Source organism: Sphingopyxis sp. (assembly GCF_034380315.1).
Classification (GTDB): Bacteria; Pseudomonadota; Alphaproteobacteria; order Sphingomonadales; family Sphingomonadaceae; genus Sphingopyxis.
This window is the reverse complement of record NZ_JAXMPB010000007.1, coordinates 170,279-217,031: the sequence shown is the minus strand read 5'-3', so window position 1 is coordinate 217,031 and position 46,753 is coordinate 170,279. Positions and strand designations below refer to the sequence as shown.

The following is a 46,753-nucleotide window of genomic DNA, read 5'->3' as shown; positions in this document are numbered from 1 at the left end:
GCCGGAGGCCGTTCCATCGCCAGTGTCGCCCGCCGGTTCCGCTTCGCTCCACCTGCGGCCAACACTGGCGATGGACGCGTCAATGCACTAACAATCCCAGCGGACCACTCGGTGGGGGCCGGTCAGTTAGCGCGGGGCGACAAGCTTCAGCAGCATGGCGGCAAGCGTGCGGTGATCGGATGCCGAAGGGTGGCCGTGACAGCCGCGCAGGTCCAGGCCGGAAAAGCGCAACGTGCGCACCCGCGCGGAAAGCGGGCGGGGCAGCATGGGAACGACGCGCTCGACGTCGGCGAAAAAAGGGTCGGCGCCCATCAGGATGAACTGGGCGCCGGGATGCCGGGCGGCGAGTGACTGCACGAAACCGGCGTAGCGGTCGCGATAGGCCGCTTTCAAGGCCGCGGCATCGGGCCAGGCTTCGCCGGGACGAACGCCGGTGGAAAAATCATTGGTGCCCAGATTGATTACGATCCATTGCGGCGACCAGTGCGGATCGGCCGTTTCCGGTGCCGGTTCGCCCGGAATGGCGCGAGGATACAGACGCGGCAGGCTTTCGCCGGGGACCCGGCCCTCATAATTGCGAACCATGCCGAAACCGGAAAAGGCGTTGATGCGATAATCTGCGTCCAGCGCTGCGGCGGTCAGCGGGCCAAAGGCGCGGCTGGTGTCCGTCAGGGCATGGACGTCGGCGCCGGTGCAATCGGGGCTGTTCGACAGATTGCCATAGCCCACCGAAAAACTGTCGCCGATGAACTCGATCTGCCGCGTGCGCGGTTGTGGCGACAGCGGCGTGCCGACGGTTTCAAAGGCGATGAAGCGGCTGTGCCCCGTCTGGCTTTCGGTCAGCTTGTCGAGGCGTATGACATGCTCGCCCTCGGTCAGGCCCGAAATGTCCAGATCGACGGGGCCGGGCGCTTCGAACAGGCGGGATTCCACGCCATCGATGGACAGGCGAACATGGTCGTGGGGGGCGTCGAAACGAACGCGCACCGACGATCCGTGAAACCGGCCCTCGATATAGACGCCGGGCCATCCGAAACGATGCCCTCCTTCCGCCGTTTCGATCGTGCGCCCGCCGACATGGACGGGCAGGGGCGACGGCGGGTGGCTTTGCGCATCGCCGTCCGCACCGGCCAGCCAAAACAGCAGCAGGGACGCCAGCGCCGTGCCCATCAGGTGGGCAGGATGTGCAGGATATCCGCCTGCGGCCGAACAATGCCGCGCGTCAGACGCGCCAGGGCGCTTTCGTCGATAGCCTCGCCGTCCACCAGTTCGACCCGGAAACGGCCGTGCAGGCTATGGACGCCCAGGATATTGGCATCGCCCCCCAACGCGCCTGATATGGCGTCGGGCAGCTTTGCCGGCGCTGTCTCCATGGCAGGATCGATCAGGGTGATTGCGGGGGCCGATATGCCGCCGGCGCTCAGCGATCCGCGAATTTCCTCCGCCACCAGGTCGGCGATCGTCCCCAGCACGACTTGGGCGGCATTGGCCGACGGGCGAATGATGCCGCGCGCGCCCAGCGCCGACAATGCGGCATCGTCGATGGCCTGCTGGTCGGCGACGATCAACCGCAGCCGGGTGGTGCAGGCATCGACGCTGACCAGATTGGCGGAGCCGCCCAGCGCGGCGACGAACGCCTCTCCGCGATCCGTTCCCGCCTTGGCGGTCGTGGGGGCTGCGACAGGGCCCTTTTCGCGGCCGGGTGTGGAAAGGTCGAAGCGCCGGATAAAGAAACGGAACAGGCCATAATAGAGCAGCCCGTAAACCGCGCCGACCGGCAGCAGCAGCCATGGCCGGGAGGAAAGGCCGAAGTTCAGGACATAGTCGAACAATCCGGCTGAAAAGCCAAAGCCCAGCTTGATGCCCAGGGCGTCCATCAGCGCCATGGAAACCCCCGTCAGGACGGCGTGGATGGCAAAGAGCAGCGGCGCCACGAACATGAAGGTGAATTCGATGGGTTCCGTCACGCCGGTCAGAAAGCTGGTGAAGGCCAGGCTGAACAACATGCCCCCCACCAGCTTGCGCCGTTCGGGCCGGGCTTCGTGATACATCGCCAGGCACGCGGCGGGCAGGCCGAACATCATGACGGGAAAGAAACCGGACATGAAGGCGCCCGCATCGGGGTCGCCGGCGAAAAAGCGCCGGAGGTCGCCGGTCGCTCCGCCAAAGTCGCCGACCAGAAACCAGGTCACATTGTTGATGATGTGGTGCAGGCCGGTCACGATCAGCAGGCGGTTGAACAGGCCATAGATGAACAGGCCCGCTCCGCCGCTTTCGACCGCGGCGCGGCTGGCGCCGTCGATGGCGCCGCTGATATGGGCATAGCCATAGCCAAAGACCGCGGCGAGCAGCAATCCGGCGACGCCGCTGATGATCGGGACGAACCTCCGTCCGCCGAAAAAGGCCAGATATTCGGGCAGCGCGATCGAGGCGAAGCGATTATAGAAATTTCCGGCGATCAGGCCCGACAGGATGCCGATCGGGACCTCCAGCCGGTCGATCTGGCCCACTGCCCAATTTTTGGCGGCCAGCGCCGCGGCGGCTTCAGGCAGGCCCGCGCCGATGTCGGGCGGCACGATCAGAAAGGTTTGCGCCCCGGTCATCGTGATCAGGTAACAGGTCACGCCCGCCAGCGCGGCGGCGCCATTGCCGTCACGCGCAAAACCGACCGCGACGCCGATCGCGAACAGGATGCCCAGATTGTCGAAGATCGCGGCCCCGGCGGCCGTGACAAAGGCGATGTCGAGCAGGTCGGGCTGGCCGATCCGCAGCAACACCCCTGCGATCGGCAGCACGGCGATCGGCAGCATCAGTGCGCGGCCGAGCGGTTGCAGCCTCTCGAGAATCTTCCTCATCCCCGTCTCTCCTCAAAAACGGCGCGCCAGGGCGCGGACGTCCGCTGCCGAGGCGCAGGCCAGGGCGCGCTGCGCATGGGCGCGGGCGTCATCCATTGTCAGGTCGCGGACGATTTGCTTCGCCTCTGCGACAAAACCCGGCACCGTGGACAATTCGGTGACGCCCAGCCCGATCAGGATGGGCAAGGCGGCCGGGTCCGACGCCAGCCCGCCGCACACGCCGACCCACCGGCCGTGCGTGGCGGCCAGGCGGCATGTCTCGGCGATCATGCGCAGCACGGCGGGGTGCATCGCATCGACCCCGGCGGCGACCGCGGGATTGCCGCGATCCATCGCCAGCACATATTGGGTCAGGTCGTTTGTGCCGATCGACAGGAAATCGGCCTCGGCGGCCAACAGGTCGGCGGTCATCGCGGCCGCGGGGGTTTCGACCATCACCCCGACCTCGACGGGCGTGTCGATCGCCATCTCTTCGCGCAGCCGGTCGACGATGCCGCGCACCGCGCGCAGTTCGGCAAGGCTCGCGATCATCGGGATCATGATCTTGCATCGATCGACGGGTTTTACGCGCAAAATCGCGCGCAGCTGTGTTTCGAGCAGGTCGGGCCGGGCCAGCGCGACACGGATGCCGCGCTGTCCCAAAGCGGGGTTTTCCTCGGCCTCGATGGGGATATAGGCCGCCGGCTTGTCGCCGCCGATATCAAGCAGACGAAAAATAACCGCCCCCCCCACCATCGCCTCCACGATCGCTTGATAGGCGGCATGCTGTTCATCTTCCGACGGCGCGGTGTCGCGCCCCAGAAACAGGAATTCGCTGCGCACCAGTCCCGATCCTTCGGCACCCTGGCTGGCGGCGTTGGCGGCGTCGTCGGTCGTTCCGATATTCGCGAATACCTCGATCCGCGTGCCATCCGCGGTGTGACAGCGATCGGCGGCGGCGGCGCGCGCCGTCTCGCGCCGGGCATCGCGCGCCGCGAGGCGGGCGCGAAAAGCGTCGATCCCGTCGTCCGTTGGGTTCGGCGTTGCATGACCGTTTTCGGCATCGAGCAACAGCAGCGCGCCGTCCTCGGCGGCGGCCAGCGCGTCACCCATCGCGACCAGCGCGGGCACCCCCATCCCTGCGCACAGGATCGCGACATGGGAAGTCGGTCCGCCGCGTGTCAGGGCAACGCCGGCGAGGCCGCTGGCAGCAAGCATGACCAGTTCGGAAGGGAACAGATCGTCGGCAACCAGTATCGCGCCTTCCGGGATTGCCTCCGTCCCCGTCGGAACAGATGCAAGCGTACCGAGCACCTGGCGTTCGATATCGACCAGATCGTCGATCCTTTCGATCAGGTGGCTGTTCCGGGTCGCGCGCAAAGCATCGATCTGGTCATGGATGGCGCCGCGCCAGGCAAAACCCGCGCTGTTGCCTGCTGCGATCCGCGCATCGGCGGCGGCGATCAGGGCGGGGTCGTCGACCAGCGCCAGATGTGCTTGCATCACCGCCGCGATGCTCCCTCCGGCCTGCGCGCGGGCGGTGATGCGGCTGCGAACCTGTTCACGCGCATCTTGCAGTGCCCGGCGTTCCGCTTCCGTCCCCGCGCCTTCGCGGGAAACGGCAATATCGGTTTTGGCGAGGCGAGCTACCACTCCCATCGCCAGTCCAGGCGAGGCGATGACGCCTCCGATCTGGCCGGGTTCGAGCGGCGTTGCCGATGGCTCGGCGGCGGGCATCGTCTTTGCCGGTATGGCTTCATCCATTCCGGAGGCCAGCAGGGCAACAACGGCGGCCAGCGCCGCTTCGGCATCGTCGCCGCGGGCCTCGACGACAAGTTCGTCGTCGAACGCCGCACCGAGGGCCAGCAAGGCGACCGTGCTGCGGGCATCGCCCCGTTTCTCGCTGCGCCGCAGGAAAATATCGGCCTGGAATGCGCGCGCGCATTCGCCGATGCGGGCGGCGGGCCGGGCGTGGAGGCCGTGCGGCAAATTCAACTTTATCGCCTGTTCGATCACGGTTCCGTCGTCGGACCAGCGCCGGGCTTCGGCCTGTACGGGGGCAAGCGTCATCAGCGCTTCGCATGCGCCGACTGCGGTGTCGAGCGTGCGTCGCGCGATTGTAAAGGCATCGGCGTTGGTGACGATTACCGGGGTGATCAGGCTGGGCGCCGCCAGGGCCACGGCGTCAATGTCGAAATGGATCAATTCCTCGCCGCGCGTCACGCTCTGACCCGCGCGGACCAGCGGGGTAAAGCCCACGCCTTTTAACGCAACGGTATCGAGGCCGATATGGATCAGCACCTCCGCCCCTTCGACGCTCCGCAGCGCGATGGCGTGCCCCGCCTCGTGAACCGTCAAGACCTCGCCATCAAAAGGGGCGACGACCGTATCGTCCAACGGCTGAATCGCGATCCCGTCTCCCATCATTCGGTCGGCGAAAACGGGGTCGGGGACGCCGTCCAAAGCCGAAACCCAACCTCTGAGCGGAGAGGTAATGATCAGGCTCATCGGCAAATTCCCGTTTATTGTGCGGCAGCAGTGAGATGCGCGGAAGAATCGGACAACGGTATGCCGCCGATCCACGTCATGCGCGGTTGCAGCGCGGTATCGAGCCACACCCAATCGGCACGTCGCCCTTGTGCAATGGCACCGTGGCTGGTGCCGAGCGAGAGGAAACCGGCGGGCGTCGCGCTGGCCATGGTCGCGACGTCGGCAACCGACAGCCCCGTGACCTCGACCGTCTTACGGACGGCAGAGGCCATGTCGAGATGTGTGCCGGCCAGCGTTCCATCCTCGAAAATGCAGACGCCGTCGCGGACCGCGATGCGTTTGCCTTGCAGGGTGAATTCACGGTCGTCGGTGCCGACGCTGGGCATGGCGTCGGTAACGAGCATGACCCGGTGCTTGCCCTTGGCGGTAACTGCCAGGCGAACGACGGCGGGATGCAGATGAACGTCGTCGACGATCAACCCGCAATAGCAGTCGGAATCAAACGCGGCGCCGACCGCGCCGGGTTTGCGATGGTGCAGCGGCGACATGGCGTTGAAGAGATGGGTGAAACCCGACAGGCCAGCGGTGATCGCTCGCTGGGCCTCTTCATAGCTTGCATCGCTGTGCCCTGCGCTGACGATGACGCCGTGGCGGACGAGGGTCTGAATATCCTCTTCGTCGCACAATTCGGGTGCCAGCGTCAGCATGACGCGCCCGCGTCGCGGGGCGATCAGCATGGACAGCGTATCGGCGTCGAGACGGCGGATTCGATGGGCCTCGTGAATGCCGCGTCGCCGTTCGTTGATGAAGGGGCCTTCGATATGAATGCCGACGACACCGGGAGTGCCCTGGTCGATCGCGGCATCGACGGCGGCCAGAGCGGCGGCGATCTGCTGGGGCGTGTCGCTGATCAGCGTCGGCAGAAAGGCGGTGGTGCCGTAACGGGCATGGGCTTCGCCGATCGCGGCGATGGCGTCCACATCGACCTGATCGTTGAACAATACGCCGCCACCGCCATTGACCTGGGTGTCGATGAAGCCGGGCAACAGCCAGCCTCCTTCCAGATCGACGATATCGTCGGCCCGCTCGGCGCCGGCGGTCAGGACGGACGTGATGGCGCCGTCGGCGACGGCGATGTTCGCCGCCTCGACGACGCCACCCGGCAGTGCGACCCAGCCGTTCTGAAAGCGAAGGATCATAGCGTCTCGGTAACCTTGTTTAGATGCGGGGGCGAGTCGGGGTTGCATCCCCGTGCGAGCGACAGCGCATTCGCCATCCTGTAAAAGCTTTGGATCAGCAAAATCGGCTCCACGGCGGGGTGGGCGCCGATTGCCGGCAGGTCGGCGATTTCGGAATCGGGGTCCGCGAGCAGGACCGTGGCGCCGCGGCCGCGAAATTCGGCTGCGGCGTCGCGGACGCTGGTGCCTGCGGCATCGCTGCCGCCAAAGGCAAGGACGTGAAAGCGGTCGCCGACGATTGCCATCGGGCCATGGCGGACTTCGGCCGCGCTGAAGCTTTCGGCGTGGAGCGCACAGGTTTCCTTGAACTTCAGCGCCGCTTCCTGTGCGACGCCCAGGCCAAGGCCGCGACCAAGGACGAACAGGTTGGTCGCGTCGCGATAGGCGGCGACGGCTGGCGCCCAGTCGAATGCAAAAGCCTGCTCGAGCTGGGCGGGCAGGTTGGCGAGCGCACTTGTCAGCGCCTCTTCCTCGGACCAGGCGGCCACCAGCGCAGCGATCGCGGCGAGCGATGCGATATAGGATTTGGTTGCGGCTACCGAGCGTTCCGGTCCCGCTGAGAGGGCGATCACGACATCGGCGAGCGCGGCGAGCGGTGCGTCTTCGGCATTGATCAGGGCGACGACATAGGCGCCAGAGGCGCGTTGCTGTCGCACGGTCGCCAGCAGGTCGGGACTTTTCCCGGATTGAGAAATGGCGAGGCACAGCCGGTTTCCGGGCGCGACGGGCGCATCATAGACCGATGCAACCGACAGCGCCGCCGATGCGGTCGGCGTACCCGTCACGGTTTCGATCAGATATTTGGCATAGGTTGCGGCGTGATCGGACGATCCGCGCGCGCATGTTACGACGCCTGTCGGTGGTGCGGAACGCAGCCGTTCCCCAATGGCCGCAAAGGTTGCGCGATTCGCCGCGAGCAAGCGGGCGACGACCGCGCCCGCCTCGCCGGCTTCGGCTTCCATCAGCGTCGCTTCTCCGCGCAGGGCGGCGGTACCAGTCATTCCAATGTCTCTCCCGGCGGGATCATATACCCTCCCGCTCATTGGTACTATATAGGTTATATGTTCTGCATCAAGATGTATCTGCGCCCGGATCAAATTTTGATGATCCACCCCTTGCGCCTTAGCCATTCCATCGCACCCCAGATCAGCAACATATAGATGAGGATGGGGATCAGCGCGGCGACGGGATCGCCAAGCGCTGAACGTGCAGCGCCAAAGGGGGCGAGCATGATGTCCCAGGTCACGACCCCGGCCGTCACCTGATGCAGCGTATAGGCAGCGATCGCATTGGCGCCAAAGGCCAGCATCGTGGTCGTCGCCATCCCGGGCACGCGCCCTTCGCGATCGAGAAAATGGTGCAGAAGCGCGAGGACCAGAATGGTGATGCCGCTCGTCACAAGGACGAAACTGCTCGACCAAATGTCCTTGACGATGGGAAAGACCAGGCCCCAGAGCCCGCCCCCGATCAGCATCGCGGCGCCAGCGATTGCCACGGAGCGCGTTGCCCGGCCTTGGCGCCCGATCAGCATTTCGCCGATCGCCATGCCGATCATGCCTTGAGCGATCGCGGGCAAGGTGCTGAGGATACCCTCGGGGTCATATCCTTCCGCTCCTTTGACAAAAACATGGTTGCCAAGGACGGCGCGATCGATCGATGCGATGAAATTATGCCCGCGCACCCAAAGGTCGGTGGCCAGTCCATCGAGGGCGGGGAGCAGGGCGATCGGCCAATAGGTGATCAATATGGCCGCCGCCAGGATCAATCTCGCCCGTGTTCCCAGGGTAAGAAACAATATGGCGCAGGCACCATAGACGAGACCGATCCGCTGGAGCACGCCGAACAATCGCCAGTCGCCCGAGGCGAAACTCGCAAACCAATAGAGATTGCTGAGGATGAAGCCGAGGAAAAGCAGGCGTGCCGTTCGCGTAACGATTCGGCCATAATTCGGAGAAGCGCGATCAACATGCTGCATGGAAAAGGGAATCGCGATTCCCACCATCGTCAAAAATCCCGGAAAAACGAGATCGGCCAGAGTGAGGCCATCCCAGTTGGCATGAAGCAGAATCGGGGAGACATCCACGTCCGCGCCATATTTCAGCGCCGCGGCGGAGTTGACGAGGATCATTCCGGCGACGGTCATGCCGCGCAAAACATCCAGTGAAATCAATCTCATATGCCAAATCCTCCCTCTCGCCCCGTCCTTGCGCCTGTGTAATTTTCTTACGTGTAAATTAGCGATAGACAGCGAATATAATTTGTAGTCTATTGGTAATAGTCCAATCAATCAATTGGTCTTATAAAGATTGCAGAAATGGCAGTCGAGACCGGACGCAAAGGGGATGAAGAGGATGAGCGAGAGGTCTGCCCGTAGCTTCAATATGCGCGATCGCTTGTTGCAGGGAATTTGCGTTGCCGCCCTTGTCGGGGCGCTGAGCGTTCCGGCGGCTGCGCAGGAGGCTCCCGTCGATTCGGGTGCGGACGCGGCGGATGCGGACGATATGATCATCGTAACGGGCATTCGCGCCAATCTGGAATCGGCGCAGGGGCGCAAACGCAGCGCCGACACGGTCATCGATTCCATCACCGCCGAAGATATCGGTTCCTTTCCCGACAAATCGGTGGCGGAGGCGCTGCAGCGCGTACCGGGCATCACGGTCAACCGCTTTGCGGGTACCGACGACACGGCCCACTTTTCCGCGGAACCGTCCGGGGTCATCATTCGCGGTCTCAACCAGGTTCGTTCGGAATTCAACGGGCGCGATACCTTCAGCGCCAATTCGTCGCGCGGGCTGAGCTGGCAGGATGTCTCGCCCGAACTTTTGGGCGGCATGGACGTTTACAAGAACCAGACGGCCGATCTGATCGAAGGCGGTATCGCCGGCGTCGTCAATCTGCGTACGCGCGTGCCCTTTGATCAGGATGGACGATTGATCTCCATCTCGCTCAAGAACACCTATGGCGATATTTCGCGCAAATCGACTCCGGAAATTTCGGCTATTGTTTCGGATCGTTGGGATACCGGCATCGGCGAGATCGGCTTGATGCTGAACGGCGCTTATTCGCATGCCAAAACGGCCAGCCAGGGCGTGCAATTCGACCGCATGGCTATCTTTAACGGCGTTTTCGGGGCTGGAAAACAGTATATCCCCAGCGGCATTTCGATGCGCGATAACGAATATGACCGCAAACGCTATGGCGTGTCGGCGGCGTTCCAATGGCGATCGAACGACGACAGCATGTTGTTGACCGGGCAATATAACCGGTCGCAGTATAATAATAGCTGGCGGGAATACTCGATCTTATCGAGCGCATTCAGCATTTATGGGGCGGCGACCGATTCGATGATTACGGATCCGGCATTCGTCGCGCCGCTGCGTGGTACCGCGCCGTTCACCTTCGACGATGATGGCAATTTCCTGACCGGTTGGTGGTCGGCCCAGCGACCCTATGTCGGCGAAGGTAATGCCAATCTTGGTCTTGGCGTCAACGAAAATGGGCAGGCCTTTTTCAATCGATGCTATTCTTGGGAGGGATGCACCAACGGGCGTCGGGCGCCGCAGCTCGATACCCAGGCGAACGCGCTCCGGAACAAGCAGGTGACACAGGATTTCGGCTTGAATTTCCGGTGGAACATTGTCGACAATGTCCAGTTGACGCTCGATGGCCAATATGTCGATTCGACGGTTCAGAACTATAATGCGTCGGTGACGGCACGCAGCTATGCCAATGCTTATGTCGACTTGACGGGCAAATATCCCCGGCTCGAATTTCAACCGGCGACGGCCGACAATATCAACCTTTCCGGGGGCGGGCTGACCAACGCGAACAACTATTATTATTACGCGATCACCGACCACACCGAGGATAGCGACGGACAGGAAGTCGCGTTGCGGGCGGACCTTGAATATGACGTGGATTCGGGCTGGCTCGACGCGATCAAGGTTGGCGCGCGTTATTCCGACCGTGACCAGACCGTGCGTTGGGGGGCTTATAACTGGGCCAATATTTCCAACACCTGGACTTATACCCAGGCGCCCTATTTCAACATGGACAGCGCGGTATATCCCGCCGGAAATTATGGCGCGCACAGTTTTGGCCGCGACTTTTTCGCGGGCAATCAGCTGAACCATCACACCTTCCAGTTTTTCAACATGGACAAGCTGAGCAGTCGGGAAGGACTGGCGGCGGCGCTCGGCCGTCCGGCGATCGGGGTTGGCGATTATTTTCCTGTCTGCTCGAACGCCGGCTACCGTGCCGGCGAGACGGTTGAAAAGGAATTTGGCTGCTACCTGCCCAGCGAAATTCACAAAGTCAGCGAGCGAACCTTCGCCGGCTATGCGATGGCCAAATTCGGCGGTGAGGATCTGGCGATCGGCGGGGTCGGAATTTCCGGCAACATCGGCGTTCGCCTCGTGTGGACGCGCAACGATACACTGGGCGCGACGACCTTCCCCGTGGCGTTTACGGCCAACGAACTGGACTGCGTCGAGGGGACCGACCCGGGCACCGGGCGTCCCACAGTAACGGCGGGCTGTCTCGTCACCCCTGCCGAACTGGCCTTTAACAACGGCAGCACGCGGTCGAGCGACGTGAACGCGAACCATTTTCACGCCATGCCCAGTTTCAACGTGAAATTCGACCTGTCCGACAAGCTGGTTTCGCGTTTCGCTTACTCACGTGCCATTTCGCGGCCCGATCTGGGGTTGCTGCGCAATTTCCTGTCGATCAGTCGTATCGGGCCCAATTTCGCCAATCGGGACGATCCCAACATCAAATATGATGCGACCGGCAAGCCGATTTCCTATGACTGGCAATATCGTGGCCGATCGGGCAACCCGGGGTTGAAACCGATCGTTGCCGACCAGTTCGACTTGACGCTTGAATATTATATGGGTCCCGCATCGTCGCTGACGGTTACCGGATTCTACAAGAAATTCCTGAACTATGTCCAGGATGGGGCTTTCTTGATGGACGTGCAGAACAATGGCGTCACCGAGACGGTCGATGTCCGACGCCCGGTCAATGGTAAGGGCGCGAATATCTATGGGGCCGAAGTGTCGCTGCAGACCTTCTTCGATTTCCTTCCCGACCCGCTCGATGGCTTCGGTGTCCAGGCGAATTTCACCTATGTGAAGAACAACGGGATCGAGACGATCAATCTGACCAACGAAACCGGGGCCGGAACCGAGGGCGGCGGCGTCCGCTATGACGAAACGGCGGTCAGGGCCGACGCGCTCGAGGGGGTTTCGAAATACAGCTACAATTTGGTTGGCATGTACGAAAAGGGGCGCGTGTCGGCGCGTGTCGCCTATAACTGGCGGTCCAAATTCCTCGTCACGGCAATCGATTGCTGCGTGGCCTTGCCGATCTGGCAGAAGGGAACGGGTTATCTTGATGCCTCGGTACGACTGCGCGCGACCGACAATATCGAGTTCATACTCGAAGGGACGAACCTGCTCGGAACCGACACCGTCCTGTACCAGCAGGTCGACGCCGATGGTCTGCTCAAGCCGAACGCCTGGTTCCGGAACGACCGGCGTTATCAGGCGGGGGTTCGCCTGACCTTCTGATCTGCGGCGCGCCGACATTGCTCGACAAGGGCTGGTGTCGGCGCGGTGCGGCATTAGGGTGCAAGACTCATGGGGCGACGGTTCGATCTGGTCATTGTGGGTGGCGGAACGGCGGGGTGGATGTGCGCCGCCGCCTGCGCGGCCAAGTTGGACCGGTCACGCTTTCGGATAAGGCTGATCGAATCCGAGGAAATAGGAACGGTCGGCGTCGGCGAAGCGACACTGCCCCAGATGAAGGACTTCAACGACTTTCTTGGTCTTGATGAAGTCGAATTCATGCAGGCGACGCAGGCCAGTTTCAAACTCGGCATCGAATTCGTCAATTGGGGGCGCGAGGGGGATCGCTACATCCACCCCTTTGGGACTTTCGGTCGCCCGATCGGTGAAGCCGACTTTTTCAGCTATTGGGTGCGTGCGCATCACAATGGTACGGCGGCGCCGCTGTCCGATTATTGTTTTCCGATCGTTGCAGCGCGGCAAAATCATTTCATGCTGCCGACCGGCAAGGCCGACGATGTGCGCAATGCGTTCGCCTATGCCTATCACCTCGATGCCTTTCTTTACGCCCGCTACCTGCGCCGGTGGGCGGAGGAGCGCGGCATCGAGCGTGTCGAAGGGCGGATCGTCGACGTCGAACGCGATACGGAGAGCGGGCGTGTCGCTGCGGTGACATTGCAATCCGATGCGCGGATCGAAGGCGACATGTTCGTCGATTGCTCGGGCTTCCGGTCCTTGCTGCTCGGGCAGGCACTTGGGGTGGAATTGGAAGAATGGACGCACTGGTTGCCCTGCGACCGCGCGGTGGCCGTTCCTTCGGTGCGGTCGACGGATTTCACTCCCTATACGCGCTCGACACGCCGCAAGGCCGGGTGGCAATGGCGCATCCCGCTCCAGCATCGCACCGGCAACGGCTATGTTTACGCGAGCCAGTATATTTCGGACGATGAAGCGGCGGCCGCTCTGCTGTCCAGCCTGGATGGGGAGGCGCTGGCCGAACCGCGCGTTCTGCGCTTCACCGCCGGAAAGCGGCGGTACGCTTGGGCGCAAAATGTCGTCGGCATGGGCTTGGCGGGCGGCTTTCTCGAACCGTTGGAATCGACCAGCATCTATCTGGTTCAGATGGCGATCATGCATATGCTGACGTTGTTGCCCTCGGGCCGCACCATCGACCCGGCGCTGCCGAACGAGTTCAACAGGGTGATGGACGTCGAATATGACCGCATTCGGGATTTTCTGATTCTCCACTATGTCGCGAACGATCCGGCCGCGCCCCTTTGGCAACAGGTGACGGCGATGGACATCCCGCAGTCGCTTACGGCAAAGATCGAGCGTTTCCGCAACCGCGCCTATGTCGAGGCGTATCGCGACGGATTGTTTGGGCCGCCGAGTTGGCAGGCGGTGTTTGTGGGCCAAGGCATCATGCCAGCGGCTGCCGATCGTCTGGCCGATGCCATGCCCGACGCGGTACTGGCCGACCGGCTCGGCAAACTGGCGCAGACGATCGAGCGGGGGGCGGCGACGGCGCCGCTGCATGCCGACTTCGTGGCCCGCTATTGCCCGGCTCCTCTGCCGTGAGCCCGGCTGGCGCGGGACCTGTCCGGCGAGCGCTGGTGCATGGCGGCGGTGTGGCCGCGGCTATGGCTGCGCTCGCGCTCGCACGCGCTTTCGGGCGGCTGGGTGTCGAATTATTGTGGGTCGACACGGGCGATGGCCCGTCGGCGCACACGGCGTTGACGGCGCCGCCCGATCTCGCGACCTTCCACCGCCTGCTCGGGCTCGACGATCGGGCGTTGACGCGCGGGGCCGCCGCGACCTTCAACATGGGGCAGCAATTCGCCGGTTGGGGCGGCGATGACAGCGCATTTCTCCATGCCTATGGCGATGCCGGTACGCCGTTTGCGTCATTGCCTTTCCTTCAGCATTGGACGCGCGCGCGCCACGCGGGATTGGGGGTGGGGCTGGAAGATTTCTGCCTCGCCGCTGCTGCCGCGAAACAGGGACGAACCGGCGGCCTTGCAGATTCCGCGACGCGGCAGTCGGTGAAGACCGGCTGGCATGTTGATGCGGCAGCTTATGCTCGATTGCTTCGGGTTGGATGCGTGGCTGCCGGGGTGCGGATCATCAAGGGACAATCCGTGCGTCCGATTCCATCCGACGATGCTGCGCGGCTGGATGCGGTGGGGGTCGATGGCGAAACGATCGCTGCGGATCTGTTTGTCGATACGCGGGGGACGCTGATCGACCTGCTCGATAACGACGAAATGGTGCCGTACGCATCTCCATGTGACCGGTTGCTCCGGGCCTCGCTTGCGCCGTTCGACCCTCTGCCCCTTTATAGTCGCGTCGCCGCGCATGGTGCTGGCTGGACGGCGTTGACACCGCTTGCCGATCGCACGGCTGTCGCATTCCACTATGATAGCGCGTGCCTCTCGGACGACGAGGCCCGGACGGCATTGGGGGCGATGACCGGTCGACCGGTGCATGATGCGGCCGAGATGGTCGAGGGGGGCGATCGGCTTCGGCCATGGATCGGAAATGTGATCGCGCTCGGGGGCGCCGCGGGTACCCCTCCGCCACTGGACGGGGCCGAGCTATTGCTGCTTCAGCTTGGCGTGGCACAGCTTGTTCTGCTCTGGCCGCTCGATCGCGGCGCGATGCCGGAAGCGGACATCTACAATGGCGAACTGAACGGTAGCCGGGCGCGCGTGAAGGACTTTACAGCTCAGCACTTCCGGCTCAACGGCCGGGCCGATGCGTTTTGGTCGGCGGCGCGTGCGAGGCCGATTTCGGATGAACTGGCCGCCAAGATCGAGCTGTTTTCCGCGCGCGGAATGTTCGCCCATTTCGGGCATGAGGCCCATGTCGAGGATGGGTGGGCGCTGTGCATGGCCGGTCATGCCATTGTCCCGCGTGGATTTGATCCGCAGATATTGAGCGTGGAGGAACCGGCACTGATGCGCGAATTCCAACGACAGCTCGGGGCGGTGGCGGCGGACGTGCGGGCGATGGAAAGCCATGCCGAAGCACTGGTGCGCGCACGCGGATGAGCGCGCGGTCGCGCCCCGTTCGGGATATCGTCATCGTCGGCGGCGGCAGCGCCGGCTGGATGGCCGCCGCCGCATTGGCGCGGGCGCTGTCCGGGCAGCCGCGCCGGATCACCCTGGTCGAATCGGAGGCGATCGGAACCGTCGGCGTAGGCGAGGCGACCGTCCCGCCCATCCACGAGTTCAACGCCTATCTGCGCATAGATCCTGCCGACTTTTTGCGTGCAACGAACGGCACGGTAAAGCTCGGCATAAGGTTCGAGGGGTGGGGCGGCGACGGGCACGGCTATTTTCACCCTTTCGGATATTTCGGGGTGGAGATGGCGGGTATCCATTTCCATCATTACTGGCTTCGTCATCTGGAGGCCGGCGGCGATCCTGATTGGGAAGCTTATTGCCTGGAAAGCATGGCTGCACGCGCGCAGCGTTTTGCGCCGGCCACTGCCTATGGTCCGGTGCATCATGCTGTCCATTTCGACGCGGCAGCCTATGCTCGTTTTCTGCGCGACTATGCGGAACGGATGGGCGTCGTGCGTATCGAAGGCCGGGTTGCCGAGGTGCGACTGGATACGGAAGACGGCTTTATCGAGGTACTGGCCCTCGACGATGGCCGGACCATCGCAGGCGATCTGTTCGTCGATTGCTCCGGCTTTCGCGGCTTGCTGATCGAGGGGGCGCTGGGGACTGGCTATGAAGAATGGAGCCATTGGCTTCCGTGCGACAGCGCGGTTGCGATGCCGACCACGCGCGAAGGCGATCCGGCCCCCTTCACCCGCTCGACCGTCCGCGACGCCGGATGGCAATGGCATATCCCGCTGCAGCACCGTGACGGCAATGGCTATGTCTATTCAAGCGCGCATCAGGACCATGACGAAGCAGAGGATTTGCTCCGGTCCCATTTGGACGGCACGCCGCTGTCCGATGCGAACCGCCTGCGTTTCATGGCCGGGCATCGCAAACGCATATGGAACCGCAATTGCGTTGCGATCGGGCTGGCGGGCGGCTTTCTTGAGCCGTTGGAATCGACATCGATCCATCTTGTGCAGACGACGATCATCCGCCTGTTGTCGATGCTTCCCCGCGATTCGATCGACCCGCACGTCGTTGCCCGTTTCAATCGCGATGCGTTGCGGGAATATGCGGCCATCCGCGATTTCGTGATTGCGCATTATGCGCTGGCCGGACGCGAGGATACGCCGTTTTGGCGCGACGTCGCGGCGGCGGGTATTCCCGACAGCCTTGCGGAACGGATCGAGGCGTTTCGCGCGACCGGGAACATTTTGTTCGAAGCGGGCGACCTGTTCGGGCCCACAAACTGGTACGCGGTGCTGACCGGGCAGGGCATCCGACCGCGCAGTTGGCATCCCGTTGCGGATTCGCTGCCCGCTGCCGAGATGGCGGCCAGATTTGCGACCTTGCGCGGCCGGACGGCCGAGCAGCTTGCGCAAATGCCTCGCTATGCGGATTTCTTGCGCGGCTTATCCGTTTAGTTCGGCAACCACGTCATAGGAATCGCCCCGGTAAAGGCTTTGGGTATATTCGGCGGTGCGCCCGTCGGCTAGAAAGCCGCGCCGCTCGATGAGCAGACCGGGGGACCCCGGCTCGATACCCAAAATTTCCGCCTGCTCGGCGCTGAATGCGATAGCGCGAAGTCGCTGAAGCGCGCGAACCGGCAGATGCCCGGCTGCGTCCAGCGCTTCATAGAGTGACGCGCCCACCGTTTCGACCGACGGCAGGCAATAAGCGGGGATCGTCGCATATTCGAGCGCCATCGACGTATCGTCGGCATAGCGGATGCGATGGAAGCGATAGACGAGCGACCCTGGCGACAAACCCAGCGACAGCGCCTCTTCCGGCGTCACGCTCCCCATCGTCTTGCTGACCCATTCGCTGTGGGGCCGCCGCCCGCGCGAGATCATGTCTTCCGAAAAGGAGGTGAGTTTGGAAAAGCTCTTCTCGACGCGCGGCCGGGTAACGAATGTGCCTGCGCCGCGTCGCCGGGCCACGATGCCGTCGCCGACCAGTCCGTCGATTGCCTTGCGCACGGTGATGCGCGATACGTCAAATTCTTCCGCAAGGTCGCGTTCCGTCGGGATCGCCTCGTCGGCCTTGACCACCTGGCTTTCGATCGCGTCGCGCAGGATCTTTTGCAATTGCAGATACAGCGGCGTGGGGTCGTCCTTCTGGAGCGGACCCACATGTTCGATCAACGACAAGGACGATGCTCCATCCGGTTCGACAAAGGTGGCGGCAGACACTGTCGGCGCCATATCCCCATGTGTTGCATTGGTATCGTTGCGTCAATCATTCTGATGGCCTTGTTGCACGAATTCCGCGCGGCATGGCACTTGTCGGTTCATGGTCGGAACGGCCTGGGCCCATTCCCTTGGCCCCATGCCGCCGTTGCTTGTCGGGACCATTTTTGCTTCGCTTTCGATCGTTCCCGGCGCGTTCGGCGTTAAAGGGTTGCGGGCGGCGCACCGCGCGACGGCAACATCTCGTGCGGCCGCGCCTTTCCCGGCGACTGTGACGATATCGCGATAGGACCAATGTGATTTTTCCTGTCCGAATCCATGGCGGTAGAGGAGAGGGGCCGGGCGTGTCGATCGACGCGACCGGTTCTGCGACGGTTTCGTCGCGACGCTGCGGCACCGGCAGCGCCTGCCAGTCGTCCGGCGGCCGTGGCTCGCCCCGCCGATTCTTCGATCCACGAAACGCCGCAACATGGCCGACCCTGACCGGGCGCGGGCCGGCTCCGTAATGGCCCCGTTGTTCAATACTAATATGGAACCAATCAAGGCAATGGGAGGCAGGGATGGACAGGAACAGGCGAGAAAATAGCCATTATCCTTTTAAAATTGTGCCTATTGTGAAAGGCGTTGACCGGATATTTTCTATATGACAAATTAGATACAAATTATGGAATGGGAGAGAGATATGCGAGCAGTGAGCGTGGCGGTCATGGCGGTCGCGTTGATGACGGCACCCTCGGCCTTGGCGAGCGAGGCGCCGTCGCAAGCCGCGCTGGACCGTCTGGCCGATACCATCGGATATCGGGTGACGGTTGTGGACAACCACCCGACATGCCCCGAAAAGGTCGGCGCCTGCTTTTTGTCGACCATCACGCTGACCTTGCCTGACAAATTGCCGCAGGGGCTCGGCACCGATGGGCTCTCGCTCTATTTCAGCTACGTCAACCAGCTGCCGCTCGTTGAAAGCGATATTTTCGAGCATCGCCACATCAACGGCGACGTCCAGCGGCTGACGTTGAAGCCCGGCGTCAAGCTGCGCCCCGGCGCGAAGCATGTGGTCAAACTGTGGGGTGTTGGCGCTCAATTTTCGATCGAACGCTCCATGCCGAATGCCTATCTGGTTTCCGATGGTTTGAAGCCGCGCACGATTGCGGCGACCCGGGTGGTGATCGATCCGGATACCGGGCTCGACAACATCCCCTTCGTCGATCCGTTCAAGGACGAGGCACGGCTGGCGACCAAGGGTGGTGCGGACAAGATGCGCTGGCTGACCGCTGAGCGGGCTTTCGAACAGCAGGCGGATCGTGCGGCGCCCAAGGCCGCTGGCGTCGTCATTCTGCCAAAACCGATCAAGGCGTCACAGGGAAGCGGAAAGCCGATTGATCTGACCGGCGGCTACACGCTGACCTTGTCTGGCGTGGCGCGCGAAGCCATCGCGCCCGCGTTGACGGCCCTGGCTGGATCGGGCGTGGGCGAAGGCGGAGCGCTGCCGCTGACCATTCGGGTGGGTTCGCCTTCGCTGGCGGCAGAGGCCTATGCACTCGACGTTACACCCCGCGGCATCCTGATCGAGGCGCGCGATGCGGCGGGGGCAAGCCATGCGCTGCGCTCGTTGACGCAACAGGCGACGTTCGAACGGGGGCGGCTCCGGCCGCTGCGTGTCGAGGACGCGCCGCTCTATGGTTTTCGCGGTTTGCATGTCGATGTCGGGCGCAATTTCCACAGCCGCGACCAGTTGCTGAAGATCGTCGAGGCGATGGCGGCGTACAAGATGAACCGCCTGCATCTTCATCTGGCCGATGACGAAGGCTGGCGGATCGAGATTCCGGGGCTTCCCGAACTCACCGATATCGGATCGAAACGGTGCCACGATCTTGGCGAAACGCGCTGCTTGTTGCCGCAGCTGGGCGCGGGCCCCGATGGCGAGGGTGGAGCCGATGGGTATCTCAGCGTCGCCGATTATGTCGCCATCGTAAAGGCCGCGACGGCCCGGCAGATCGAAGTGATCCCGTCGATCGATACGCCGGGACACTCGCGCGCCGCGGTGCGTTCGATGGAGGCGCGCTATGCTCGGTTGTCGAAGGAAGGAAAAAAGAAGGCGGCCGAAGAGTTTCGGTTGATCGACCCCGCCGACACGACGGTTTACAGCAGTATTCAATATTATAACGACAATACGCTCAACGTCTGCATATCCAGTAGTTATCATTTTGTCGATACGGTGGTCGATGCTCTGGCGGCGATGCATCGTCAGGCGGGCGCTCCGCTCAAGACCTTTCACCTCGGTGCGGACGAGACGGCCGGTGCGTGGGTGAACTCGCCGGCGTGCAAGGCCATGATCGCTGAAAACGGTGGCGATGCACGCGAACTGACGCCTCGCTTTATCGAGCGCGTGGCCAACAGTCTCGCGGCCAAGGGCATTCGCACCGGCGGTTGGAGCGACGGCATGGGCCATGCCGACCCGGCCCGAATGCCCAAGGATGTTCATACGAACATCTGGACCGTTCTGCACAGCGGCGCGATCCGAGAAACGCACGACCAGCTCAATCGCGGATGGCAGGTCGTATTGTCGATTCCCGATCTTGGCTATCTCGACATGCCTTATGCGCCGCATCCTGAGGAGGGTGGCTATGACTGGGCGGCGCGGGTCGTCAACGAACACCAGATTTATGGTTTCATGACCGAAAACCTGCCCGCCAACGCCGCGACGATGCGCACTATCTTTGCCGAGGAAAAGTCGATCGAGGACCAGCCTGTGCGGCAGGATGGTCGGCGTATCGCCGGGATTCAGGGCCAGTTGTGGAGCGAGACGATCCGCACCGACCGCCGCGTCGATTACATGCTTTTCCCGCGATTGCTCGCCCTTGCCGAACGGGCTTGGAGCCCGGCGCCCTGGACCCCTACTTATCGGGCGGGAGAAAGCTATGCGTGGAAGGACAAGCGGGTCGATCATGCGGCGCTGAACGAAGGGTGGCGCAACTTTGCCGGTCGGGTCGCGACCCAGTGGCCTCTGCTGGAGCGGATGGGGATCGACTATCGTGTCGCCCCTCCCGGAGCGCGGGTTGCGAACGGCAAGCTGGAAGCGAACAGCGTATTTCCGGGGACCGCGATCGAATATCGTCCGGTCGGCGGCGCATGGATGCCCTATACGGCGCCGGTCGCGATCCGTGGGCCGGTGGAAGTGCGCAGCCGCTCTGGCGATGGAAAACGCGCCAGCCGCGCCGTGCGGGTCGAACCGGCTCAATAGGGGCGGTCGGCGGGGTGGTGACGGCAACGCTCCCTGAACCGGGCGGAATGCTCGACGAGATGGACGGCGGCGACGTTGCGGCGGTGGCGCGGCACGTCGCCGCCGGCGAACGCCCCGCGATTGTTCGCGGGATCGGCGCACATTGGCCGGCGGTCGCGGCTGCCCGCATCGGTGACGAGGCGGTGGGCGCCTATATCGCCGAACGCGATACCGGCCGCGCGCTGACGGTGCTGGTTGCGCCGCCAGAGGCCGCAGGGCGCTATTTCTACGCCGACGACATGCGCGGCGTGAATTTTTACAGCGAAACGATGCCGATGCGTGCGCTGATCGAACGCTTGCTGACGCTTCGCGGGGCGATGGCCCCTCCTGGCCTTTACGCCGGGTCGACGCCGACTCCCGACAGCGTCGCGGGCTTTGCCGCCGACAATCGCCTGCCTTTCGACATCGGCGTCGATCCGCGCATCTGGGTGGGCAATGCCAGCCGCATCGCACCGCATTACGACATGGCGGCGAACATCGCGGTGGTTGTCTCCGGCCGTCGCCGGTTTACGTTGTTTCCGCCCGACCAGATCGCAAATCTTTATGTCGGACCGGTCGAACGGACGATTGCGGGGCAGCCGACAAGCATGGTCGATCCCGACTATCCCGACTATGATCGTTATCCGCGCTACCGGGAGGCGGAGCGGCACAGGCTGATTGCCGATCTTGCCCCGGGCGATGCGCTTTATATGCCCCCGATGTGGTGGCATCATGTGCGATCCGAAGGCGCGCTCAACATACTCGTCAATTACTGGTTCGGACAGCGGACCGACCGTTTTCCCTTTGCGGCGCTGATGCTGGCCATGCATTCGATCCGCGAATTGCCCGCCGGGGAACGTGCGGCATGGCGCAACTGGTTCGATCATTATGTCTTCGGCGATGGGGCGGAAGGAGTGGCGGATCATTTGCCGCCCCATGCTCGCGGCGTTCTTGGAACGCCCTCGCCGCAGCGCGATCGCGTCATCGTCGACTATGTTATCGGCATGTGCCGCAGCGGCGGCGCACCGAACTGATCCATCGCATTAGCGCAGGTTGCAACCGCGGCGCGCATATCTTGCCCCCATGCCATTCTCGTGCAAGGGACGCCTCGCGCGGCGCCGGTCCTTGCACATGGCTTTCGCCGCCTTGACGACGGGAGAGGACTGCGATGCATTTCGATGTGGTGATTGTCGGCGCCGGGCACGGCGGTGCGCAAGTCGCGGTCATGCTGCGTACGCAAAAGTTCGAAGGCAGCATTGCGATTGTCGGCGATGAACCCGAATTTCCCTATGAACGTCCGCCGTTGTCGAAAGAATATTTCGCGGGCGAGAAAGAATTTGAGCGAATTCAGATTCGCCCGGCCAAATATTGGGACGATCGCAATGTGACGATGCTTCTTGGCAAGCGCGTTGTATCGGTTGATTCTGCTGGGCACAGCGTCACGACCAGCGACGGCGAAGTGATCGGCTATGGCAAGCTTGTCTGGGCTGCCGGCGGCGCGCCTCGGATGCTCCCCATTCCCGGAGGCGATCTGCCCGGCGTACAGGGCGTGCGGACCCGCGCCGACGCCGATGTAATGAAGGCGGCTTCCGAAACGGCGCGCCAGATCGTGGTGATCGGCGGCGGCTATATCGGGCTGGAAGCGGCGGCGGTCCTTCGCAAGGCGGGGAAAAAAGTGGTGCTTCTCGAAGCGTTGGACCGCGTGCTGGCCCGCGTTGCGGGCGAGCCCTTGTCGCGCTTTTATGAACAGGAGCACCGCGATCATGGTGTCGATCTGCGCCTCGGCGTGGCGGTCTCCGCGATCGAGGGCGGCGACCATGTCACCGGGGTCCGGTTGGCGGATGGAGAGGTGATTCCGGCCGATCTTGTCATTGTCGGCATCGGGATCGTTCCGGCGGTCGAGCCGCTGATTGCCGCGGGGGCCGATGGCGGAAATGGCGTCCGCGTCGATCGGCTGTGCAAGACCAGTCTTCCGGACATTTACGCGATCGGCGACTGCGCGGCGCATGTGAATGATTTCGCCGAAGGCGCCGAAATCCGTCTGGAATCGGTGCAGAATGCCAATGATCAGGCCAATGTCGTCGCCAAGGGAATTTGCGGCGACGAGGCTCCCTATCACGCGATCCCGTGGTTCTGGTCGAACCAATATGATCTGAAACTCCAGACGGCCGGCCTTTCGACCGGCTATGATCAGGCGGTTCTGCGCGGTGATCCCGCGACCCGCAGCTTTTCGGTCGTCTATCTGAAGGCGGGGCGGGTGATCGCGATCGATTGCGTGAACCGGGCAAAGGATTATGTGCAGGGCCGCATGATCGTGACCGCCGGGCTGGCGGCCAGCGAGGCGCAATTGGCCGATATCGAAACGCCGCTGAAGGAACTGCTGCCGGCTTGACCGATCTTCCTCGTGGGCGGCGGGTATGGCGCGCGCGTTGCGCTACATGTCCTGCTGGCTTCCCGCTGGCACAGAATCTGCGGTCGAATCTGCAAACACCCGTTTCATTCCTGCCTTGATGTTGCGCATCAGGCGGCGGAGCGCGATCGTGACGATAATCGCGGCGATCAACAGGAGCAGCGCAATGGCGATTGCCAGCGGCGGATAGGCGATCACCAGGGCGATCAGGCCGGTGGTCGCGACGTCTTCGCCGGCAGAGACCGCAACATTGCTATAGGGTTCGGGGCTGACGTTCACGACCGTTCGGGTCGTCGCTTTGGCGCCATGGCTGATCAGCGCGCCGCCGCCGCCGAGCAGCAGCGCGACAACCTGCCACACCGGGTCCGATGAATCGACGAGGGCGAGTGCCAACAGCGCGCCGCCCAATGGCCGTACCAGGCTGTGGACCGCGTCCCAGGCCGAATCGACCCAGGCAATCTTGTCGGCCAGAAATTCGGCGAGCGTCCCGACCGCGGCGACACTGATGATCCACGGGTTCGCGAGTATCTGAAGCGATTGCAGATGTTCGGGCAGCGGCAACCATCCAAAATGCATCGCGATGCCGGTGGCCAAGATGGTGAGGTACAGGCGCCAGCCGGCCAGCAGGCTCAGGCTGCCGGCTATGCCCAGAATTTCGATGACTCCCATGGCGTCCTCCTGTCGGTGGTGCGGCCTGCGACACGCATGACTTTGGGGCGGTGATGCCCGGATGACAAGCCGACCGGCACTGTATATCGATAGACGCATGACGGATCGGCTTTTCTCTTCGAATGCCGCGGCGATCGTCCCCGACGGCGCCATCGCTGCGGCGACGCTCGTGATCATGCGCCCGGCCGACGCGGGCGGTCCTGACGAACTGTTGATGGTGAAACGGTCGGAAAATATGGCCTTCGCCGCAGGGGCCGTGGTTTTCCCCGGTGGACGGGTCGATCCCGACGATCATTGCGTGGCGCGGAGGCACGGCTTCGTGGAGGGCGACGCCGATGGGGCAGCCCGGGTGGCTGCGCTCCGCGAGACGCTGGAGGAAACGGGACTGGCGGTCGGCTGGCCGTCGCTGTCGGACAAGGACAGCGACACCGTGCGGCGTGCTCTGCTCAACGGAGCCTTATTGTCCGATATTCTGGACAGTCGCGGCGACCGTATCGCGCTCGACCTGCTGGTGCCATTTGCCCGCTGGTGTCCCAATTTCAAGGAATCCCGGACATTTGATACGCGCTTCTACGCGGTTGCCGCGCCCGAACACAGCCAGGAGCTCAGCGTCGAAGAGGTCGAACATAGCCACATATTCTGGGCGAGCGCGCGCGACACGCTTGGCATGGCCGACCGCGGCGATGTTTCGGTGATCTTTCCAACCCGCCGCAATCTGGAGCGAATCGCCAAGGAACCGAAATTCGACGATTTTTCGCGCCATGCCGGGGGATTTCCGATCGATCTGGTGACGCCCTGGATCGAGGAGCGCGGCGGCCGGATGCATTTGTGCATTCCCGATCATCTCGGTTATCCGGTGACAGCCGAGCCTTTCGAGCGGGTTCGACGGAGCTGAGCGCGGGTTCGGCCGTGCAACTTTTATGATACTTAGCGATTTGATAATAATTGCTTGTGTAGGGGCAGAACGTCGTTGCAATTGAGCGCGGCCGTGCCTACACAGGCGTTGCAGAAGCAGATCGGGGTCTTCTCGGTGTGATTCGAAGATAGCTTATCCAGTGGACGGAGAATATGATGAACCTGCTGAAGAAGGCTGCGATCTCCCTCGCGGCTACCTCCATGATCGCGGCTCCGGTCGTCGCTTCGGCGAACGACAGCGTGTTTGCGGTTTCGGCTGCTGAAGGCCAGAGCGAACTCGAAGGTTCGAGCTGGATCATCGCGGTTATCGCGCTTGCTGCCGTCATCGGCGGCATTGTGATCGCGTCGGACAACGACGACGACAATCCGGTTAGCGCATAACAGCGTTCGCCATACCAAATCTGCAGAGGGCTCTGGGCAATGTTCAGGGCCCTTTGTTGCGTTTGGCTGATCGGCCACTTTTCCCGGTTACAGCATGATGTTGCGCGCGGAGCGGGACCGCTGAAGCGGAATGGCCTTGGCCGCCTTGTCATAAGTCTCCCGTGCAATCGACGCCAACCGGACGGCATGGGTGGCGCCCTGGGTGTCATCCGACACCTCTGCTAGAATCGCACCCCATGGATCGACGATCAGGCTGTGGCCAAAGGTCATGCGCCCGTCGCCATGTTGGCCGCCCTGCGCCGCGGCGATGACGTGACAGCCGGTTTCGATTGCGCGGGCGCGCTGCAATATATGCCAATGGGCCTTGCCGGTCGGGACGGTAAAGGCCGCCGGAACGGCAATGGTTTCGGCGCCGCGCTCGACCAATGCGCGATATAGTTCGGGAAAACGCAGATCATAGCAGATGCTGAGGCCCAGCCGGCCCACCGGAGTGTCGACGACCACAATATCGCTGCCGCCACGATAAGCGGCCGACTCGGTCCATTTTTCGCCGGTCGGCAGATCGACGTCGAACATGTGAATCTTGTCATAGCGCGCGCGGATATCGCCATCGCTGGCAATGACGTGGCTGCGATTGACGCGCTGGCTGCCGTCTTCGGTCAGCAGCGGAACCGATCCCGTGTGCAGCCAGAGTCCGTATTTCTTCGCCATATTCTGAAATGCCGCGGGCCATGGGCTGTCCGCCTCGCGCGCGACATGGACTGCGGATCGATCGCGGTCGCGATCGAGAAGCACTGACATTTCCGGAAGAAAGGCCATCGCGGCGCCCGCGCGCGCGGCATCGCCGAGCGCGGCGTCGATCGTCGCCAGATTGGCTTCGGGGTCGATCCCGCTTGTGAGCTGAACGACAGCGGCGACGGGGGGCGTGGCGGAGGAAGGGGCAGTCGGCATATTCTCTGGCTAAGCCGATGCCGTTCATACGGCAAGCCGGCGTGGATAGTGACGTCGATAGTTCAGTGGCCAGTAAGCTTCGATCGCGATAAAGTGCGCCAATGTTCTATACCCCCGCGCCGAAGCCGCTTCGTTTCCTTCATGTTTTCCTTCCGGCTTGTGCCGCGACGATCCTGTTGATCGGAGCTCCCGGCGCCACGGCGCAGGATGCCGCCGCCAAGACCGCGGGCCGCACCACGGACGCTGGTTGGCTGTACGAAGGCAGCGACATACCGCGTGATACGGCCTGGCGGTTCGGTACGCTGCCCAATGGCGTGCGCTATGCCGTGCGCAACAACGGTGTCCCGCCGGGACAGGTTTCGATCCGGGTGCGGATGGATGTTGGCTCGATGTTCGAGACCGAGCGGGAACGTGGCTATGCCCATTTGCTTGAGCATCTGACCTTTCGCGGTTCGGAGCATATTCCCGATGGTGAAGCCAAGCGCATCTGGCAGCGGTTCGGTGTAACTTTCGGCAGCGATTCCAACGCCCAGACCACCCCGACCCAGACTGTTTATCAACTCGATCTTCCCAGCGTCACCCCGGCGACGCTCGATGAAAGCATGAAGCTTCTGTCCGGCATGATACGCGAACCGCGCATTTCCGGCGCGGCCGTTGCCGCCGAACGGGGCGTTGTCTTGTCGGAGCTTCGCGAATCGGACGGACCGCAAAAACGGATCGCCGACGCGACCAATGCCCATCTTTTTGCCGGCCAGTTGCTCGGCGACCGGTCGCCGATCGGGACGACCGCATCGCTAGGGGCGGCCGAAGCCAAGTCGGTCGCCGCCTTTCACGAGCGCTGGTACCGGCCCGAACGCGCCGTCGTCGTCATCGTGGGCGATGGCGATCCCGCCGATTTCGAACGCCTGATCGCGAAATATTACGGCGACTGGGCTTCAAACGGTCCCAGGCCATCCCAGCCGGATTTCGGAAAGCCCGATCCCAAAGCGCCGGTTGCGCGTTCGATCGTCGAGGCGGGGCAACCTCCGGCACTGTCGCTGGCGATGATACGCCCATGGAAAAAGCGCATCGATACGATCGAGAACACCCGCAGACTCTATCTTGAGTATATCGCCCAGGCGCTGGTGAACCGACGGCTCGAAAATCGGGCGCGCAGCGGCGGAAGTTACCTGGTTGCGACGGTCGGTCAGGAATATGTCAGCCGCAGCGCCGATGTCACGATGACGCAGATCGTGCCGCTGAGTGACTGGAAGGCCGCTCTCGCCGACGTGCGCGGGGTCATCGCGGATGCGATCCAGAACGCGCCGTCGCAAGCCGACATCGATCGCGAGGCGAATGAGATAGAGGCCTTTTTGCGCAAGGAGCTGGAGAATGCGCGCAATGAACCCGGCGCCCGGCTTGCCGATGATCTGGTCCGCGCGGTCGACATTAACGAAGTGGTGACAAGCCCGCAGGGGCAGGTGGACCTGTTCCGCGATATTCGCGCCGCCGCGACGCCCCAGGTGATGCTGGAATTGAGCCGTGCGGTGTTCAGCGCTCCGGTCACGCGGCTTGTGCTGACCACGCCCACGCCGGTCGATGGTGGTGATGGTGCGCTGCTGGCTGCGTTGGCTGCCCCTGCGACCGTGCGGGATGACCGACTGTCCGACGTGAAGGTCGATTTTAAACAGCTTGAACTGCCGGGCTCGACCGGAGAAATCGTCGCGTCTACGCCGCTTCCAGGGCTGCGCGCCGAACGGATCGAATTTGCGAATGGCGTGACCGCGCTGGTTTCGGACAATCGGGTCGAACCCGGCAAGGTGCGGGTCAATGTTCGATTTGGCAGCGGCAATCGCAGCGTGGCCGCCGATGCACCCAATCTGTTGTGGACCGGCGATTATGCCTTGGTGGCGAGCGGGGTCGGCCCATGGGGGCAGAATGAAATCGACCAACTGACCAACGGACGTCAGATTCAGATCAATTTCGATATCGACGATGACGCGTTCGAGCTCTCGGCGGAAAGCCGTCCCGCCGATCTGGCCGACCAGATGAAGCTGATTGCGGGCAAGCTTGCCAAGCCGCGCTGGGACACCGCGCCGGTCGAACGGCTGCGGATCGGCTATCTCACCGGCTTTGACCTCAATGATGCGACGCCCAATGCGGTCCTCGACCGTAATCTTCGTGGCTGGCTGACTGGCAATGACAGCCGCTGGGCACCGCCCGAGCGGGCCGAGATTGAAGCGCTGACCCCGGCGGCCTTTCGCGCCTTTTGGGAACCGCGTCTCGCCAGCGGCCCCATCGAGGTGCAATTGTTCGGCGACCTGTCATCGGTCGATTACCGCAATATTCTGGCTGAAACTGTGGGCGCGCTCCCCCCGCGCAAGGCTATCGCGCCCGATCGGGGGCAGACGGTGGCCTTTGCAAAGCCTGTGCGTGAACCTGCGCTCGCCTATCATCGCGGTGAAAAGGGGCAGGCGGCGGCGATGACCGCTTGGCCGACGAGCGGGGGCATCGCCAATCCGCGTGACGCGCGCGGTATGGAGGTGCTCGCCGCCATCTTTAACGATCGGCTTTTCGACCGGCTGCGCGCCGAACAGGGGGCAAGCTATGGTCCCGTCGTCGACAGTCACTGGCCGACCGGGTTCGACGGCAGCGGCGGCTATCTGCTCGTCGGCAGTTTGTTGGCGCCCAAGGATATCGGTCGCTTCTATTCCATTGCTCGCGATATCGCCGCCGACCTCGCTGCCAACCCGGTCAGCGATGACGAGCTTGCTCGCAATGTCGGCCCGATCCGTGAACAGGTGGCGCGGGCGTCGACCGGCAATGTCTATTGGATGTTCCTGCTGGAAGGGGCGACGCGCAATCCGCAGGTCGCGGCGAACGCCCTGTCGATCCAGGACGATGTCCAGTCGGTGACGGCCGCCGATGTCCAGCGGCTTGCCCGAGAGTATCTGGCGCCCGCGCGGCAATGGTCGCTGTCGATCCTGCCGCAAGGGATGACGATGGCCGATGTATCGGCGGCGGACAAGGCAGAGCCGGCGGTCGTCGGCGGGCGCTGATCGGCGGTTTGGGCGAAGTTTTGTCGATCGGGGACGGGTACTGTCCGCCGACGCCCCGGATGGTTCAGCCGTCGGCGGTGCCCGGATGGGCCATTTGCGGCCGGTGGATTCGGGGTTCCTGATCGAGCTGGCCCTTGGTCATGATGTCGTGGCGCATCTTCGCGCGGACATCGTGGATCGAGGCGATGACAGGTCCCATCGCGACTCCCAGGTCGATCAGCACGGCCTCGGCCAGTTGCAACGAGCTTTCCAGGGTCTCGGGCACCGCCTCGGTTGCGCCGGCGCGATACAGGGCGGCGGCATGGTCGGAGTCGCGGGCGCGCGAGATGATCGACAGATCCGGATAGGCCTGGCGCAGTCGCCGCGTCATGCGAAGCTGCTGTACAGGGTCGTCCATCGTCAACACGATCGCTTCGGCATGTTCAAGGCCTAGCCTGTCGAGGCTGCCCGGGCGTCCGACATCGGTGAAACGGATCGCAAATCCGTCGCGCCGTGCCGCGGCGACCGCGTCGATGTCGGCATCGAGTGCAATATAGGCACGGCCATGGTCGCGCAGCAATTGGGCGACAGTGCGCCCGACGCGGCCAAAGCCGACGACAATGGTGCGCGCGGTCGTTGTGTCGAGTTCCTCGGGGTGGTCGCTGCCCATCTCGATCCGCCGCGACACATCATGGCCGACGCGGGCGAGGAGGGGGGTAATGGTTAGGCCGATCGCGGTGACAAGTTGCCAGAATTCGGCGGTCGAACGGCTGATGAGCTGGGCTTGAAATGCGGCGGCCAGCACGATCAGCGTGGTTTCGGACGGGCTCGCCATCAACAGGCCCACTTCGGCGGCGGTACCGCGCCGGGCGCCCGAAAACCGCAGCAGGAGGGCCGTCACCGTCGCCTTGACCGCGACGACGCCGACCACCGCCACGACCAGCATCGGCCACTGCCGCGCGATGGTTTCCAGGTTCAACCCCATGCCGACGCTGATCAGGAAAACGCCGAGCGCCAGCCCCTTGAAGGGGGCGGTGATTGCCTCGACCTCGCCATGATATTCGGTTTCGGCGATCATCAGCCCGGCAAGCAGCGCGCCGACAATCGGCGACAGGCCCACCGCCGCAGTCGCGAGCGCGGCGACGATCACGACCAGCAGGCTTGCCGCCAGGAACAGTTCGGGGTCCTTGGCGCGCGCGGCCTGGGCAAAGATGCGCGGCAGCAGGAACCAGCCCGCCACGGCGAGGATCGCGACGACCAGCGCCCCCTGCCACAAGGTCGTCAGCAACAGCTGGGTGTTGTCGCCCGCGAGGTTGGGGGCAAAGGCGCCGAGGATGAAGATGATCGGAACGATCGCCAGATCCTCGAACAGCAGCATCGAAAAGGAAGCGCGTCCCACCGCCGATTTGGTGCCGGCGATCGGCATTACGAGCGCGGTCGATGAAAGGGCGAGGGCGATGCCGAGCCCGAACGCGGCGGGCGCCGACAGATTGCCGAGCAGGTAAAGCGCGCCGCCCAATAGGGCGCCGCCCAGCAACAGTTCGGCCGCGCCGACGCCGAACACCAGCCGCCGCAATTCCCACAGGCGGCGGAACGAGAGTTCGAGCCCGATCGAAAAGAGCAGCAGGATGATGCCGAATTCGCCGAACAGGGCGATGTCTTCGGCCGATCCGATGGTGACATGTTTCAGCCACGGATAATCGCCCGCAAGCGCGCCAAGCCCCGATGGCCCGACCAACAGGCCGACCAGGATGAATCCGATAACGGGGGTGATGCGAAAACGCGCAAAGGCCGGGATGACGATCCCGGCCGCGCCCAATACCACCAGTGCGTTGCCAAGGCTCGTGCCGTCTGCCGTTGTTTCCATGACCATGAAATGGTCTTAGGCAGACGGCCGCGCCTTGGCTAGACGCACCAATCAATCAATTGCGTGGGCTCAGCCGCCCATCGTCGTGTCGAGGTTTTCGACGATCGCCTCGAAAAAGCCTTCGGTGGTCAGCCAGTTCTGATCGGGGCCGATCAGCAGCGCCAGATCCTTGGTCATCTTGCCGCTTTCGACGGTCTTGATGCACACCTGTTCCAGCGTTTCGGCGAACTTCGTCACCTCGGGCGTGCCGTCCAGCTTGCCGCGATGCTTGAGGCCGCCGGTCCAGGCAAAGATCGACGCGATCGGATTGGTCGAGGTCGCCTTGCCCTGCTGGTGCATACGATAGTGGCGGGTGACGGTGCCGTGGGCGGCTTCCGATTCGACGGTCTGGCCATCGGGGGTCATCAATACGCTGGTCATCAGGCCCAGCGAGCCAAAGCCCTGCGCGACCGTGTCCGACTGGACGTCGCCGTCATAATTCTTGCAGGCCCAGACGAACTTGCCCGACCATTTCAGCGCCGAAGCGACCATGTCGTCGATCAGGCGATGCTCATAGGTGATGCCGGCTTCGTCGAACTTCGCCTTGAATTCGCTCTGGAACACCTCTTCGAACAGATCCTTGAAGCGGCCGTCATAGGCCTTCATGATCGTGTTCTTGGTCGACAGATACACCGGCCAGTTGCGCGCCAGGCCATAGTTCATGCTGGCACGGGCGAAATCGCGGATCGAATCTTCCAGATTGTACATCGCCATCGCGACACCCGACGACGGGAACTGGAACACTTCCTCGTCGATGAGCGTGCCGTCCTCGCCTTCGAACACCAGGCGCAGCTTGCCGGGGCCGGGGACGCGATAATCGGTGGCGCGATACTGGTCGCCAAAGGCGTGACGGCCGACGACGATCGGGTCGGTCCAGCCCGGAACCAGCCGGGGGACATTCTTGATGACGATCGGTTCGCGGAACACGACGCCGCCCAAAATGTTGCGGATCGTGCCGTTCGGCGATTTCCACATTTTCTTGAGGCCGAATTCCTCGACCCGCGCTTCGTCGGGGGTGATCGTCGCGCACTTCACGCCGACGCCATATTTTTTGATCGCGTTCGCGGCATCGACGGTGATCTTGTCGTCGGTGCGGTCGCGTTCCTCGATGCCGAGGTCATAATAGTGAAGATCGACGTCGAGATAGGGAAGGATCAGCCGTTCGCGGATCCACTGCCAGATGATCCGGGTCATTTCGTCGCCGTCGAGTTCGACGACCGGGTTGGCTACCTTGATCTTGCCCATGTGCGTGCCTTTTCCTGCGGGGAGTGGATTGCGAGCGGCCTTAGGCAATGCGGCCCGATTGATCAACTGCCCTGGTGGATCGTTGCGATCCAAGCCAAGGGGGCGTTTTAGCGGCGGCCGCCGGCCGGGCGCCGGGCCGCGGGCGGTGTCCGCCGCAACGGCGCGGTTCGCGGCCAACAAGGCGTTGCCGCAACCCCAGCGCGTCGGCGCCATAATCGCCTGGCGGGTCAGCGCTATAATCGCCCGGCGGATCAGCGCCATAATCGCCCGGCGGATCAGAGCCATAATCGCCCAGCGCGTCAGCGCCATAATCGATTGTCAGTGCGCCGCGCGCCGCTTAGAAGACCGTGCATGTCGAATAGCATTTCTTCCAATCGTCCGGGCGGCGGTATCAAATGGCGCTGGCCGTCGATCCACCCCGAAGGACGGAAATTCGCGCTCATCGCGGGTATCGTCACCCTTTGTTTCTGGCTTCTTGGCTGGGAAATCGCCGGCTGGCTGATGGCCGGCGTGACGGCATGGGTCTGCGCCTTTTTTCGCGATCCGGTTCGGGTCACGCCAACGGGAGCCGATCTGATCATCGCGCCCGCCGACGGGCTGGTAACACAGATCGCGGAAGTCGCCCCGCCGCCGGAGATCGCCGGTGCGGACGGCCTCGGCAATGCGCCGATGCTGCGGGTCTCGATTTTCATGAGCGTCTTTGACGTTCATATCAACCGCACGCCCGTTGCGGGCACGCTTCGCAAGCTGGCCTATATTCCGGGCAAGTTCGTCAACGCCGACCTCGACAAGGCGAGCGAGGAAAATGAACGCCAGCATTTCGTCGTCGAGCGTGCCGACGGGGTGCGTATCGGCTTTACCCAGATCGCCGGGCTGGTGGCGCGGCGCATTCTGCCGTTCGTCAGCATGGGCAATGAACTGTCGACGGGGCAGCGCGTCGGCCTGATTCGCTTCGGCAGCCGTGTCGATGTCTATTTGCCGGCCGGAACGACGCCGCAGGTGCTGCTTGGCCAAAGGACGCTGGCCGGGGAAACGGTCGTCGCGCGGATCGGAACCGCCGAAATCCTCGACGGGGTCGGGCAATAGGATGGCGGCTGACGGCCAGGCGGCGGGCGACGATCCGCGCCGTATCGGCGGGATTCCGCTGCGCGCCTTTGCGCCCAATGCGATCACCGCGCTGGCGCTTTGTTTCGGTCTGACCGGGGTTCGCTTCGCGATCGGCGAAGAGTGGGAAAAGGCGCTCGCCGCGATCATCTTCGCCGGGGTTCTCGATGGCATGGACGGGCGCATCGCCCGCCTGCTGCGCGCGCAGAGCAAATTCGGCGCAGAGCTTGATTCGCTGTCGGACGTCATTGCCTTTGGCGTCGCGCCGGCGATGGTCCTGTTCCTCTGGTCGCTGCAATATGCGCCCAAATTCGGCTGGACGGCGGCACTCGCGCTTGCGGTCTGCTGTGCGCTGCGCCTCGCGCGCTTCAATTCGCGGCTCGATGCCGATTTCCAGCCGCATAAATCGGCTGGTTTCATGACCGGCATTCCGGCGCCTGCCGGGGCGGGGCTGTCGTTCGTCCCTGTCTATCTGTGGCTGGTGACGGGTAACGACCTGTTCCGTGGTTGGTATGTCGTTATGCCATGGGCGCTTGGTGTCGCGGCGCTGATGATCTCGGCCATCCCGACCTATAGCTGGTCCTCGATCCGCCTGCGCCGGTCGTGGCGCCTGTTCGCGCTTGCCGGGGTCGGGTTGCTGGGCGCGGCGCTGGTGACGCTGCCGTGGATGACCCTGCTCGCCGTTTCCATCCTCTACGTCGCGCTCATCCCCTTCGGGATGGCAAGCTACGCCAGGGTCAGGCGGCGCGGCTGAACTGCGGCCGGGCGCCGACGGCGGTGCGTGCCGGACGCGGGGCGTTCCGGCGAGGGGCCAGGCGCCGAGGTGCTGCGACATGCGGGGCAGGGTCGCTTTCGGACGCGCTCCCGGCGGGAAAGGCGCCTTCGCCGAGCAAGGCCGACAGGATCGCATTTTCATTGGATTTCAGCATGGCCAGAATCACCGTGATGCCAAGGCCGGCGGCCAGGGCGAAGAGGAGAGCGGCGGCGACCTGAACCATGATCTTGTCCTTCCGGTGTCTTCGTGCGAGAACCGTTCGCGGTGAGCCATATGGCAATGCGACGGTTTCGTTGGATTATTGGTTCCATGTTCTCTTTTTGTTCTCAATTGATATGCGATGAAACGAGTGATTTCGTCGATGAATTGATTGCTGGAGCTCCCCGCTGCCCATCGCTTTGAATCGGGGCATTGGCATGGCCCCCCTTGCTTTTCGCGGTCAGTCCCGCTAACGGGCCGCCCATTCCACATGGAAGGCGCACATACCGGTGCCGGGGTTTCCTCTTTCAGCGGACACCCGGTTCTTGCTTTCCAGAGGATCAACCGGAAGGAGAAAGACTATGGCGGCTCCTGTCGTCACGATGCAGAATCTTATTGAGGCCGGTGCGCACTTCGGCCACCAGACCCACCGTTGGAACCCGCGCATGAAGCCGTATATCTTCGGCGCGCGCAACGGCATCCACATCCTCGACCTGTCGCAGACCGTGCCGCTCTTTGCGCGCGCGCTCGACTTCATTGCGTCGACCTCGGCTGCGGGTGGCAAGGTTCTGTTCGTCGGTACCAAGCGCCAGGCGCAGGGGCCGATTGCCGATGCGGCGCGGGCTTCGGGCCAGCATTTCGTCAACCACCGCTGGCTGGGCGGCATGCTCACCAACTGGAAGACCATTTCGAACTCGATCAAGCGTCTCAAGTCTCTTGAAGAACAGCTGTCGGGCGACACGTCGGGCCTGACCAAGAAGGAAGTGCTCAACAAGACGCGCGAACGCGACAAGCTGGAACTCAGCCTGGGCGGGATCCGCGACATGGGCGGCATTCCGGACGTGATGTTCGTGATCGACGCGAACAAGGAAGAGCTGGCGATCAAGGAAGCCAATGTTCTTGGTATCCCCGTCGTGGCGATCCTCGATTCGAACGTCTCGCCCGATGGCATCGCTTTCCCGGTTCCGGCGAACGATGACGCGGCGCGTGCCATTCGCCTCTATTGCGAAGCGGTGGCGCAGGCGGCGACCCGTGGCGGCCAGCAGGCCCGCGCGAGCCGTGGCGAAGATCTGGGCGCGGCTGTCGAGCCCGTCGCCGAAGCGGCGCTGACCGAAGAAGCTGCTCCGGTTACCGAAGACGAACAGGTTCCGGCCGAAGCGGCCGCCGAAACCGAACGCCAGAGCGACGCCTAAGCGCGCGCTGGCATGACGGGGCGGCGCGCCTGATGGCCGCCGTCCTGTCATTCGTTTGACTTATCGCCCGGCCATGCGCGCGGGCGTCCGGTGGGCCGAAAATGGACCCGCCCCCTTTTGGAAAGGAAATCCCATGGCTGAAATCACGGCCGCTCTCGTCAAGGAACTGCGCGACCGCACCGGCGCCGGCATGATGGACTGTAAAAAGGCCCTTGCCGAAAACAATGGTGACATCGAAGCGTCGATCGACTGGCTGCGTACCAAGGGCCTCGCCGCCGCTGCCAAGAAGGCCGGCCGCGTCGCCGCCGAAGGTCTGGTCGGTGTCGCCACCGACGGCACCCGCGGCGCCATGGTCGAAATCAACAGCGAAACCGACTTCGTCGCCAAGAACGAGCAGTTCCAGGCGTTCGTCCGCGACGTCACCGACGTTGCGCTGTCGGGCAACATCACCGACATCGAAGCGCTCGGCGCTGCTGGCTATCCGTCGGGCGGCACGGTTGCTGAAAAGCTGACCAACAACATTGCGACGATCGGTGAAAACCAGTCGCTGCGCCGTTCGGTCGTCGTGACCGTCGAATCGGGCGCCGTCACCGGCTATGTCCACAACGCTGCGGCGCCGGGCATGGGCAAGATCGGCGTGCTGGTCGCGCTTGAATCGACCGCCGGTGCGGACGTTCTGGAGCCGCTGGGCAAGCAGCTGGCGATGCACGTCGCCGCCGCCAACCCGCTGGCGCTGAACGGTGACGATCTCGACGCCGATCTCGTGGCACGCGAACGTGCGATCGCCGAAGAAAAGGCGGCCCAGTCGGGCAAGCCCGCCGAAATCGTCGCCAAGATGGTCGACGGCTCGATCGCGAAGTTCCGCAAGGAAAACGCGCTGCTGTCGCAGCTGTTCGTGATGGACGGCAAGACCCCCGTGGCCGAAGTCGTTGCGGCGGCTGGCAAGGATGTCGGCGCGACGATCACCCTCAAGGGCTTTGTCCGCTTCCAGCTCGGTGAAGGCATCGAGAAGGAAGAAAGCGACTTCGCCGCCGAAGTCGCTGCTGCGGCTGGCCGCTAAGGCTTGTTGCGCGACTGGCGCGTCTTCGGACGCGGCAGTCCGCTTGGCAATGGCGCGCACTCTGACTAGGGTGCGCGCCATTCGCATATTGATCAGCTGAAAAAAGGTTTTCCTCGACATGGCATTGCCCGGTCTGAAACGCATCCTCCTCAAATTGTCGGGCGAGGCGCTGATGGGGGCGAACCCCTTCGGCATCGATCCCGATACCGTTGCCAGCATGGCGGCCGAGGTCAAGGAAGCGAAAGAGCGCGGGCTGGAAATCTGCCTCGTCATCGGCGGCGGCAATATTTTCCGCGGTATGGCCGGGGCGGCCAAGGGCATGGATCGTGCCCAGGCCGACTATATGGGAATGCTGGCGACGGTGATGAACGCGCTGGCGATGCAGAATGCGCTGGAACAGATCGGCGTCCAGACCCGCGTGCAGTCGGCGATCGAGATGGACAAGGTGTGCGAGCCCGTTATCCGCCGCCGCGCCGAGCGCCATATGGAAAAGGGGCGGGTGGTGATCTTTGCCGCAGGTGTCGGTGCCCCCTATTTCACCACCGACAGCGGCGCCGCGCTGCGCGCCGCCGAAATGAAATGCGACGCGCTCTTGAAGGGCACGAGCGTCGACGGCGTGTATAATGCCGATCCCAAGAAGGATCCCGATGCGGTCCGGTACGACAGTCTCAGTTATGACCGCGTTCTCGCCGACAATTTGAAGGTGATGGACGCCAGTGCCGTCGCGCTGTGCCGCGACAACCATATCCCGATCGTCGTGTTCAACATTCGCGAACCCGGCAATCTGGCCCGCGTTCTGGCGGGCGACGGTGTGTCCACCGTCGTCGGCGACGCGGCCTGACTAGATCAAGAGAGGAAAGACAGATGGCGAAATATGACAAGGCCGACCTCGAACGCCGCATGCATGGCGCGGTCGAATCGCTGAAGAGCGACCTTTCGGGTCTGCGCACCGGCCGCGCGCACACCGCACTGCTCGATCCGGTGACGGTCGAGGTATATGGCAGCCACATGCCGCTGAACCAGGTCGCCTCGGTCAGCGCGCCCGAACCGCGGATGCTGTCGGTGCAGGTGTGGGACAAATCGAACGTCGGTCCGGTCGACAAGGCGATCCGTTCGGCGGGTCTGGGCCTCAATCCGATCGTCGATGGCCAGATGCTGCGTCTTCCGATCCCCGAGATGACCCAGGAACGGCGCAAGGAATTGTCGAAGCTCGCCGGCCAATATGCTGAAAAGGCACGTGTTGCGGTCCGCAACGTCCGCCGCGACGGCATGGACAATCTGAAGGTCGACGAAAATAAGAAGGAAATCAGCGAAGACGACCGCAAGCGGTCCGAAACCGAAGTTCAAAAGCTGACCGACGCGACGATCGCCGAAATCGACGCCGCCGCCGCCGCCAAGGAAAAGGAAATCCTGGGCTAGTGCTCGTCGGCGCTTGTTTTTCTTTCGCGCGGCCTAAGCCCGTCGATACCGGGGCCGTTTCTCCGCAGGGCAGAAACGCACTTTCGACAGGTTTCGGGCGCGCGGGTTTCTAGGCTTTTTTGGTGTCTGTTTCCCATCACGGCGCACGCCATGTCGCCATCATCATGGACGGCAATGGCCGTTGGGCAAAGAAGCGGCATCTTCCGCGCGTGGCCGGCCACCGCGCGGGGGTGGAGGCGGTGCGCAATATCGTGCGCGCGGCGGGCGAAATGGGGCTCGAGGCGATGACCCTCTATGCCTTTTCGTCGGAAAATTGGAAACGGCCCGAGGAAGAGGTCAGCGACCTGATGGGGCTGATGAAGCGCTTCATCCTCTCCGACCTCGACGAATTCGCCGCCAATGATGTGCGGCTGAAGGTGATCGGCGACTGGCGGCGCATGGCACCCGATGTCGTGTCGCTGATCGAAGGCGCGATCGAACGCACGGCGGGGAACAAGCGTACCACGCTAGCGGTTGCGCTGAACTACGGCGCGCAGGATGAACTGGTGCGCGCGGCAAAGGCTGCCGCCGCGGCGGGCGAGATCAGTGCCGAAGCGATCGAGGCGAATCTCGACACGGCCGATCTGCCGCCGCTCGACCTGCTTATCCGCACGTCGGGCGAAGTACGCCTGTCCAATTTCCTGCTGTGGCAATCGGCCTATGCCGAGCTTTACTTTACCGATTGTTTGTGGCCCGATTTCAGGCCCGCCGATCTTCAGGCGGCGCTCGATCATTTTGCGCGGCGCGAACGCCGCTACGGAGGACTTTAGGCGATGGCGGCTGCGGCTAAATCGGACCTGCTCGTGCGTATCGGATCGGCGATCGTGTTGTTTGCGATCGCGGGTACCGCGCTGTGGTTCGGCGGCATTGCCTTTGGGCTGCTGCTGCTGGTCGGCGGCGCGCTGGTGCTGGTCGAATGGCTCCAGTTGGTGCGCGGCATGACGGTCGGCGCCGGTGCGCGCGGTGCGTTGACGCTGTTGGGGCCGGTGCTCACTGTCGGGGCCGTGGCGGGACTGTGGTTTATCCGCGAACATCTTGGCGTCACGGCGGCGCTGTGGGTCTTTGGTATGGTATGGGCGACCGATATCGGTGCCTATTTCGCCGGGCGCGCGTTTGGTGGCCGGCGTCTCGCCCCCACGATCAGCCCGTCCAAGACCTGGTCGGGGCTGTTCGGCGGCATGGTCGCGGCGCTGATCGTCAGCGCGACCGTTGGCGACCGCGGCGGCATAACGGGCGTTCCGCTGTGGGTCGGCCTGGTCATAGGCCTGATCGCGCAGCTCGGCGATCTCGGCCAAAGCTGGATGAAGCGCCGGGCGGGGGTCAAGGATTCAGGGCATCTGATCCCCGGTCATGGTGGCGTCTTCGATCGCGTCGATGGGTTGTTGCCCGTTGCGCTGCTGCTGGGCGCGCTGGCGTTCGCGGGGCAGATTGCGGTGCGCGGCTGATATGACGCGCCGCCTTTCCCTGTTCGGCGCCACCGGATCGGTCGGGCAATCGACGCTCGATCTGGTGCGCCGCGACGGAGACACGTGGCGCGTTACGGTCCTTACCGCGCATAGCGACGTCGCCGAACTGGCGCGGTTGGCGCGCGAATTTCGTCCCGATATCGCGGTTATCGCCGATGCGGCCCGTCATGACGAGCTTGCCGCTGCGCTGGCGGGCACCGGGATCGAGGCCGCTGCGGGGGGCGATGCTCTGGTCGAAGCGGCCGAGCGGCCAACCGACCTCGTCATGGCGGCGATCGTCGGCACCGCGGGACTGGCTCCGACAATGGCTGCGCTTGCCGCAGGGCATGACGTGGCGCTGGCCAACAAGGAAGCGCTGGTATCGGCGGGCGACCTGATGATGGCTGCGGCCCGGCAGTCGGGGGCGACGATCCTGCCGGTCGACAGCGAGCATAACGCCATTTTCCAATGTCTCGCCGGCGGGCGCATCGAACAGGTGCGGCGGATCATCCTGACCGCAAGCGGCGGGCCGTTTCGAACCATGAGTGCCGACGATATGGCGCGCGCGACCCCGGCACAGGCGGTCGCACACCCCAATTGGTCGATGGGCGCAAAGATCAGCGTCGATTCGGCAACGATGATGAACAAGGGCCTTGAACTGATTGAGGCGCATCATCTTTTTCCGGTCGGGCTCGATCGCATCGAAATCCTCGTTCACCCGCAATCGGTGATCCACAGCCTGGTCGAGTATGTCGACTGTTCGACGCTCGCTCAGCTTGGGTCGCCCGACATGCGCATCCCGATCGCCAGCGCGCTCGCCTGGCCGCAGCGCATGGTGACGCCCTGCACACCGCTTGACCTCGCACATATTGCCCGCCTCGATTTCGAAGCGCCTGACGAGGTGCGTTTTCCGGCGACGGCGCTATGCCGCGCGGCTGTGGCAGAGGGCGGCGCGCGGCCCGCGCAGCTCAATGCCGCGAACGAGGTGGCGGTGGCCGCTTTTCTTGCCGGACGTATCGCCTTTCCCGCGATCGTCGATACGGTCCGCCGGGTGATGAACGCCGACGCCCCATCGCGGCCCCGCTCGCTTCAGGACATATTCAGCGTCGATGCCGCAGCTCGGGCGGCTGCGCAGCATTTTGTGGATATTTGCGAACATGCTTGAAACCCCCGGTATCGGCTTCACCGTTCTGGCCTTTCTCCTGGTCCTCGGGCCGCTGGTTTTCGTTCATGAATATGGACATTACATCGTTGGCCGCTGGTGCGGGGTAAAGGCTGATGTCTTTTCAATCGGTTTCGGGCGAAAGATTATCGGCTGGACCGACAAGCGCGGCACCGAGTGGAAGATCGGCTGGTTGCCGCTGGGCGGCTATGTCCAGTTCGCGGGCGACCGTGATGCAGTCAGCCAGCCTGACGCCGGGTGGGAAAGACTGCCCAGCGCAGAGCGTTCGCACACCTTCCCGGCGCAGCCCGTATGGAAACGCGCGGCGATCGTGTCCGCCGGCCCCCTTACCAACTTCCTGTTCGCCATTCTGATTTTGACGGGCTTTGCCTGGATCAGCGGCACGCCGACGACGCCGCCCATTGCGGGGGCCGTGATGGCCGGGTCGGCTGCCGATGCGGCGGGCATCCGCACCGGCGACCGGATCGTGTCGGTCGATGGACGGCGCATGGATGTCTTCATGGACATTCCGATGGCGGTCGCCCATCGCCCCGGAGAGGCGATGGATGTGCGGATCGAGCGGGGCGGCGCCGAGCAGACGCTTCGCCTGACCCCCAGGCTGGTTCGGGACAAGGACCAGTTCGGCAATGATTTCGAACGCGGGGTCATCGGCATTCAGGCGGGCAAGGTGGTATTCGAACGCGCTTCGCTGGTCGAAGCGCCGCTTATTGCCATGCGCCAGACCGGGCAGATCATCCGGCAGACTTTCGAGGTGCTGGGACAGTTGCTGACCGGCAATCGTTCGGTGAAGGATCTCAGCGGCCCGCTCAAGATCGCGAAGGTGTCGGGCGAGGCCGCGACGCTGGGGGTGGCGTCGCTCATCTTCCTGGCGGCGTTGATTTCCATCAATCTGGGGTTCATCAATCTCTTGCCATTGCCGATGCTCGATGGAGGGCATTTGCTTTTTTACGCCTATGAAGCGATCAGGCGTCGTCCGGCGCCGCCCCAGGCGCAGGAATGGGCGTTTCGATTCGGCTTTGCCGCCGTCGTGACGCTGATGCTGGTCGTGACTTTCAACGATTTGGGCTCATTCGGTCTGTGGGACCGGATCGCCCGCTTGATTGGATAGCCGGACTGGGGCAGGGAGTTGCGCCGGCCCCGCTGCCAAGCGGGTTCGTCGCTTTTGAGTTATTTTTGCGGGATGAACAGCGTGGCTTCACAGATATTTCCGGCGCGGACGCAGCTGTCGGCACTCCTTTTGGCAGGAACGATGCTGGCCTGGCCCGCGGCGCCGGCACTGGCGCAGCAGGTCGCGCCGCCAGCCGTGCCCGCCCCTGCTGCTGAAGCTGCTCCGGCCGCGTCGACCGTGCAATCGATCACCGTGACCGGAAACCAGCGGCTCGAGGCGCAGACGATCCTTTCCTATCTTCGTCTGCGCGTCGGACAGAGCTATGATCGTGCGACGCTTGACCAGGCGCTCAAGGATCTCGCGGCGACGGAATTGTTCAAGGATTATCAGATCACCGACAACAATGGTGCGCTGGCGATCCAGGTCGTCGAGAACCCTGTGATCAACCGCGTCATTCTGGAAGGCAACAAGCGGCTGAAGGAAGACAAGCTCCGGCCCGAGATCAAGATGGCGCCGCGCCAGATCTATACTCGTTCGAAAGTGCGCGCCGACGTTGCGCGCATCATCGAGCTTTACAAGCGCCAGGGCCGCTTCGCTGCGACGGTCGAGCCCAAGATGGTGCAACTCGACCAGAACCGCGTCGACGTGGTGTTCGAGATCAGCGAGGGGCCGAAATCGAAGGTTCGGCAGATCAACATCATCGGCAACGAAAAGTTCAGCGATGGCGACCTCAAGGACGAGATGGCGACCAAGGAATCGGGTCTGCTGACCATCCTGTCGTCGAACACCAGCTATGACCCCGACCGTCTGGCCTATGACCAGCATAAGCTGCGACTTTTCTATCTGCAGAACGGCTATGCCGATTTCCGCGTGATCTCGGCGGTCGCCGAACTGACCAGCAACAAGCAGGACTTCATCATCACCTATGTGGTGGAGGAAGGCGAACGCTACAAGTTCAGCGACATCGACGTCGAAAGCCAGATTCGCGATTTCCGTCCGGAAACGCTGAAGGCGCTGCTGCCGATGAAGACAGGCGACTGGTATGATGCCAAGCTGGTCGAGGATACGGTCGAAAGTCTCAGCGAGACGGCGGGCCTGTTCGGCTATGCTTTCGCCAACATCGACCCCGAATTCCGCCGCGACGCTGAAAATCGCACGATGGCGATTACCTTCAACGTCAGCGAAAGCCCGCGCACCTATGTCGAGCGCATCGACGTCAACGGCAATACGCTGACCCATGACAAGGTGGTGCGCCGCGAATTTCGTCTGAACGAAGGCGATGCATTCAACAGCTTCGGCATCAAGCGGACCGAAAACCGCCTGAACAGCCTGGGGTACTTCCAGGAAAATCTGGAAATCGAGCGCAAGGAGGGCTCGACCCCCGACCGCATCATTCTCGAAACCAATGTCGAGGAAAAGCCGACGGGGGAATTGTCGCTGTCGGCGGGCTTCTCGTCGATCGAGAATTTCCTGCTCCAGGGTTCGATCCGCCAGCGCAACTTCCGCGGTCTGGGCCAGCAGCTTCAGGCGTCGGTCAACTATTCGAGCTATTCGAAATCGATCGAGCTCGGCTTTACCGAACCCTATCTGTTCGATCGGAATATCTCGGTCGGCGGCAGCGTTTATCGCCGCGACCTCAACTCGTTCAACTTCATCAACAATGACCGTCGTACCACCTTTGAACAGGTCACGACCGGCTTCCAGCTCAACGCCGGTGTTCCGCTCACCGAATTCCTGTCGTTGTTCGGGCGCTACAGCCTGAACTTCGACGATGTGACACTCGACCGCGGTCTCTATTATTTCAACGGCGAATGCGATCCGCTCGTCGCCGGACGCTATCTTTGCGACGCGATCGGCAAGCGGACGACCTCGCTGCTGGGCTTCACGCTGGCCTATGACGACCGCGACAACCGCATTCGTCCGACGCGCGGCCAGTCGCTGTCGCTCAGCCAGGATTTCGCGGGCCTTGGGGGCAGCGTCAAATATGTCCGGACCCGCGCATCGGCGAGCAAGCACTTCAACCTCGGCAGCCGGTTCATCCTGAACATCTCGGCAGAGGGTGGCTATATCCATGCGCTGGGCAGCGCACCGACGCCGACCAGTGACAAGATCCGTTTGACCGACCGTTTCTTCCTCGGCGAACCGCAGATGCGCGGTTTCGACATTCGCGGCATTGGTCCGCGTGTCGTGCGCTATGGCAATGTGGACGTCAGCGATCCCGCGAATCCGGTTCTGGACCTCACCAACGATGGCCGGCGCATCGACGACGCACTGGGCGGGCGCGCATATTATCAGGCGCGTTTCGAAATCGACATTCCGCTGGGAACGGGGGCCAAGGAACTCGGCCTGCGTCCGTCGGTCTTCCTCGACGTCGGGTCGGTTTTCGGGGTGCGCAAGCCGCAGCTGACCACGCTCGCCAACTTCCGCGATCCGACCGACGGTCTGACCAAGAATCTGTGCCGCAACTCGACGACGGGCAGCGTGACCTTCGGCGCGCAGACGGTGGTCGATGGCGTCGCATCCGGCGCCTATAATGTCTGCCCCACGGGCACGACATCGAACCTGTCGCCCTTCGAAGAACGCTTCTTCGGCGACAGCTGGCTGCCCCGCGTCGCGATTGGCGCCGGGGTCAACTGGAACTCCCCCTTCGGTCCGTTCCGGATCGACTTCGCTTACGCCCTCCGCAAAGAAGAGGGTGATGATACCAAACGCTTCTCATTCAACGTAGGAACCCAATTCTGATGAAGAAAATTCTTGCCGCGTCGGCGCTGGCCATGGCTGCGCTGTCCGTTTCGCCCCTGATGTCGGCTCCGGCCGTTGCCCAGGCAAAGGCCGTCGGCGTCGCCGATGTGCGCGTTGCCGCGGCTCGTTCGAACGCCTTCACTGTCGCCTCGCAGCAGATCGAAACGACCTACAAGGCGCAGATCGATCAGCAACAGTCGCGCGGCCAGACGCTGCAGGCCGAAATCAACGTCCTGATCGCCAAGTATAACGAAGAAGCCAAAAAGACCCCACAGAACCAGGCTGCCCTGCAGGCCGCCGGCAAGGCGGTTCAGGACAAGCGCCAGTCGGCGCAGGCCGAACTCAGCCGCATCGGCGCACCGGTCGATCTCGCCATCGCCTATGTCGAAGACCAGATCAGCGTCCGTATGAACGAAGCGATCAAGGCGGCGATGACCGCAAAGAAGATCGATCTTCTTCTGAACCCCGATGCGGTTCTGGTGCGCGAAAACAACGTCGACATCACCGACGCCGTTGTGGCCGAACTCAACCGCATCCTGCCGAACGTGACGATCACGCCGCCGGCGGGCTATCAGCCCGGCCAGCTGGTCCAGCAGCGCAACCAGCAGCTGCTCGACGCGGCGCGCGCCGCGCAGGGCGGCACCGCCGCTCCGGCACCGACCGGCAGCCAGCCGACGTCGCGCTAAGGCCAGGACGGTGGCGAACGGGGAAAATGGCGAAGGGGCGTTGGGTCCGGTGGATATCCGCCGCATCCTGACGCTGCTGCCGCATCGTTATCCGATGCTGCTCGTCGACCGGGTGGAATCGATGGTGAAGGACACCTCGATCCACGCGGTCAAGGCGGTGACGATGAACGAGCCCTTTTTTCAGGGGCATTTCCCCGGTCGGCCGATCATGCCCGGCGTCCTCATTGTCGAGGCGCTGGCACAGGCCGGGGGGGTGCTCGCGATCGAATCGCTCGGCCTCGCGGGAACCGGAAAGCTCGTCTATTTCATGGGGATCGACGGGGTGAAGTTCAGAAAGCCGGTGGAACCCGGTTGCCTGCTCGACCTGCACGTCACCATCCTTCAGGCGAAGCGGAATATCTGCAAGTTCGAGGGGCGGGCGATGCTGGGCGACAGCCTGGCGACCGAGTGCCAGTTCACTGCGATGATCGCGGACCCGCCGAGCGACTGAAGCCGGCGGTCCGGTGCGCTTTCCGGAGCAAGCCGGAAAAATACGCCGACACTTGCAAAAACCGGCTTGGATCGTTAGGGGACGCCGCTTCGCGGCCCCTGATGGGGACAGCATCGACTCACGCACGCTGGTCGGTAACCAGCGGCACAGGAGCACAAGAGATGAAAAAAGACATTCACCCCGACTATCACATGATCACGGTCAAGATGACCGATGGCACCGAATATCAGACGCGCTCGACCTGGGGCAGCGAAGGCGACGTGATGACGCTCGAAATCGACCCCACCGCGCACCCGGCGTGGACCGGCGGCCACGGCCGTATGCTCGACACCGGCGGCCAGGTTGCGAAGTTCAACAAGCGCTTCGGTGGTCTCACCCTCAAGCGCTGATGCCATCGCCTCTCCCGATGTCTCTGGCACGGGAGCGCGCGGGCTATGCCAGCACTTTACCAAGCGCGTCTTGCCACCCGGCAAGGCGCGCTTTGCGTATGTCGGCATCGAGCGCCGGGGTGAAGCGTGTGGCGCGGCCGCGCATCGCCGTTGCCGCTTGGCGCAGGTCGGGATAAAGGCCGGCGCCGGTCGCGGCGAGCATCGCGGCACCCAGCGCGGTGCTTTCGACGAATTCCGGCCGCTCGACCGTCAAATTCAGCATGTCGGCCAGATCTTGCGCCATCCAGTCGTTCGGCGCCATGCCGCCATCGATCCGAAGCTCGGCCCAATCGACCCCGTCGGCGGCAAAGGCCGATTTCAGATCATGCGCCTGATAGGCTTGCGCCTCCAGCGCCGCGCGCGCGACATGCGCCTTGCCACTCGCAAAGCTGAGGCCTGACAGTGCCGCCAGCGCGTCGGGGCGCCAGTGCGGCGCGCCGAGCCCGGCGAGCGCCGGAACCAGATAAACGCCGCCATTATCGGTCAGCGAACGCGCCAGCCCCTCGCTTTCGCCCGCGCTGGCGAGCAGTCCCAGCCCGTCGCGCAGCCATTTGATCAGGCTGCCGGCGACGAACACCGACCCTTCAAGGGCATAGGAGCGCTGGTCGCCTTCCTGCACCAATATCGTCGCGAGCAGGCGGTTCATCGATCGCGGGCGCGCGGTCCCGCTCGCCGACAGGATGAAGGCGCCGGTGC

At 63.3% G+C, this 46,753-nt stretch carries 37 protein-coding genes and 1 pseudogene (1 of these 38 only partly in view); 25 read left to right on the top strand and 13 right to left on the bottom strand.

All coding sequences use genetic code 11. The features are described from left to right. Nucleotides 1-91: pseudogene (locus U0S50_RS14335) on the top strand (integrase catalytic subunit); the annotation flags it as partial. A 35-nt stretch (nucleotides 92-126) separates the two neighbouring features. Here the strand turns inward: U0S50_RS14335 and U0S50_RS14330 are convergent. From U0S50_RS14330 to U0S50_RS14305, 6 genes are all read right to left on the bottom strand, one after another. Further along, nucleotides 127-1,170, bottom strand: coding sequence for an SGNH/GDSL hydrolase family protein (locus U0S50_RS14330; RefSeq protein WP_322309446.1), 1,044 nt, complete (start codon nucleotides 1,168-1,170; stop codon nucleotides 127-129). Then, the gene (nagE, locus tag U0S50_RS14325) at nucleotides 1,170-2,855 is read right to left on the bottom strand and encodes an N-acetylglucosamine-specific PTS transporter subunit IIBC (protein ID WP_322309445.1); all 1,686 of its coding nucleotides are present in this window, start codon (nucleotides 2,853-2,855) and stop codon (nucleotides 1,170-1,172) included. The genes U0S50_RS14330 and nagE overlap by 1 nt, the downstream gene beginning before the upstream one ends. A 12-nt stretch (nucleotides 2,856-2,867) precedes the next feature. Next, nucleotides 2,868-5,342, bottom strand: coding sequence for a phosphoenolpyruvate--protein phosphotransferase (ptsP, locus tag U0S50_RS14320; RefSeq protein ID WP_322309444.1), 2,475 nt, complete (start codon nucleotides 5,340-5,342; stop codon nucleotides 2,868-2,870). A 14-nt stretch (nucleotides 5,343-5,356) separates the two neighbouring features. Continuing rightward, nucleotides 5,357-6,523 carry an N-acetylglucosamine-6-phosphate deacetylase gene (nagA, locus tag U0S50_RS14315; protein ID WP_322309443.1) on the bottom strand — a complete coding sequence of 389 codons (1,167 nt, stop codon included), beginning with the start codon at nucleotides 6,521-6,523 and terminating at the stop codon, nucleotides 5,357-5,359. Next, nucleotides 6,520-7,563: an SIS domain-containing protein gene (locus U0S50_RS14310; protein WP_322309442.1), complete on the bottom strand. Its 1,044-nt coding sequence runs from the start codon at nucleotides 7,561-7,563 to the stop codon at nucleotides 6,520-6,522. The genes nagA and U0S50_RS14310 overlap by 4 nt, the downstream gene beginning before the upstream one ends. Before the next feature lie 92 nt (nucleotides 7,564-7,655). Continuing rightward, nucleotides 7,656-8,738, bottom strand: coding sequence for an acyltransferase family protein (locus U0S50_RS14305; protein ID WP_322309441.1), 1,083 nt, complete (start codon nucleotides 8,736-8,738; stop codon nucleotides 7,656-7,658). A gap of 175 nt (nucleotides 8,739-8,913) precedes the next feature. On the opposite strand from U0S50_RS14305, the gene U0S50_RS14300 reads away from it, so the two are divergent. The 4 genes from U0S50_RS14300 to U0S50_RS14285 all read left to right on the top strand — a co-directional run bounded on the left by U0S50_RS14300 (nucleotide 8,914) and on the right by U0S50_RS14285 (nucleotide 16,669). Further along, the gene (locus U0S50_RS14300; protein WP_322309440.1) at nucleotides 8,914-12,135 is read left to right on the top strand and encodes a TonB-dependent receptor; all 3,222 of its coding nucleotides are present in this window, start codon (nucleotides 8,914-8,916) and stop codon (nucleotides 12,133-12,135) included. Between the two features lie 69 nt (nucleotides 12,136-12,204). Then, nucleotides 12,205-13,710, top strand: coding sequence for a tryptophan halogenase family protein (locus tag U0S50_RS14295; RefSeq protein ID WP_322309439.1), 1,506 nt, complete (start codon nucleotides 12,205-12,207; stop codon nucleotides 13,708-13,710). Beyond that, nucleotides 13,707-15,182 (top strand): tryptophan 7-halogenase, encoded by a 1,476-nt coding sequence (locus tag U0S50_RS14290; protein WP_322309438.1) that lies wholly within the window; start codon nucleotides 13,707-13,709, stop codon nucleotides 15,180-15,182. Before U0S50_RS14295 ends, U0S50_RS14290 begins: the two co-directional genes overlap by 4 nt. Further along, entirely contained in the window at nucleotides 15,179-16,669 is a 1,491-nt protein-coding gene (locus U0S50_RS14285) for a tryptophan halogenase family protein (RefSeq protein WP_322309437.1), read from the top strand. Before U0S50_RS14290 ends, U0S50_RS14285 begins: the two co-directional genes overlap by 4 nt. Here U0S50_RS14285 and U0S50_RS14280 read toward each other — a convergent pair. Further along, nucleotides 16,658-17,395 carry a GntR family transcriptional regulator gene (locus U0S50_RS14280; RefSeq protein WP_322309453.1) on the bottom strand — a complete coding sequence of 246 codons (738 nt, stop codon included), beginning with the start codon at nucleotides 17,393-17,395 and terminating at the stop codon, nucleotides 16,658-16,660. The two genes, U0S50_RS14285 and U0S50_RS14280, sit on opposite strands and share 12 nt — an antisense overlap. Nucleotides 17,396-18,116: 721 nt before the next feature. On the opposite strand from U0S50_RS14280, the gene U0S50_RS14275 reads away from it, so the two are divergent. The 3 genes from U0S50_RS14275 to U0S50_RS14265 all read left to right on the top strand — a co-directional run bounded on the left by U0S50_RS14275 (nucleotide 18,117) and on the right by U0S50_RS14265 (nucleotide 23,085). Continuing rightward, nucleotides 18,117-20,675 (top strand): family 20 glycosylhydrolase, encoded by a 2,559-nt coding sequence (locus tag U0S50_RS14275; protein WP_322309436.1) that lies wholly within the window; start codon nucleotides 18,117-18,119, stop codon nucleotides 20,673-20,675. Nucleotides 20,676-20,692: 17 nt separating this feature from the next. Continuing rightward, on the top strand, nucleotides 20,693-21,727 hold the full coding sequence (locus U0S50_RS14270; RefSeq protein ID WP_322309435.1) for a cupin-like domain-containing protein: 1,035 nt from the start codon (nucleotides 20,693-20,695) through the stop codon (nucleotides 21,725-21,727). A 134-nt stretch (nucleotides 21,728-21,861) separates the two neighbouring features. Then, nucleotides 21,862-23,085, top strand: a complete 1,224-nt coding sequence (locus tag U0S50_RS14265) for an NAD(P)/FAD-dependent oxidoreductase (RefSeq protein ID WP_322309434.1) — start codon at nucleotides 21,862-21,864, stop codon at nucleotides 23,083-23,085. A gap of 42 nt (nucleotides 23,086-23,127) precedes the next feature. On the opposite strand, the gene U0S50_RS14260 is transcribed toward U0S50_RS14265, so the two are convergent. Next, a complete protein-coding gene (locus U0S50_RS14260; RefSeq protein ID WP_322309433.1) occupies nucleotides 23,128-23,772 on the bottom strand; it encodes a DUF4126 domain-containing protein in 645 nt (214 codons plus the stop codon). Between the two features lie 97 nt (nucleotides 23,773-23,869). Between U0S50_RS14260 and U0S50_RS14255 the strand changes: the two genes are divergently transcribed. Together U0S50_RS14255 and U0S50_RS14250 are read left to right on the top strand one after the other, a co-directional pair. Next, nucleotides 23,870-24,667, top strand: coding sequence for an NUDIX hydrolase (locus U0S50_RS14255; RefSeq protein ID WP_322309432.1), 798 nt, complete (start codon nucleotides 23,870-23,872; stop codon nucleotides 24,665-24,667). 173 nt (nucleotides 24,668-24,840) lie between these two features. Then, a complete protein-coding gene (locus U0S50_RS14250; RefSeq protein ID WP_322309431.1) occupies nucleotides 24,841-25,068 on the top strand; it encodes a hypothetical protein in 228 nt (75 codons plus the stop codon). Nucleotides 25,069-25,155: 87 nt separating this feature from the next. On the opposite strand, the gene U0S50_RS14245 is transcribed toward U0S50_RS14250, so the two are convergent. Next, on the bottom strand, nucleotides 25,156-26,019 hold the full coding sequence (locus U0S50_RS14245; RefSeq protein ID WP_322309430.1) for a carbon-nitrogen hydrolase family protein: 864 nt from the start codon (nucleotides 26,017-26,019) through the stop codon (nucleotides 25,156-25,158). 101 nt (nucleotides 26,020-26,120) lie between these two features. On the opposite strand from U0S50_RS14245, the gene U0S50_RS14240 reads away from it, so the two are divergent. After that, nucleotides 26,121-29,057 carry a M16 family metallopeptidase gene (locus tag U0S50_RS14240; protein WP_322309429.1) on the top strand — a complete coding sequence of 979 codons (2,937 nt, stop codon included), beginning with the start codon at nucleotides 26,121-26,123 and terminating at the stop codon, nucleotides 29,055-29,057. Nucleotides 29,058-29,121: 64 nt separating this feature from the next. Here the strand turns inward: U0S50_RS14240 and U0S50_RS14235 are convergent, their stop codons facing one another. Further along, nucleotides 29,122-30,903: a cation:proton antiporter gene (locus U0S50_RS14235; protein WP_416194996.1), complete on the bottom strand. Its 1,782-nt coding sequence runs from the start codon at nucleotides 30,901-30,903 to the stop codon at nucleotides 29,122-29,124. A gap of 69 nt (nucleotides 30,904-30,972) precedes the next feature. After that, nucleotides 30,973-32,187, bottom strand: a complete 1,215-nt coding sequence (locus U0S50_RS14230) for an NADP-dependent isocitrate dehydrogenase (protein WP_322309427.1) — start codon at nucleotides 32,185-32,187, stop codon at nucleotides 30,973-30,975. A 351-nt stretch (nucleotides 32,188-32,538) separates the two neighbouring features. Here U0S50_RS14230 and U0S50_RS14225 point away from each other — a divergent pair, with 351 nt between their 5' ends. Together U0S50_RS14225 and U0S50_RS14220 are read left to right on the top strand one after the other, a co-directional pair. After that, complete coding sequence (locus tag U0S50_RS14225) at nucleotides 32,539-33,273, top strand: phosphatidylserine decarboxylase (protein WP_322309426.1); 735 nt, start codon at nucleotides 32,539-32,541, stop codon at nucleotides 33,271-33,273. A 1-nt stretch (nucleotide 33,274) separates the two neighbouring features. Then, nucleotides 33,275-34,045, top strand: a complete 771-nt coding sequence (locus U0S50_RS14220; RefSeq protein ID WP_322309425.1) for a phosphatidylcholine/phosphatidylserine synthase — start codon at nucleotides 33,275-33,277, stop codon at nucleotides 34,043-34,045. Here U0S50_RS14220 and U0S50_RS14215 read toward each other — a convergent pair. Next, nucleotides 34,029-34,289: a hypothetical protein gene (locus U0S50_RS14215; protein ID WP_322309424.1), complete on the bottom strand. Its 261-nt coding sequence runs from the start codon at nucleotides 34,287-34,289 to the stop codon at nucleotides 34,029-34,031. The genes U0S50_RS14220 and U0S50_RS14215 overlap by 17 nt on opposite strands. Nucleotides 34,290-34,626: 337 nt before the next feature. Between U0S50_RS14215 and rpsB the strand changes: the two genes are divergently transcribed. From rpsB to rpmE, 12 genes are all read left to right on the top strand, one after another. Then, entirely contained in the window at nucleotides 34,627-35,457 is an 831-nt protein-coding gene (gene rpsB / locus U0S50_RS14210) for a 30S ribosomal protein S2 (protein ID WP_322309423.1), read from the top strand. 133 nt (nucleotides 35,458-35,590) lie between these two features. After that, nucleotides 35,591-36,517 carry a translation elongation factor Ts gene (tsf, locus tag U0S50_RS14205; RefSeq protein ID WP_322309422.1) on the top strand — a complete coding sequence of 309 codons (927 nt, stop codon included), beginning with the start codon at nucleotides 35,591-35,593 and terminating at the stop codon, nucleotides 36,515-36,517. 118 nt (nucleotides 36,518-36,635) lie between these two features. Continuing rightward, nucleotides 36,636-37,358: a UMP kinase gene (gene pyrH, locus U0S50_RS14200; RefSeq protein ID WP_322309421.1), complete on the top strand. Its 723-nt coding sequence runs from the start codon at nucleotides 36,636-36,638 to the stop codon at nucleotides 37,356-37,358. 23 nt (nucleotides 37,359-37,381) lie between these two features. Continuing rightward, a complete protein-coding gene (frr, locus tag U0S50_RS14195) occupies nucleotides 37,382-37,936 on the top strand; it encodes a ribosome recycling factor (RefSeq protein ID WP_322309420.1) in 555 nt (184 codons plus the stop codon). Nucleotides 37,937-38,058: 122 nt separating this feature from the next. Next, nucleotides 38,059-38,745 carry a polyprenyl diphosphate synthase gene (gene uppS / locus U0S50_RS14190; protein WP_322309419.1) on the top strand — a complete coding sequence of 229 codons (687 nt, stop codon included), beginning with the start codon at nucleotides 38,059-38,061 and terminating at the stop codon, nucleotides 38,743-38,745. 3 nt (nucleotides 38,746-38,748) lie between these two features. Next, nucleotides 38,749-39,420 (top strand): phosphatidate cytidylyltransferase, encoded by a 672-nt coding sequence (locus U0S50_RS14185; protein WP_322309418.1) that lies wholly within the window; start codon nucleotides 38,749-38,751, stop codon nucleotides 39,418-39,420. A 1-nt stretch (nucleotide 39,421) separates the two neighbouring features. Then, nucleotides 39,422-40,585, top strand: a complete 1,164-nt coding sequence (locus tag U0S50_RS14180) for a 1-deoxy-D-xylulose-5-phosphate reductoisomerase (RefSeq protein WP_322309417.1) — start codon at nucleotides 39,422-39,424, stop codon at nucleotides 40,583-40,585. Next, on the top strand, nucleotides 40,578-41,711 hold the full coding sequence (gene rseP / locus U0S50_RS14175; RefSeq protein WP_322309416.1) for an RIP metalloprotease RseP: 1,134 nt from the start codon (nucleotides 40,578-40,580) through the stop codon (nucleotides 41,709-41,711). Before U0S50_RS14180 ends, rseP begins: the two co-directional genes overlap by 8 nt. 72 nt (nucleotides 41,712-41,783) lie before the next feature. Beyond that, on the top strand, nucleotides 41,784-44,453 hold the full coding sequence (bamA, locus tag U0S50_RS14170) for an outer membrane protein assembly factor BamA (protein WP_322309415.1): 2,670 nt from the start codon (nucleotides 41,784-41,786) through the stop codon (nucleotides 44,451-44,453). Continuing rightward, nucleotides 44,453-45,139 carry an OmpH family outer membrane protein gene (locus U0S50_RS14165; RefSeq protein WP_322309414.1) on the top strand — a complete coding sequence of 229 codons (687 nt, stop codon included), beginning with the start codon at nucleotides 44,453-44,455 and terminating at the stop codon, nucleotides 45,137-45,139. The genes bamA and U0S50_RS14165 overlap by 1 nt, the downstream gene beginning before the upstream one ends. A 10-nt stretch (nucleotides 45,140-45,149) precedes the next feature. After that, nucleotides 45,150-45,629, top strand: a complete 480-nt coding sequence (fabZ, locus tag U0S50_RS14160; RefSeq protein ID WP_322309413.1) for a 3-hydroxyacyl-ACP dehydratase FabZ — start codon at nucleotides 45,150-45,152, stop codon at nucleotides 45,627-45,629. A 161-nt stretch (nucleotides 45,630-45,790) separates the two neighbouring features. Then, nucleotides 45,791-46,018, top strand: a complete 228-nt coding sequence (gene rpmE, locus U0S50_RS14155) for a 50S ribosomal protein L31 (RefSeq protein ID WP_322309412.1) — start codon at nucleotides 45,791-45,793, stop codon at nucleotides 46,016-46,018. A 43-nt stretch (nucleotides 46,019-46,061) separates the two neighbouring features. On the opposite strand, the gene U0S50_RS14150 is transcribed toward rpmE, so the two are convergent. After that, nucleotides 46,062-46,753, bottom strand: the final stretch of a protein-coding gene (locus U0S50_RS14150; RefSeq protein WP_322309411.1) for a glycerol kinase. Its footprint extends 781 nt past the window's final position; 692 of the gene's 1,473 nt are visible here — the last part of the coding sequence; the start codon falls outside the window, past its right edge; its stop codon occupies nucleotides 46,062-46,064.

Excerpts from the sequence above, each read along its gene's own strand:
- U0S50_RS14330 (WP_322309446.1), bottom strand. The coding sequence starts at position 1,170 with ATGGGCACGGCGCTGGCGTCCCTGCTGCTGTTTTGGCTGGCCGGTGCG.
- nagE (WP_322309445.1), bottom strand. The coding sequence starts at position 2,855 with ATGAGGAAGATTCTCGAGAGGCTGCAACCGCTCGGCCGCGCACTGATG.
- ptsP (WP_322309444.1), bottom strand. The coding sequence starts at position 5,342 with ATGAGCCTGATCATTACCTCTCCGCTCAGAGGTTGGGTTTCGGCTTTG.
- nagA (WP_322309443.1), bottom strand. The coding sequence starts at position 6,523 with ATGATCCTTCGCTTTCAGAACGGCTGGGTCGCACTGCCGGGTGGCGTC.
- U0S50_RS14310 (WP_322309442.1), bottom strand. The coding sequence starts at position 7,563 with ATGACTGGTACCGCCGCCCTGCGCGGAGAAGCGACGCTGATGGAAGCC.
- U0S50_RS14305 (WP_322309441.1), bottom strand. The coding sequence starts at position 8,738 with ATGAGATTGATTTCACTGGATGTTTTGCGCGGCATGACCGTCGCCGGA.
- U0S50_RS14300 (WP_322309440.1), top strand. The coding sequence starts at position 8,914 with ATGAGCGAGAGGTCTGCCCGTAGCTTCAATATGCGCGATCGCTTGTTG.
- U0S50_RS14295 (WP_322309439.1), top strand. The coding sequence starts at position 12,205 with ATGGGGCGACGGTTCGATCTGGTCATTGTGGGTGGCGGAACGGCGGGG.
- U0S50_RS14285 (WP_322309437.1), top strand. The coding sequence starts at position 15,179 with ATGAGCGCGCGGTCGCGCCCCGTTCGGGATATCGTCATCGTCGGCGGC.
- U0S50_RS14275 (WP_322309436.1), top strand. The coding sequence starts at position 18,117 with ATGCGAGCAGTGAGCGTGGCGGTCATGGCGGTCGCGTTGATGACGGCA.
- U0S50_RS14265 (WP_322309434.1), top strand. The coding sequence starts at position 21,862 with ATGCATTTCGATGTGGTGATTGTCGGCGCCGGGCACGGCGGTGCGCAA.
- U0S50_RS14260 (WP_322309433.1), bottom strand. The coding sequence starts at position 23,772 with ATGGGAGTCATCGAAATTCTGGGCATAGCCGGCAGCCTGAGCCTGCTG.
- U0S50_RS14255 (WP_322309432.1), top strand. The coding sequence starts at position 23,870 with ATGACGGATCGGCTTTTCTCTTCGAATGCCGCGGCGATCGTCCCCGAC.
- U0S50_RS14250 (WP_322309431.1), top strand. The coding sequence starts at position 24,841 with ATGATGAACCTGCTGAAGAAGGCTGCGATCTCCCTCGCGGCTACCTCC.
- U0S50_RS14245 (WP_322309430.1), bottom strand. The coding sequence starts at position 26,019 with ATGCCGACTGCCCCTTCCTCCGCCACGCCCCCCGTCGCCGCTGTCGTT.
- U0S50_RS14240 (WP_322309429.1), top strand. The coding sequence starts at position 26,121 with ATGTTCTATACCCCCGCGCCGAAGCCGCTTCGTTTCCTTCATGTTTTC.
- U0S50_RS14235 (WP_416194996.1), bottom strand. The coding sequence starts at position 30,903 with ATGGAAACAACGGCAGACGGCACGAGCCTTGGCAACGCACTGGTGGTA.
- U0S50_RS14230 (WP_322309427.1), bottom strand. The coding sequence starts at position 32,187 with ATGGGCAAGATCAAGGTAGCCAACCCGGTCGTCGAACTCGACGGCGAC.
- U0S50_RS14225 (WP_322309426.1), top strand. The coding sequence starts at position 32,539 with ATGTCGAATAGCATTTCTTCCAATCGTCCGGGCGGCGGTATCAAATGG.
- U0S50_RS14220 (WP_322309425.1), top strand. The coding sequence starts at position 33,275 with ATGGCGGCTGACGGCCAGGCGGCGGGCGACGATCCGCGCCGTATCGGC.
- U0S50_RS14215 (WP_322309424.1), bottom strand. The coding sequence starts at position 34,289 with ATGGTTCAGGTCGCCGCCGCTCTCCTCTTCGCCCTGGCCGCCGGCCTT.
- rpsB (WP_322309423.1), top strand. The coding sequence starts at position 34,627 with ATGGCGGCTCCTGTCGTCACGATGCAGAATCTTATTGAGGCCGGTGCG.
- tsf (WP_322309422.1), top strand. The coding sequence starts at position 35,591 with ATGGCTGAAATCACGGCCGCTCTCGTCAAGGAACTGCGCGACCGCACC.
- pyrH (WP_322309421.1), top strand. The coding sequence starts at position 36,636 with ATGGCATTGCCCGGTCTGAAACGCATCCTCCTCAAATTGTCGGGCGAG.
- frr (WP_322309420.1), top strand. The coding sequence starts at position 37,382 with ATGGCGAAATATGACAAGGCCGACCTCGAACGCCGCATGCATGGCGCG.
- U0S50_RS14185 (WP_322309418.1), top strand. The coding sequence starts at position 38,749 with ATGGCGGCTGCGGCTAAATCGGACCTGCTCGTGCGTATCGGATCGGCG.
- U0S50_RS14180 (WP_322309417.1), top strand. The coding sequence starts at position 39,422 with ATGACGCGCCGCCTTTCCCTGTTCGGCGCCACCGGATCGGTCGGGCAA.
- rseP (WP_322309416.1), top strand. The coding sequence starts at position 40,578 with ATGCTTGAAACCCCCGGTATCGGCTTCACCGTTCTGGCCTTTCTCCTG.
- bamA (WP_322309415.1), top strand. The coding sequence starts at position 41,784 with ATGAACAGCGTGGCTTCACAGATATTTCCGGCGCGGACGCAGCTGTCG.
- U0S50_RS14165 (WP_322309414.1), top strand. The coding sequence starts at position 44,453 with ATGAAGAAAATTCTTGCCGCGTCGGCGCTGGCCATGGCTGCGCTGTCC.
- rpmE (WP_322309412.1), top strand. The coding sequence starts at position 45,791 with ATGAAAAAAGACATTCACCCCGACTATCACATGATCACGGTCAAGATG.